General features: G+C 63.1%; 54 protein-coding genes, 1 tRNA gene and 1 riboswitch. Of the genes, 27 read left to right on the top strand and 28 right to left on the bottom strand.

Features of this window, described 5'->3' with window-relative positions; genetic code table 11:
• Positions 1-199: 199 nt before the first annotated feature.
• On the bottom strand, positions 200-445 hold the full coding sequence (locus AC0L2Z_RS06195; protein ID WP_473627131.1) for a YdaS family helix-turn-helix protein: 246 nt from the start codon (positions 443-445) through the stop codon (positions 200-202).
• A 73-nt stretch (positions 446-518) separates the two neighbouring features.
• Here AC0L2Z_RS06195 and AC0L2Z_RS06190 point away from each other — a divergent pair, with 73 nt between their 5' ends.
• The 21 genes from AC0L2Z_RS06190 to AC0L2Z_RS06090 all read left to right on the top strand — a co-directional run bounded on the left by AC0L2Z_RS06190 (position 519) and on the right by AC0L2Z_RS06090 (position 11,239).
• Positions 519-857, top strand: coding sequence for a helix-turn-helix domain-containing protein (locus tag AC0L2Z_RS06190; protein ID WP_473627129.1), 339 nt, complete (start codon positions 519-521; stop codon positions 855-857).
• Positions 858-972: 115 nt separating this feature from the next.
• Positions 973-1,434 (top strand): hypothetical protein, encoded by a 462-nt coding sequence (locus AC0L2Z_RS06185; RefSeq protein WP_473627128.1) that lies wholly within the window; start codon positions 973-975, stop codon positions 1,432-1,434.
• Between the two features lie 139 nt (positions 1,435-1,573).
• Positions 1,574-1,765, top strand: coding sequence for a hypothetical protein (locus AC0L2Z_RS06180; RefSeq protein WP_287322951.1), 192 nt, complete (start codon positions 1,574-1,576; stop codon positions 1,763-1,765).
• Positions 1,762-1,902 (top strand): hypothetical protein, encoded by a 141-nt coding sequence (locus tag AC0L2Z_RS06175; RefSeq protein ID WP_473627126.1) that lies wholly within the window; start codon positions 1,762-1,764, stop codon positions 1,900-1,902. The genes AC0L2Z_RS06180 and AC0L2Z_RS06175 overlap by 4 nt, the downstream gene beginning before the upstream one ends.
• Entirely contained in the window at positions 1,902-2,093 is a 192-nt protein-coding gene (locus AC0L2Z_RS06170; RefSeq protein ID WP_473627125.1) for a hypothetical protein, read from the top strand. The genes AC0L2Z_RS06175 and AC0L2Z_RS06170 overlap by 1 nt, the downstream gene beginning before the upstream one ends.
• A 149-nt stretch (positions 2,094-2,242) precedes the next feature.
• Positions 2,243-2,488 carry a hypothetical protein gene (locus tag AC0L2Z_RS06165; RefSeq protein WP_473627123.1) on the top strand — a complete coding sequence of 82 codons (246 nt, stop codon included), beginning with the start codon at positions 2,243-2,245 and terminating at the stop codon, positions 2,486-2,488.
• The gene (locus AC0L2Z_RS06160) at positions 2,485-2,631 is read left to right on the top strand and encodes a hypothetical protein (RefSeq protein ID WP_473627122.1); all 147 of its coding nucleotides are present in this window, start codon (positions 2,485-2,487) and stop codon (positions 2,629-2,631) included. The genes AC0L2Z_RS06165 and AC0L2Z_RS06160 overlap by 4 nt, the downstream gene beginning before the upstream one ends.
• A gap of 196 nt (positions 2,632-2,827) precedes the next feature.
• On the top strand, positions 2,828-3,136 hold the full coding sequence (locus AC0L2Z_RS06155; RefSeq protein WP_287121396.1) for a hypothetical protein: 309 nt from the start codon (positions 2,828-2,830) through the stop codon (positions 3,134-3,136).
• Entirely contained in the window at positions 3,133-3,384 is a 252-nt protein-coding gene (locus tag AC0L2Z_RS06150; protein ID WP_473627121.1) for a hypothetical protein, read from the top strand. The genes AC0L2Z_RS06155 and AC0L2Z_RS06150 overlap by 4 nt, the downstream gene beginning before the upstream one ends.
• Positions 3,385-3,386: 2 nt before the next feature.
• Positions 3,387-3,638, top strand: a complete 252-nt coding sequence (locus AC0L2Z_RS06145; RefSeq protein WP_473627119.1) for a hypothetical protein — start codon at positions 3,387-3,389, stop codon at positions 3,636-3,638.
• Positions 3,635-3,937 carry a hypothetical protein gene (locus AC0L2Z_RS06140; RefSeq protein ID WP_473627118.1) on the top strand — a complete coding sequence of 101 codons (303 nt, stop codon included), beginning with the start codon at positions 3,635-3,637 and terminating at the stop codon, positions 3,935-3,937. Before AC0L2Z_RS06145 ends, AC0L2Z_RS06140 begins: the two co-directional genes overlap by 4 nt.
• A complete protein-coding gene (locus AC0L2Z_RS06135) occupies positions 3,934-4,182 on the top strand; it encodes a hypothetical protein (RefSeq protein WP_473627116.1) in 249 nt (82 codons plus the stop codon). The genes AC0L2Z_RS06140 and AC0L2Z_RS06135 overlap by 4 nt, the downstream gene beginning before the upstream one ends.
• The gene (locus AC0L2Z_RS06130) at positions 4,179-5,564 is read left to right on the top strand and encodes a hypothetical protein (RefSeq protein WP_473627114.1); all 1,386 of its coding nucleotides are present in this window, start codon (positions 4,179-4,181) and stop codon (positions 5,562-5,564) included. Before AC0L2Z_RS06135 ends, AC0L2Z_RS06130 begins: the two co-directional genes overlap by 4 nt.
• Before the next feature lie 32 nt (positions 5,565-5,596).
• Positions 5,597-6,760 carry a hypothetical protein gene (locus tag AC0L2Z_RS06125; protein ID WP_473627112.1) on the top strand — a complete coding sequence of 388 codons (1,164 nt, stop codon included), beginning with the start codon at positions 5,597-5,599 and terminating at the stop codon, positions 6,758-6,760.
• On the top strand, positions 6,753-7,889 hold the full coding sequence (locus AC0L2Z_RS06120) for a DUF5131 family protein (protein ID WP_473627110.1): 1,137 nt from the start codon (positions 6,753-6,755) through the stop codon (positions 7,887-7,889). Before AC0L2Z_RS06125 ends, AC0L2Z_RS06120 begins: the two co-directional genes overlap by 8 nt.
• Entirely contained in the window at positions 7,886-8,611 is a 726-nt protein-coding gene (locus AC0L2Z_RS06115; RefSeq protein ID WP_473627109.1) for a hypothetical protein, read from the top strand. The genes AC0L2Z_RS06120 and AC0L2Z_RS06115 overlap by 4 nt, the downstream gene beginning before the upstream one ends.
• Complete coding sequence (locus AC0L2Z_RS06110) at positions 8,611-8,817, top strand: hypothetical protein (RefSeq protein ID WP_473627107.1); 207 nt, start codon at positions 8,611-8,613, stop codon at positions 8,815-8,817. The genes AC0L2Z_RS06115 and AC0L2Z_RS06110 overlap by 1 nt, the downstream gene beginning before the upstream one ends.
• Positions 8,814-9,266, top strand: a complete 453-nt coding sequence (locus tag AC0L2Z_RS06105) for an ASCH domain-containing protein (protein WP_473627105.1) — start codon at positions 8,814-8,816, stop codon at positions 9,264-9,266. The genes AC0L2Z_RS06110 and AC0L2Z_RS06105 overlap by 4 nt, the downstream gene beginning before the upstream one ends.
• Positions 9,263-9,670 carry a DUF4326 domain-containing protein gene (locus tag AC0L2Z_RS06100; protein WP_473627103.1) on the top strand — a complete coding sequence of 136 codons (408 nt, stop codon included), beginning with the start codon at positions 9,263-9,265 and terminating at the stop codon, positions 9,668-9,670. Before AC0L2Z_RS06105 ends, AC0L2Z_RS06100 begins: the two co-directional genes overlap by 4 nt.
• Complete coding sequence (locus tag AC0L2Z_RS06095; protein WP_473627101.1) at positions 9,667-10,725, top strand: DUF7666 domain-containing protein; 1,059 nt, start codon at positions 9,667-9,669, stop codon at positions 10,723-10,725. Before AC0L2Z_RS06100 ends, AC0L2Z_RS06095 begins: the two co-directional genes overlap by 4 nt.
• A 277-nt stretch (positions 10,726-11,002) precedes the next feature.
• Positions 11,003-11,239 carry a hypothetical protein gene (locus tag AC0L2Z_RS06090; RefSeq protein WP_287158985.1) on the top strand — a complete coding sequence of 79 codons (237 nt, stop codon included), beginning with the start codon at positions 11,003-11,005 and terminating at the stop codon, positions 11,237-11,239.
• Here AC0L2Z_RS06090 and AC0L2Z_RS06085 read toward each other — a convergent pair.
• Both AC0L2Z_RS06085 and AC0L2Z_RS06080 read right to left on the bottom strand, forming a co-directional pair.
• Complete coding sequence (locus AC0L2Z_RS06085; RefSeq protein ID WP_473627099.1) at positions 11,199-12,560, bottom strand: DUF6538 domain-containing protein; 1,362 nt, start codon at positions 12,558-12,560, stop codon at positions 11,199-11,201. The two genes, AC0L2Z_RS06090 and AC0L2Z_RS06085, sit on opposite strands and share 41 nt — an antisense overlap.
• 146 nt (positions 12,561-12,706) lie before the next feature.
• Positions 12,707-12,791, bottom strand: a tRNA-Leu gene (locus AC0L2Z_RS06080).
• A gap of 180 nt (positions 12,792-12,971) precedes the next feature.
• Between AC0L2Z_RS06080 and lipB the strand changes: the two genes are divergently transcribed.
• A complete protein-coding gene (gene lipB / locus AC0L2Z_RS06075) occupies positions 12,972-13,715 on the top strand; it encodes a lipoyl(octanoyl) transferase LipB (RefSeq protein ID WP_473627097.1) in 744 nt (247 codons plus the stop codon).
• A gap of 334 nt (positions 13,716-14,049) precedes the next feature.
• Here the strand turns inward: lipB and AC0L2Z_RS06070 are convergent, their stop codons facing one another.
• The 25 genes from AC0L2Z_RS06070 to AC0L2Z_RS05950 all read right to left on the bottom strand — a co-directional run bounded on the left by AC0L2Z_RS06070 (position 14,050) and on the right by AC0L2Z_RS05950 (position 38,219).
• Positions 14,050-14,733, bottom strand: coding sequence for an ABC transporter ATP-binding protein (locus tag AC0L2Z_RS06070; RefSeq protein ID WP_174654574.1), 684 nt, complete (start codon positions 14,731-14,733; stop codon positions 14,050-14,052).
• Positions 14,730-16,016, bottom strand: a complete 1,287-nt coding sequence (locus AC0L2Z_RS06065; RefSeq protein WP_473534120.1) for a lipoprotein-releasing ABC transporter permease subunit — start codon at positions 16,014-16,016, stop codon at positions 14,730-14,732. Before AC0L2Z_RS06065 ends, AC0L2Z_RS06070 begins: the two co-directional genes overlap by 4 nt.
• Positions 16,013-17,341, bottom strand: a complete 1,329-nt coding sequence (proS, locus tag AC0L2Z_RS06060; RefSeq protein WP_473627095.1) for a proline--tRNA ligase — start codon at positions 17,339-17,341, stop codon at positions 16,013-16,015. The genes AC0L2Z_RS06065 and proS overlap by 4 nt, the downstream gene beginning before the upstream one ends.
• Positions 17,342-17,918: 577 nt before the next feature.
• Complete coding sequence (locus AC0L2Z_RS06055; protein ID WP_023798870.1) at positions 17,919-18,203, bottom strand: DUF1467 family protein; 285 nt, start codon at positions 18,201-18,203, stop codon at positions 17,919-17,921.
• On the bottom strand, positions 18,200-18,604 hold the full coding sequence (gene mce / locus AC0L2Z_RS06050; RefSeq protein WP_023798869.1) for a methylmalonyl-CoA epimerase: 405 nt from the start codon (positions 18,602-18,604) through the stop codon (positions 18,200-18,202). Before mce ends, AC0L2Z_RS06055 begins: the two co-directional genes overlap by 4 nt.
• 97 nt (positions 18,605-18,701) lie before the next feature.
• Positions 18,702-20,372, bottom strand: coding sequence for a ribonuclease J (locus tag AC0L2Z_RS06045; protein WP_473627093.1), 1,671 nt, complete (start codon positions 20,370-20,372; stop codon positions 18,702-18,704).
• Between the two features lie 117 nt (positions 20,373-20,489).
• Positions 20,490-21,311, bottom strand: a complete 822-nt coding sequence (locus tag AC0L2Z_RS06040) for a biotin--[acetyl-CoA-carboxylase] ligase (protein ID WP_091594342.1) — start codon at positions 21,309-21,311, stop codon at positions 20,490-20,492.
• A gap of 4 nt (positions 21,312-21,315) precedes the next feature.
• Positions 21,316-22,752 carry an NADH-quinone oxidoreductase subunit NuoN gene (nuoN, locus tag AC0L2Z_RS06035; RefSeq protein ID WP_091594340.1) on the bottom strand — a complete coding sequence of 479 codons (1,437 nt, stop codon included), beginning with the start codon at positions 22,750-22,752 and terminating at the stop codon, positions 21,316-21,318.
• Positions 22,753-22,771: 19 nt separating this feature from the next.
• Positions 22,772-24,277, bottom strand: a complete 1,506-nt coding sequence (locus AC0L2Z_RS06030; RefSeq protein WP_023798865.1) for an NADH-quinone oxidoreductase subunit M — start codon at positions 24,275-24,277, stop codon at positions 22,772-22,774.
• On the bottom strand, positions 24,277-26,250 hold the full coding sequence (gene nuoL / locus AC0L2Z_RS06025; RefSeq protein WP_091594513.1) for an NADH-quinone oxidoreductase subunit L: 1,974 nt from the start codon (positions 26,248-26,250) through the stop codon (positions 24,277-24,279). Before nuoL ends, AC0L2Z_RS06030 begins: the two co-directional genes overlap by 1 nt.
• 11 nt (positions 26,251-26,261) lie before the next feature.
• Positions 26,262-26,570: an NADH-quinone oxidoreductase subunit NuoK gene (gene nuoK, locus AC0L2Z_RS06020; protein WP_023798863.1), complete on the bottom strand. Its 309-nt coding sequence runs from the start codon at positions 26,568-26,570 to the stop codon at positions 26,262-26,264.
• A gap of 1 nt (position 26,571) precedes the next feature.
• Entirely contained in the window at positions 26,572-27,192 is a 621-nt protein-coding gene (locus AC0L2Z_RS06015) for an NADH-quinone oxidoreductase subunit J (RefSeq protein WP_023798862.1), read from the bottom strand.
• Positions 27,193-27,318: 126 nt separating this feature from the next.
• Positions 27,319-27,810: an NADH-quinone oxidoreductase subunit NuoI gene (gene nuoI, locus AC0L2Z_RS06010; protein WP_091594334.1), complete on the bottom strand. Its 492-nt coding sequence runs from the start codon at positions 27,808-27,810 to the stop codon at positions 27,319-27,321.
• The gene (locus tag AC0L2Z_RS06005) at positions 27,807-28,058 is read right to left on the bottom strand and encodes a hypothetical protein (protein ID WP_091594332.1); all 252 of its coding nucleotides are present in this window, start codon (positions 28,056-28,058) and stop codon (positions 27,807-27,809) included. Before AC0L2Z_RS06005 ends, nuoI begins: the two co-directional genes overlap by 4 nt.
• The gene (gene nuoH / locus AC0L2Z_RS06000) at positions 28,058-29,101 is read right to left on the bottom strand and encodes an NADH-quinone oxidoreductase subunit NuoH (protein WP_287230308.1); all 1,044 of its coding nucleotides are present in this window, start codon (positions 29,099-29,101) and stop codon (positions 28,058-28,060) included. The genes AC0L2Z_RS06005 and nuoH overlap by 1 nt, the downstream gene beginning before the upstream one ends.
• A 1-nt stretch (position 29,102) precedes the next feature.
• Positions 29,103-31,184, bottom strand: a complete 2,082-nt coding sequence (gene nuoG, locus AC0L2Z_RS05995; protein WP_473627091.1) for an NADH-quinone oxidoreductase subunit NuoG — start codon at positions 31,182-31,184, stop codon at positions 29,103-29,105.
• Positions 31,184-31,495 (bottom strand): pentapeptide repeat-containing protein, encoded by a 312-nt coding sequence (locus AC0L2Z_RS05990; protein WP_128180400.1) that lies wholly within the window; start codon positions 31,493-31,495, stop codon positions 31,184-31,186. Before AC0L2Z_RS05990 ends, nuoG begins: the two co-directional genes overlap by 1 nt.
• A gap of 8 nt (positions 31,496-31,503) precedes the next feature.
• Positions 31,504-32,196 (bottom strand): NADH-ubiquinone dehydrogenase subunit, encoded by a 693-nt coding sequence (locus tag AC0L2Z_RS05985; RefSeq protein ID WP_023798857.1) that lies wholly within the window; start codon positions 32,194-32,196, stop codon positions 31,504-31,506.
• Between the two features lie 174 nt (positions 32,197-32,370).
• Positions 32,371-33,675, bottom strand: a complete 1,305-nt coding sequence (gene nuoF / locus AC0L2Z_RS05980) for an NADH-quinone oxidoreductase subunit NuoF (RefSeq protein WP_473627090.1) — start codon at positions 33,673-33,675, stop codon at positions 32,371-32,373.
• 10 nt (positions 33,676-33,685) lie between these two features.
• The gene (gene nuoE / locus AC0L2Z_RS05975) at positions 33,686-35,077 is read right to left on the bottom strand and encodes an NADH-quinone oxidoreductase subunit NuoE (RefSeq protein ID WP_473627088.1); all 1,392 of its coding nucleotides are present in this window, start codon (positions 35,075-35,077) and stop codon (positions 33,686-33,688) included.
• 22 nt (positions 35,078-35,099) lie between these two features.
• On the bottom strand, positions 35,100-35,471 hold the full coding sequence (locus AC0L2Z_RS05970; RefSeq protein WP_236377065.1) for a hypothetical protein: 372 nt from the start codon (positions 35,469-35,471) through the stop codon (positions 35,100-35,102).
• A 2-nt stretch (positions 35,472-35,473) separates the two neighbouring features.
• Positions 35,474-36,664 (bottom strand): NADH-quinone oxidoreductase subunit D, encoded by a 1,191-nt coding sequence (locus AC0L2Z_RS05965; RefSeq protein ID WP_473627086.1) that lies wholly within the window; start codon positions 36,662-36,664, stop codon positions 35,474-35,476.
• Positions 36,665-36,673: 9 nt separating this feature from the next.
• On the bottom strand, positions 36,674-37,276 hold the full coding sequence (locus tag AC0L2Z_RS05960; protein WP_473496504.1) for an NADH-quinone oxidoreductase subunit C: 603 nt from the start codon (positions 37,274-37,276) through the stop codon (positions 36,674-36,676).
• Positions 37,277-37,281: 5 nt separating this feature from the next.
• Positions 37,282-37,863: a NuoB/complex I 20 kDa subunit family protein gene (locus AC0L2Z_RS05955; protein WP_023798851.1), complete on the bottom strand. Its 582-nt coding sequence runs from the start codon at positions 37,861-37,863 to the stop codon at positions 37,282-37,284.
• Positions 37,854-38,219 (bottom strand): NADH-quinone oxidoreductase subunit A, encoded by a 366-nt coding sequence (locus AC0L2Z_RS05950; RefSeq protein ID WP_023798850.1) that lies wholly within the window; start codon positions 38,217-38,219, stop codon positions 37,854-37,856. The genes AC0L2Z_RS05955 and AC0L2Z_RS05950 overlap by 10 nt, the downstream gene beginning before the upstream one ends.
• A gap of 334 nt (positions 38,220-38,553) precedes the next feature.
• On the opposite strand from AC0L2Z_RS05950, the gene AC0L2Z_RS05945 reads away from it, so the two are divergent.
• The 5 genes from AC0L2Z_RS05945 to cobG all read left to right on the top strand — a co-directional run.
• Positions 38,554-39,753, top strand: coding sequence for a winged helix-turn-helix domain-containing protein (locus AC0L2Z_RS05945; RefSeq protein WP_473627084.1), 1,200 nt, complete (start codon positions 38,554-38,556; stop codon positions 39,751-39,753).
• 271 nt (positions 39,754-40,024) lie between these two features.
• A riboswitch (cobalamin riboswitch) is annotated at positions 40,025-40,229 on the top strand.
• A 38-nt stretch (positions 40,230-40,267) separates the two neighbouring features.
• A complete protein-coding gene (locus AC0L2Z_RS05940) occupies positions 40,268-40,702 on the top strand; it encodes a DUF1636 family protein (RefSeq protein ID WP_473627082.1) in 435 nt (144 codons plus the stop codon).
• Positions 40,699-41,736, top strand: a complete 1,038-nt coding sequence (gene cobW / locus AC0L2Z_RS05935) for a cobalamin biosynthesis protein CobW (RefSeq protein WP_128167001.1) — start codon at positions 40,699-40,701, stop codon at positions 41,734-41,736. Before AC0L2Z_RS05940 ends, cobW begins: the two co-directional genes overlap by 4 nt.
• Before the next feature lie 18 nt (positions 41,737-41,754).
• Positions 41,755-45,306, top strand: a complete 3,552-nt coding sequence (cobN, locus tag AC0L2Z_RS05930; protein WP_473627080.1) for a cobaltochelatase subunit CobN — start codon at positions 41,755-41,757, stop codon at positions 45,304-45,306.
• A partial coding sequence (cobG, locus tag AC0L2Z_RS05925) for a precorrin-3B synthase (RefSeq protein WP_473627079.1) occupies positions 45,303-46,174 on the top strand: 872 nt, incomplete at its 3' end. The genes cobN and cobG, both read left to right, overlap by 4 nt.

The raw sequence follows: 46,174 nt of genomic DNA, 5'->3' as shown, positions 1-46,174 counted from the left end.
CCTCCCCCGTTTTACCCCGGGGGGGGGCCCCTTTTTCCTTCCCCCCCCCCCGGTTTTTTTCCCCCAAAACCCCCCGCGGGGGGGGGGGGGGGGGGGGGGGCGCCAGGCTCTGCGCAACGATGATCGGCTTGGGAGGCCTGCGCAGTGGGGAAACGAGGAACCAGACGGCCCCTGAATTCGCTATTGTCGGGTGCACCGCTCATGCGCTGGCCTCCTCGACCGGATACAGATCAGGCCGCAGCACATGGCGCGGCACGCCGGATGCGCGTTCGATCGGGATCGCCATTTCGGCGGGAATCATGCCGCGCAGCTTCCAGGTCGAAACATGGCTGCGGCTCTTGCCGAGCAGTTCGCCGAGCTTGGCTTCGCCGCCGACGCGATCGCAGGCAGCATTGAGCGCCGCCCGCCGTTCCGCCTTGATTCGCTCTTTGGGGTCTTGATTCATGGCGCGCACTCATACAAATGTAGGCAGCGCTGTCAATACCATTGTAGGCAATGTACCGAGTACATTCGTAGACATGAGTACTTTTGGCGATCGAGTGAGGGCGGAGCGCACGGCGCAGGGCCTGAGCTATCAGGAACTGGCCGACAGGGTCACCAAGGCCACCGGCATCACCTGTCCGCGTGTCACCATCGAAAAGATCGAGGACCGCTCGAGCGAAATGTCGAAGTGGTCGACCGGTATCGCCGCGGCGCTAAAGGTCGATCACGACTGGCTGTTGACCGGCAAGGGCCAGAAGCAGGTGCTTGCCAGCGTCGACAAGCGCCTGAAGCGCTTGAAGCCGGACGCCTTCGAACGCCTGCATCGTCAGATCAACGCGCTGATCGACGACGAGGAACGTTCGCAGACGCACTGACGAATCATTAACCGATCCGTCTGGAAGTTATCCACAGCCCCCTGAACGTGATTTGCATTTCAACCCCTCCGTGTTCTTAACCATTGCGTAAAGAATAGGCAGGGGTGAATTCCAAATGGGCGGAGTGCGTGACAAGAGTGGTGTTGAGAAGACACCCAGCACTTTATTTGCTGACGCTCGTATTAAAGCCGATCACGAGCTGCTGGCCGTTCACGCTGCTGTTCATCCCGACGGCAACGAAGCTAAGCTGATGCTGCACACTAATCACAGCAGCCTGACCGTCACCGTGCAGCATGAACAGCTGGCGGCAATCCACGCCGAGATTCAGGCCGCCGCCGCGCTGATGCTCTATCGCCAGGCGATGCAAGCTGACGAGGGCATCACGGCCTTCGAGGATGCATTCCGCGCCGCGCTGAAGCCGGCGGACTGTTCCGTCTCGATCGACCGCCAGACTTCCGACCGTTTGTTCATGCTGCAGTTCATCGACCGCTTGCCGCTGGCCATCCGCATGACGCCGGAGCAGGTCGCCGACGCGCTTGACCAGATCGGCACCGTCTCGCGCCTCTCCGCCAACTGACCCTCCAGCCTACGAAGCCAGCATCGATTCGCCGCGGCCGCCGGTTATCTCATCCCGACTGATTTACTGTCTACATTTGTATTGACTGCGCCTACAATTGTATGCCAATGATCTCCCGACAAAAACGGGAGTGCGACAAATGTCGAAGCAGCCCAAGCCGTGCCCCTTCGCCCATCCGATCAATGTCGGCTCGGCGATCGAGCCGATAAACAGCCATTTTCATGGCGTCTGCCACGACTGCGGCGCCGAAGGCCCGCAAGCCGAAACGTTCGCCGAAGCCCTGAAGGCCTGGAACGCACGCCGCAGCGGCGACGGGCACGGCAAGCAATGAACACCGCCGAGAAGCTGATCGCGCTGGCCGACGCCTCGCCGAAGATCTTCGACTGGGTTTCCCTGCAACTCAAGGCAGGACGCAAGCCGTCGGAGATCCTCGCTGATCTTGAGCGCGCACCCGGAGCGCTGGGCTGATGGCGCACCGAAACAAAAAACTTGAACGCGCCGTTCGCATGCTTCGCGAGATGCATGAGTTGGGCTTCTCAGTTGATCTCATAGCCGAGATCGCGATGACGGGTCGAGAGGCCGGCACATGGTCGGCGGAAGATCGCGAGGTCATCAAGGGCGTTTACCTCGACACCCTGCCGCCGGAGCTGCGGCAATGAGCGGGCATTCCAAATCACCAGCTGAGGAAAACCGAAATGCTTGACCGCATCTGCTATTGCCTTGCCGACGATGTGCGCATCCATATCGCGCTGTCTTCGTCGTTCATGTTCGCGCTCACCTTCTGCAGCCTCGCCTTCGGTGTGCGGCCATGAACGCGAGGCTCATCCCACGCCGCTTCGTTCCGGTGGCGCCGCCAAAACTCTCGCGGGTGAGCGTGGCGCCGCACGGCCGGCAGCAGCTGGTCTGCGCGCGCTGGCCGGATTGTCAGTGCGGCGACGACTGCATCGACATCTTGCCGGCGCGTTCGCCGGCCGTTCGTAAGATCCTCGCCGCCATGCTGGTCGCCGTCGCGGTCATCGGCGCCGGCCTGTTCTATGCGGGGCTGCGGCCATGAGCACCCTAACCCTGTGCCTAGTCATCTGGCTGGTCGGCTCGCTGCCGTTCAGCATCACCGTCGGCATGCTGCTTGCCTCACGCAGCAAGATGTATCCGGACGCCATGGGCCATCCCTGTCTGGCCGGCGCGGTGCCGGCATGAAGACGAACGGAATGCGCCCATGTTTCCTGTCACCCGGTCAGGAACGCGAGTTCGAAATGCTCGTGGGATATGCGCGAGGCGGCATTTCGTCATGCGGCGAAGACCATGCCAGGCTTGCTTTGGAAGGGCTGGTCCCGCTCACGCACGACATCAGCGCGATCGTCCGATGCGCCAAGGCTGATCTGGAGGCGCTGCCATGACGACAGACCCGGAGCTCATCGAGATGCTGCGGAACCATTCGGCCCAGGCGGGCTGGCTCAAATCTGAGCTCGAAAGATCCCGCAACTCGATGGTTGAGGCCCTTGCTGTCTTGAAGCGGGGCCGTAGCAACGAGGCGAAAAGAGCCGCATCCGAGATGGAATTTCAAGTCGCCGGAATCGGTCGCACGTTCGCGCTCATCCAGGCCGCTGACGAGGCAGCAAGAGCGGAGATCGAGGCGGCAAACACGGAGATCGAGGCGCGTGGCGGCATGCTGCGAGCAAAGGCGGAAGGCCATCTATCATGAGCACAACGAAGCAGGAACTGGCACTCGCCGCAGCACACCAGGCCGCCGAGGCGGTGGCCGAGCTGCTCCGATATGCCCGCGAGGGCGAATGGCTGAATTCGGAATTCCATCCCGATGTCGAGCCGCTGGAGAAGCTTTGCGACGCGGCCAAGCTGACGGCCGAGATCCTTTCCGAAGAGCCTGATCCGGACGGCGACCGCAATCAGGTCGTTGGCGCGCTCGAAAAGTTCCTGTCGGGATGGGCGTAGTGATGAGCGCGGCCAGCGAACTCCACAATCTCCTTTCCGCTCGCTTCGTCCGCGAAGTGATCGGCCCCGCCGTCAAAAGAGGCGCAACCTACGCCGAGCTGATGGCCCTCTTCGAATCCGTCCAGTTCGGCATGATGGAAATCCTGCATCGCCATTACGAGCTGGCGCCCGCCACCACCGTCAGTCTGTGCGAGGAGAGCTTGCATAGCGCCATCGAGCGCTTTGCCGGCGCCAGGAACGTCGCGGGGCGATGATGGCGACGGATCCACGCGACGAGAAGCTCCTATTCGCCGTCTCCCCTGCCGGGCAGGGCGATGGCGTTCCAATCCTTCTGGTTGGCGTCCCGAATGGCGCCTGGGAGTACATGAAGGACGGTAAGACGCACCACTTCGACCTGACCAGGGCCGGAGTGCCAGTGAAGCTCATGTTCTTCGGCGCCGAGACCCACGCCGCGGCGATGAAGGTCATCGACGACGCCATGAAGGCGAGCGGGACCGCATATCTCGACGAGCGCCGCACCGACTTCGCCATCAAGCCCAAGGGAAAGTCATGACCAACGAAACAACCCCCGACCGCAAAACAATGCGCTTCAAGTCCTCCAACGGAATCACCGCTACGTGGCACTTTGGCAAGACGAGAGAAGGCAAATTTAAGGCGGTCAGCCTTAGCAAGCCAAAGCTCGGAACCCGGTCGCTTATCCTAGATTTCCTGCCGTTCGAAATGATGGATGCGGTCTACAGCCGACACATCGTTTTCGACAGCATTGCCGAAGCTGAACGCTATGCGAGGTCGTTGTGACCCTCGCCAACGAAAAGGGGCTTGCCGATCAAGTTCTCGATTTCTTCAAGGCCGCTCGTGACGAAGGGCTTTTCATTGGCGCAGGCCGAGACAGACGCCTGCCGAACAACGAAGAAAGCCAGTATGGGCCTAAGGCTAAAGCGCTTCTTGCCGCTGCGCAGGCTGCTGCCCTCGCCCCTGCCACCGAGGCAGCGCCGGATGATGAGATCGAAGCCGCTGCAACTCGTGCCGCTCTCACCACATCGCCTGTTCCTGCTGCGGTCACAGACTCGACGGTTCACGCCTACAAGCACTCTTTCGGCGAATACATGAACAAGTTCGCGCTCGGGCATATCACGCCGACAACACCCGATGTCGGCTTCAATTCCACCAAGTATGCACTCGGTGTTGCCCTCGCCGCTCTCGCACCAGAGCCAGGAGAGGCGCTGAGCGAGGCCGCTGTGGAGGCATTCCTAGGCCAACTACCCCGTCCCGGCATCGATGATCTGTATTTCCAGACCGGCATTCGAGTATCCGACATTCGCAAGCGCCTCACACGTGTCACCGCCCTCGCATCACATGTTCCTGCTGGGGCGGTAGCACCGGTAGCGGTCAAGCCCCTGGTGACGAAGGAATGGGCTGAGCGGATGGCCGAGAAAGAAGGTGATGCGGACCCGACAACGGGGCGCTCCCTGACAGGGACGGTCAATCTATCACCCGGGCAAATCGCCGACTTTGAACGTCTCGCGTTTGAAGCGCTGCCGGGTTGGGCACAAAACGAAATCACTCGGCTCCGCGCCGCCATCGCATCACAGCCTGTTCCTGCTGTGGCGGTGACAGATGCGATGGTCGATGCCGCCGCGAAGGCTATGCATGATGGTCCGCTCGGCGGGGATGACGAGGCGGAATACACCAGCGACGAATGGAACAGGCCGGCAGAATGGTGCCGTGATATGGCCCGCACGGCTCTCACCGCTGCCCTCGCCTCTGCCACCCAGGCAGTGCCGGATATGGTGCGCCCCGTCTGCCGTGTCATGACGATGCAGCACAGTTCAGGTGCGCCGGACCACTATGTGAGCATCGAAGTCGGCGATCGGCAGATTACACCACACATGTTCAAGACAAAGGGCCGTGCTGAATACGAGGTTGCGGAATGGGAGTGGCTGCTGAATGGCGGCGAGAAAGCCTGCATCCTCGATTTCGACACCGACCCGCAACTTCAAGTCTCTCACCCTTCTAAGGAAGGTGCGAACACGCCGGACGCGGAGCCGTGCGGCCTTGCCAGCCCTTCCTACCACGATTGCCCGAACATGAAGGAAATCGGCGGCGGCATGGATGGCGAGCGCTACCGCTGCGATGTCTGCGGCAAGGGGTACTTCCTCGATTACGAGGACATGAAGTGAGCCCCACCAACGAAACACGCGGAGACAACAAAATGAACGCTTACGACAAGAGCAACGAACTCAATGCCGCCGCCACAGATCTAATCAGCCGGGCGGCTGCGGATCAAATGATCGATGAAATACAGGACAAATGTGCTGACATCCCGATGCTGTGGAACATGGCAGTTGGTCTGCGACGGCAGCTTAAAGACATTCCTACCGCTTCCGTGCCGGATGCCATCGAAGATCAAATCAAGAAGATGGTCGACCGATTCCTGCAGTGGCGGTTGCCGGACGACTTCAACCCGGACGGTGGCATTAGCTTCGATTCTATCTCGGGCTGGCTCGGGCCACACCCGTCGAAGCGCGAGCCGGTCGGCACGAACCTGCTCACCGCAGTTCAAGCGGAGGCGATGGTGCGGCACATGGTTGAGGGGCTTCCCAGTTCCAAGACGGTCGACAAGAGCACGACAGAGGCGTTGAACCGCGGCATCGCCCTTGTCGAAGCCTTCCTCCGCTACTTCAACCCAAACGACATGCCAGAGGACCAGGCGCAGCAATGGCAGCAGCTTGAGCATTGGGCGAAATCCTCCCTCAGCGCTAAGCGAATGAAGGAAGAGGCCGAACCTGTCGCGGAGCAGTGGCGGGTGCTTGAGAACGGCCAGCCGCGCACGAGCTGGTACCCTATGGGCTACGGCGATTTGGCCACATGGAAGGATCTCGCTGAAAGAAACCCGGATAAATTCAGCTTTGAAACACGACCGCTTTACGACCGATCGTCTCCCGATAGCGCCACGACGAAGGCAGTAAAGCCTTATGCCTACGAGTTCGGTAAATCGAATGGCGACGGCACATTCAGCGTCGTCATTGAGCGCGGTGATCCGGAGAAGCCCGTTTCCGACTGGCCGGTAAAGCCGCTCTATCTCGGTCCTGCCACCCAGGAGTCCCCTCCCGGTCCCGACAAGGGAACGATAACAGAGGCAATGGTCGAGATCGCAGCGAAAGCGATGGACGATGCCGAGTTTGGGTTCACGCTAAACCTGACGCGCCTTGTCGACGGCGTATCGACATATACGCTGACCTATTCTGACGGCTCGCCGCAACTCGAGCTCGGGGCCACGGACGAAGCCTATGAGCACGTTGCCCGACGCAAGCGGCTAACTCAGGCTCGTGCTGCCCTCACCGCCGCCCTTGGCTTGGCAGCGGATCATGGCTGACAAATCCGCCATCGAATGGACCGACGCGACGTGGACGCCGATCCGCGCCCGCTACCTGGAAATCCAGAATGACGGCTCCGGCAAGGAACGCATCGGCTGGCATTGCGAGCATGCCAGCGAAGGCTGCCGGTTCTGCTATGCGGAGGGGTTCAATCGCCGTCTCGGCACCGGGCTCGATTTCAAACCGGGTGAACTCTTTCGAGAGGAAAAGCGCGGCTACAACAACGGCGAGGTCAAGCTCTTCCTCGACGAGGAGATGCTGACGGCGCCGCTGCGCTGGAAAAAGCCGCGCATGATCTTCGTCTGCTCGATGACGGACCTGTTCGCCGACTTCGTTCCAGACGAGTGGATCGACCGCGTCTTCGCCGTCATGGCGATGGCACCGCAGCACACCTTCCAGGTCCTGACGAAGCGCGCGAAGCGGATGCGGGAGTACGTGAACGGAATGCGTTCTTCGGTCCCATTTCTCGGCAGGATGCCTCTTGAGCGCATCCACCTCGAAGCGTCCGGCCACATGGAAGGCGATGGCGGCTTCATGGACACGCTGAAACGCCATGGCAACGTCTACAGCCTGTATTGTTCCGTGCCCTGGCCGCTGCCGAACGTCTGGCTCGGCGTCTCCGCCGAGCGCCAGCAGGAAGCAGACAAGCGCATTCCCGAGCTGCTGGCAACGCCGGCGGCAATGCGGTTCGTCTCAGCCGAGCCTCTGCTCGGGCTGATCGATTTCGGCAAGATCATTCGCGCCGCCACTTTGGCTGGAACAATACATCCGGACGGCAAGACGCATCCGATCGGTTGGATGATCGCTGGCGGCGAGAGCGGCCCGGGCGCACGGCCGATGCATCCAGACTGGGTCCGCCAGATCCGCGACGATTTCGTCTCGGCCGGCGTGCCGTTCTTCTTCAAGCAGTGGGGCGCATGGGCACCGCCGAGCACCTTCGCCGAGCCACGGCGGTTCGAGCAAGCGACGGTTCTGCGGGATGGCCGCGTGCGCGAATGGGACGGAGGCTATCCCGCTTCGCGGCTCACCGATCCTGAAATGGCTGTCATGTGGCGCGGCGGCAAGAAAGCCGCCGGCCGGCTGCTTGACGGCATAGAACACAACGACATGCCGGAGATGGCGGCATGACAACACAGGAGCACCAGCAGATGAATGCAATCACACCGACAGCACCCGACAACCTCGCCGATTTCATCGTGGCGGAAGTCCACAAACAGACAAGCGAGGCGGCGCTGCGCGCCCTCGTAGAGAAGAAGATCGGCGAGTCTGTCGCCGAGGCTGTTAAGCGGTCCATGGAGACCTACGGCGACATCGGAAAACAGATCCACAAGGCTGTTGCAGCGGCGCTTGATATCGGCGACCGCATCGATGTCCCAGCCTACGGCAACATGGTGATGGCCGTGCTGCGGACAAAGATGGACGAGGTCCTGCAGCCGCTGGTGACCGAACGCCTGGCCAAGGAAATGAATGAGATCCTGTCGCTGGCGCCGAAGGAGCTGAAGCTGACCGACGTCGTCAAGGCGATGCTCGATGCGATCGACGTTCACGATCGCTACGGCACACATGCCACATGTCTTGTCGAGGAGAGCGAGAGCTCGAGCTTGAAAGGCTACATGCATATCGAGATCGATCCGGAGGAGGGCAAACGGAAATACAGCTGTGCCCTGCGCTTCGCCGTGACCCCGACGGGCGAGATCTACTCGCTCACGATCGACGGTAAGGACGCCAAGAACACGGTCAAGATGGGCTACCTGCCGGCCTATCAGAAGATGGTGTTTGCCGCCTATTGCTGCGGCTCAAAATTCATCGTCGACGAAGAAGAGCCGTCAACCGGCATCGGCGACTTTTGATGGCGATCGAAAAACACGCCGGTCTCCAGCAGATCGTCTGCGAATGCGGCACATCGCAGACCAAAACCTATCAGGCCGACGAGTTCGACGTGATGGTGTCCGACGCCCGCCGCGAAGGCTTCGTCGTCGCCAAGGTCGCCGGCGAGTGGCAGCACACCTGCCAGGATTGTTCGCGGCCGGCCCGGGCCCAGCGGAGGCTGCTTTGAGCGATCTCCCAGACCTCGCCATATCCGTTCGCCAGCCTTGGACATGGGCAATCCTTCACGGCAAGGATATCGAAAACCGTGACTGGCCGACCAAGATCAGGGGCCGCGTGTGCCTGCATGCGTCGAAGGGCATGACGCGCGGCGAATACGAGGATTGCCTCGCCACGGTGCACGCGATCAGCCTATCGCATCCCTTCCCGCCTGGCTTGACCATGCCGGCATTAGACGATCTGCCCCGTGGCGGAATCGTCGGCACCGTCGAGATCACCGGATGCGTCGCCAACAGCGACAGCCCATGGTTCTTCGGTCGCTACGGCTTCGTCCTGCGCAATCCCGAACCGCTTGCTGATTTCATCCCGGTCAAGGGCGCGCTCGGCTTTTTCAAGTGGCGGGAGCATCTCCCCGGCGCCACGGCCGTCGCCGCACCAAAACAGGGCAGCTTGCTATGACCAAGCCAGTCCGCCTCCGTCTCTCGCGGGCCAAGGGTTTCGACCTTCAGCTGCACTCCCGGTCGTTCAATGGGCTGTCGGCCGTCAATGTCGCGCGGCCGTCGATCTTCGGTAACCCGTTCAAGGTCAGCGCCAGGCACGATCGCGCCTATGTCGTCCAGCTGTTCAGCCAGATGGCCTGCTGCTGGGACTGCCTGATCCCGGATCCGTCGCCGCAGGAACAGGCTAAGGCGCGCCTCGCCATCTTCCGCAACATCGGCACCCTGACAGGCAAGAACCTCGCATGCTGGTGCGCGCTCGACGGCAAGCCCTGCCACGCTGACGTCCTTCTCAACATCGCAAACGATCCAGACCAGGTCAAATCGCGCGTGGCCTTTGCCGCTCGCTGTAACGAGGTGAAATGATGGCCCGCACGAAGAAGACTGCCGAAGCGATTGTCGAGACCGCGCCGACGATCATCGCTTACAAAGGCTTCAACCAGGACTTCGCCTGCACGCCGGACGGCAAGCGTTTCCAGTATGAGGTTGGCAAGAGCTACAAGCATGATGGCGACGTCGTCGCCTGCGGCAGCGGCTTCCATGCCTGCGAACACCCGCTCAATGTCTTCGCCTATTATCCTCCGGCGACCAGCCGCTATGCCGTCGTAGAGCTGGGCGGCAAGACTGCACGCGAGAAAAGTGGCGACACGAAAATCGCCGCTGCGGAAATCACCATCAGGGCGGAGTTCCACTTGCCCGAGCTCGTAGCCGCGGCGGTCAAATATGTCTTCGATCGTGCCAAATGGATCAGCGGCCCGTTTGCAAGCGGCAACGGCGAGGGCGTCAAGGAAACGAAGGACGGAGGCGCTGCCACCGCATCGGGCGACTGGGGCGCTGCCACCGCATCTGGATGGCAGGGCGCTGCCACCGCATCTGGGATCAGAGGCGCTGCCACCGCATCGGGTGATCAGGGCGCTGCCACCGCATCGGGCGACTGGGGCGCTGCCACCGCATCGGGGTATCAGGGCGCTGCCACCGCATCGGGTGATCAGGGCGCTGCCACCGCATCGGGGTATCAGGGCGCTGCCACCGCATCTGGGATCAGAGGCGCTGCCACCGCATCGGGGTATCAGGGCGCTGCCACCGCATCTGGGATCAGAGGCGCTGCCACCGCATCGGGCGACCGGGGCGCTGCCACCGCATCGGGGTATCAGGGCGCTGCCACCGCATCGGGGTATCAGGGCGCTGCCACCGCATCGGGCGACTGGGGCGCTGCCACCGCATCTGGGATCAGAGGCGCTGCCACCGCATCGGGCTATGAGGGCAAGGCGCGCGGCAAGGATGGTTGCGCGCTGTTCCTGGTCGAGCGTTCGAGCGATGGCGAAATCCTCAGCGCATGGGCGGGCATCGTGGGTAGGGACGGCGTCAAGCCCGACACCTTCTACCGCCTGGCCGACGGCAAGCCGGTCGAGGTGGACTGATGCCAGCGCTCATGGGCTCGGATCGCATCACTGGCGAAACAAGGTATCGCAACGGCTGGTTCGGGAAGTTGATTCTGCAGGTCGAAGAGGTCTATGACCAAGGCTACCACGCGAGACCGCAACCAGGCATACCGACAAGCTTCACAGCTACACGGTGGCGCGATGCCCGGCCGGATGATCTCTACTTGATCGGATGGCACGAACGGGCAGCCCGCGCCAAGGCTGAAGGCGCTCCGCCGCCCCCGCCACCTGATCATTTTGCCAGGTTGACTGCCCGATGACCGCTCGCTCTACCAAACGCAAGCCGGTGACGCTGGACGAGATCGAGACCTTTCTCGACCTGGTCGCGATGCGCATGGACAAGCTCGGGCCGCAGCGGGCCGAGCTTTACCTGCCGATCTGGCGCGCCCTTGAGCGCGAACGGGAAAAACGCATTGAGGCCTCGGCAATCCTTGCCGCGGCCAAGGCGCGCCTCACACGATCGATGGATCGAACGGCAGCACTATCTTCATAAGCTCGCTCCGGCGCCAGTCGAGCGAGCCGCCGGAGCCGTATTTCGGTCGGTCGACGGTGTGACCCATCAACAGGCGCCGCAACTCGTCGTCGAGGCCGCCTTCCTTCATCCGGTCCTCGAACGAATGGCGGAAGGAGTAGACCGTGTGCGATTTGGTCGGCAGCAAGCTGTTGCTACGCAAGTACTTGTTCAGCGTCGCCGAGAGATCATTTTCGCGATTGCGGTAAAGCGGGAAGCCGGCCTTGTGCCGCTGGGCAGCCTCAAGCGCAACGCCGACCAGCGGCACCAGGCGGCGCGACGATTCCGTCTTGATCTCACGTGGGTTGTCCGGATCCTCGCGCGGCTCGATCGACAGATGCGGCACCTTGTTCGACAGCCTGATGGCGTGCGGCTCGAGGTTGCAGATCTCGCTCGGCCGCGCGCCGGTTTCTATCAGAATCAACAGGATGCCCCTCGCCTCTTCATTCAGCGTGGCAAGATTGCCGGGCTTCAGAACGGTGTCGCGGATCCAGTCGGTCGGGATCGGCGGGCGCGAGCGCTTTTTCTTAAGCGAAAAGCCGAGACCTTCGAACGGATTGACCCGGCGGGCGTCACCCATGTGCTTGAAGTATGCCTCATAGAGCACCCGCATGTTGCCGAGGTCGCGGTTTCCAGACGATGCGCCGGCGGTGGCCTTGCCTTCCTTCGGCGCGATGCGCGCAAGCCAGTGCCGATAGATTTTCTTGGCATCGTCGATGGTGATCTCTTCCATCGGCTTGTCCTCGACCAGCTTGATGAAATTGCTGATCGCCCGCTTCTTGACCTTTTTCCACTGGTCCTTCTGCACCTGGCTCTTGTTGACCAGCTCGTCGGCAACGATCTCGTCGCAATAGAGCTCGAAGGCTTTCGACACTGTCATCTTCGGCACTTCGATGGCGCCGAGCAGCGGCTCCATGATCTGGTCCTGCTGGCCGGTCGCCAGCACGTGCCGCAGCCGATCGACCAGGTCGTCAAAGGCTTCAGGTTGCTCGAAGTAGCCGGCGCCATGGAAGGTAAAGTCGAGCGCCTCGACGCGCTTGACCGCGGCCTCGTAGCGCCGCCGGGCCGGGTCGGTGACACCCTTGGTGATCAGCGACGCCCACAGCGCGTCGTCAGCCGCCTCGAGCAGGTCGCGCTTGCGCCTGGCGAGTCCGCGATCGTCGGTCTTCAGGGAGGTGCGGACATGCGGCGCACGCTCGTCGAGATGCGCGATCGTGACCGGCACCCGGCGCTTGTAGTGGAAGTTGCCTTGCCGCTTGGTAAGGTATCTGTCGGGATCGGTTCGGGTTCGATTTCGACCCATGTACGCACCTGCCAAAAAGCCTGTCGGGGCTTGGTATGTGGCGCGATTAGTGGCACAAATCCGTTGAATTTTGCAAGGCCGAAATTATCGAACCTGATTTTACTGAACGATTACAACGCGGTAAGGCAGGATTTCGGGAGAAGTAATGGTGCGGTCGAGAAGACTCGAACTTCCACGGGTTGCCCCACAGCGACCTCAACGCTGCGCGTCTACCAATTCCGCCACGACCGCACGTGGTAGGAGCCGGAACGAACCGGCTCGCGGCGTGTAGCAAATCGTTTCCAGCGAAACAAGGGCGCGTCGCGCAATAATTGCCCGGGCTTCGGCATAACCCTCCAAAGAGCTGAAACGCGCTCGCAACTGGACGTTTCAGCCGATTGCCGCCATATGTGAGGCGACACGAGACACACCATGACAGAACGCAGCCAGATCGCCACGTCGTTCCTGCCCCTGCCCGGTTCGGCGCCGGTCGAATGGCGGATCGAACCCGGCCTCACCGCCTATCCGGATGCGCTCGCCGTGATGGAGGCGCGTGCCGAAGCGATCAGAAGCGGCGGCGCCGGCGAGATGGTCTGGCTGGTAGAGCATCCGCCACTCTACACCGCCGGCACCAGCGCCCGCATCGAGGACCTGATCGAGCCCGACCGTTTCCCGGTGTTCGCAGCTGGGCGCGGCGGCGAATACACCTATCATGGGCCGGGCCAGCGGGTCGCTTATGTGATGCTCGACCTGAAGCGGCGGCGCGAGGATGTCCGCGCCTTCGTCGCGGCACTTGAACAATGGATCATCGGCACGCTCGCCGCCTTCAACGTGCGCGGCGAACGGCGCGAGAACCGTGTCGGCGTCTGGGTGGTCCGGCCGGATCGCCCCGCCCGGCCCGACGGATCGCTCTCCGAGGACAAGATCGCCGCCATCGGCATCAGGCTGAGGCGCTGGGTGAGCTTTCACGGTATCGCCATCAATGTCGAGCCGGATCTCGCCCACTTCAGCGGCATAGTGCCGTGCGGCGTGCAGGACCACGGTGTCACCAGCCTCGTCGATCTCGGCCTTCCCATAACGATGGCCGATCTCGACCTCGCGCTGAAATCCGCCTTCGAGGATGTCTTCGGACCCACCGCAGCTCTGCTTGTCGAAACGGCCCGCAAGGCCGGCTGACAAGGCGGCGCTGAACCGCAGAGCTCCGACGCAGCCCCTCACCCGTGAAGAACGGGCGCGCTGCCTCACATCGCTCCGATCCAGATCGCCATGGAAATGAGAAACGTGCTCATGCACACCAGTGACACGACATCCTGAACAAGACCGGTCATAACGCTCTCCTGTTTTCAGTATGTTCGCATTTTGTTCTGATTTTGTTCGAATGTCAACGGCCTCAGTCAGAGCGTGTCGCGAAATTCGGGCGCTCAGTTCGGCACGGTTAAGGAAAGGTTGAGATCGGATTTCACTGTTTCCGCGCTGGCTGCGCGTGGGGAGATGCAGCCAGACAGCACACCTAGAGCGGAACAACCTTGCCGTCGGCCAGCGTGACGCGACGGTCCATGCGCGAGGCAAGCTCGTGATTATGGGTGGCGATCAGCGCCGCCAGGCCCGACTGCCGGACCAGCGCCCCCAGTGCCTCGAACACATAGGAGGCGGTGACCGGGTCGAGGTTGCCGGTCGGCTCGTCGGCCAGCAGCACCAGCGGCGCATTGGCGACGGCGCGCGCGATGGCGACGCGCTGTTGCTCGCCGCCGGACAGTTCTGACGGCCGGTGCTGCGCGCGCTTGCCGATCTGCATGTAATCGAGCAGTTGCGCCGACCGCTCGGCAGCCTCCTTGCGCGTCAGCCCTTTTATCAGTTGCGGCATCATGATGTTTTCCAGCGCCGTGAACTCGGGCAGCAGGTGATGGAACTGGTAGACGAAGCCGACATCGTTACGGCGGATCGCCGTGCGCTCGTCGTCGGAAAGCCGCCCGCAGGCGCGGCCAGCCAGAATGACATCGCCGGCGTCCGGCCGCTCCAGCAGTCCGGCGGTGTGCAACAGCGTCGATTTGCCGGTGCCCGAAGGCGCCACCAGCGCCACGATCTCACCGCGCTTCAACGAAAAATCGGCGCCGTTGAGGATTGTCAGCTTGCGCGGCCCCTGGACATAGTGCCGCTCGACGCTCTTCAGCTCGATAATGGCCTCGGCCATCATTCGTACCTCAGCGCTTCGACCGGATCGAGCCTGGCCGCGCGCCATGCCGGAAACAGAGTCGCCAGGAACGACAGCACCAGCGCCATCAGCACCACCGAGATCGTCTCGCTGGCGTCCATGCGGGCAGGCAACTGGCTCAGGAAGTAGAGCTCGGGATTGAACAGCCTTTCGCCGGCCAGCCAAGAGAAGAACTGGCGGATGCGCTCGACATTCAGGCAGATAACGACGCCGAGCAGGACTCCGGCGAGGGTGCCCACCACCCCGATCGCCGCCCCCGTCATCAGGAAGATGCGCAGGATCGCGCCGCGCGTGGCGCCCATGGTGCGCAGGATGGCGATATCGTGGCCCTTGTCCTTGACCAGCATGATCAGCCCCGAAATGATGTTGAGCGCGGCAACCAGCACGATCAGCGTCAGGATCATGAACATGACGTTGCGCTCCACTTGCAGCGCATCGAAGAATGTCCGGTTTCGTTCTCGCCAGTCGACCATGGTTATCGGCCGCTGCGATGCCTCCTCGACCTTCGGCTTCAGCGCGTCGACATTGTCGGGATTGTCGACATAGATCTCGATCGCCTGGGCCCGGCCATCCATGTTGAAATAGAGCTGCGCTTCCGAAAACGGCATGTAGACGATGGAGCTGTCATATTCCGACATGCCGACCTCGAAGATCGCCGTGATCGGGTAACCCTTCATGCGCGGTGTCGTGCCGAGCGGCGTGACATCGCCGTCGGGGGCGATAAGCGTGATGGTGTCGCCGAGCACAAGACCGAGATTGTCGGCCATGCGGCTGCCGATGGCGACGCCCTCGCCTGTGTCGAAGCCGGCGATCGAGCCCTGCTTGATATTGTTGGCGACGATTGAAATCTTGCCCAGGTCCTCGCCGCGTATGCCGCGCACCAGCGCCCCCGACCCGCCGCCGACATTGCCTTGCGCCAGCACCTGCCCGTCGATCAGCGGAATGGCGTATTGGACGCCGGGCACGCCGTTGATGCGGCCGGCGATCTGCGCATAGTCCTCCAGCGGCATGTCGAGCGGCTGCACGATCAGATGGCCGTTGACGCCGAGGATGCGCGTCAGAAGCTCGGCGCGAAAGCCGTTCATGACAGCCATCACCACGATCAGCGTGGCGACGCCCAGCATGATGCCGAGGAACGAGATCGACGCAATGACGGAGATCACCGTCTCCTTGCGGCGCGAGCGCAGATAGCGCCACGCGACCATGCGTTCGAACACGGAAAAAGCTCCGGCGGCCATGGGTTTAGCTGCTGCCGCTCCGCTCATCCGGCAAGACCGAAGCGTTTCTTCACGTCCGCGACCGGCAGCGTCTCACGCTCGCCGTTCCTGCGGTTCTTGATCTCGACCTCGCCGGCGGCCACGCCGCGCGGCCCGACGATCACCTGCCACGGCAGTCCGATCAGGTCGGCTGTGGCGAACTTGCCGCCCGGCCGCTGGTCGGTGTCGTCGTAGAGCACGTCCTTGCCGACGGCGACAAACGCCGCATGGAGTTCATCGCAGACGCGGTCGCAGTCGGCGTCGCCGGCTTTCATATTGATCAGGCCGATGTCGAAAGGCGCCACCGCCTCCGGCCAGATGATGCCGTTGTCGTCGTGGCTGGCCTCGATGATGGCCGCGACCAGCCGCGTCGGGCCGATGCCGTAGGAACCCCCGGAGGCAAAATGATCCTTGCCGTCGGGCCCGGTCACCTTGGCGCCCATCGGCTTCGAATATTTGTCGCCGAAATGGAAGATGTGGCCAACCTCGATGCCGCGCGCCGAGACCCGGTCGCTTGTCGCGACCTTCTCCCACGCCGCCTCGTCGTGCATCTCGTCGGTCGCCGCATAGGGCGTCGTCCATTTCTTGACGATGTCGCCGATCTCGGCATCGTTGGAGAAGTCCGTGTCCGCCCCCGGCACGTCAAGCGCGAGATAGTCGCGATGGCAATAGACCTGGCTCTCGCCGGTGTCGGCTAGGATGATGAATTCGTGGCTGAGGTCGCCGCCGATCGGCCCGGTGTCGGCACGCATCGGGATTGCCTGCAGCCCCATGCGCGTGAACGTCCTGAGATAGGACACGAACATCCTGTTATAGGCCGCCCTGGCGCTTTCGAAGTCGAGATCGAAGGAATAGGCGTCCTTCATCAGGAACTCTCTGCTCCGCATGACGCCGAAGCGCGGCCGCACCTCGTCGCGGAATTTCCACTGGATGTGATAGAGATTGAGCGGCAGATCCTTATAGGACTTCACATAGGCGCGGAAAATCTCGGTGACCACCTCCTCGTTGGTCGGCCCATAGAGCATGTCCCGATCCTGCCGGTCCTTGATGCGCAGCATCTCCTTGCCGTAGTCGTCATAGCGGCCGCTTTCGCGCCACAGCTCGGCCGACTGGATGGTCGGCATCAGGATCTCGAGCGCGCCGGCCCGGTCCTGCTCCTCGCGAACGATCCGGCAGACCTTGTCCAGCACCCTCTTGCCGAGCGGCAGCCAGGAAAAACTGCCTTGCCCCTGCTGGCGGATCATGCCGGCGCGCAGCATCAGCCGGTGCGAGACGATTTCGGCCTCGCGCGGATTTTCTTTAAGGATAGGCAGGAAATAGCGCGACAAACGCATGGACCGGTCCGTGAGAGAGAGGATTGCCGCACCGGAATCGGCGCAGCGCAGGCTTGCTTGCCCCGGCTTCATAGCCATTTCATGACGGAATGGAAACCCGCCTCCCCCCAAGCCAACTGGCAGCCAACTGGGCGGCCACTGGGGCGTCGCAAAGGCGCCGCAGTGCCGCGTTCGCCTTGCTGGTCGTTTCGCAAGCAACGCCTGCCATACTATTGTGCAGTGCAGCACGAGATTGCTTATTTCCGGGCAAAATTCTGCGTGACATTTTCACCCGGCTTGGTCTAATGTGCGCCGATAAACGAGAGGGCGGAAAGAAATCTGCTCTCCTACGCGGTCAAAGTCTTGGGAGGATGCGATCTAGGCGCGGTTACTCGCTGCCGCCGGATACCGGAAACAGATCGGACGCGTTTAATTGCAAGGCCTCGTGCCTTGCATTTTTTTTGTGCAATCATTTGGTTAGCACGACAAATTGCTAAACCGCTTTACCTGGCGCCAGCACAGCCGGTTCGGACCCTGCATCGGCTTCCAGCCCGGATTGGTGCTCGCATGCAAGATGTGGCCAGCCGTACCCGTCGGTCTAGTTTTCGGGACTCCGGCTGAAATCCGGCACGATGTGCGGGATGTCGTCGATGCCGAGGCCGAGCCCCCGCGTCATGCCATAAAAGATGCCAAGCAGAACCAGCGTGACGATCGTCGTCCGCAGCACCGCGCGCAGCATATGCGGTCCGCGCGGCGCGCTGGATACCGTGCCCAGCGTCACGTCCTCATCCTCGTCCTGCGTCCTCAGGCTGAACGGCAGGATGGCGAACAGCACCACCCACCATGTGATGAAGAACAGGGCGAGAAATGAAACCCAGCTCATGCTTGCTCCAGTTCGACCAGCGTGCCGAAGAAATCCTTGGGATGCAGGAAAAGCACCGGCTTGCCGTGCGCGCCGGTCTTCGGGTTGCCGTCGCCAAGGACGCGGGCGCCGCTGGCCTTGAGGTGATCTCGCGCGGCAAGAATGTCGTCGACCTCATAGCACAGATGATGCATGCCGCCCGAGGGGTTCTTCTCGAGGAATGCCGCGATCGGCGAACCCTCACCAAGCGGCTCCAGCAATTCGATCTTGGTATTGCCGACATCGACGAACACCACCGTCACGCCATGCTCCGGCAACGCCTGCGGCGCCGTCACCCGAGCGCCGAGCGTGTCGCGATAGGCCGCTGTCGCCGCAGCCAGATCCGGCACGGCAAGCGCGACATGGTTCAGGCGTCCAAGCATTGGTTTTCCTCAGGGCAGTAAGGCAACAGGGCAGTATGGGAGTAGGGAAAAACGACTTTCTCCCCCTACTGCCGTACTGCCCTACTCCCCTATTCCCTTACCTTGTGACGAACACCGTCACCAGCGGCTTCTTGCCCCAGGCTTCATTGGCGGCGCCACGGACGGCGCGGCGCACTGCCTCCTGCACGAGGTCGAGATCTTTTCGGCGCTGACGGGGGATGGAGTCCACGGCGCCGACTGCCGCATCGATCATCAGGTCCTCCAGGCTCTCGCCGCGGCCATCGGCCTCGGCGACGCCGATGGCGACCAGATCGGGATCGCCGGCGAGCTCATATTTGTCGTCGAGCACGACATTGACCGCGACATGGCCGGCGAAAGACAGCTTGCGCCGGTCGCGAATGCCCATCGCCTGGTCGGTGCCGATCAGCCTGCCGTCCTTGTAGATGCGGCCGAACGGCACCTGGTCGATGATCGCCGCCGCACCGGGATAGAGCCGCAGCATGTCGCCGTTGCGCACCTGCGCCACCTGGCCGATGCCGGACACCGACATCAGCGATCCCTGCGCCACCAGATGCGCCGCCTCGCCATGCACGGGAACGCCGATCTGCGGCCGCACCCATTCATACATCTTGCGCAGCTCGCTGCGGCGCGGATGGCCCGAGACATGCACCAGCGCATCACCGTCCTCGATGATCTTGATACCGAGATCGATCAGGCGGTTCTTGATCTCAAGGATACCCTTCTCGTTGCCGGGAATGGTACGCGAGGAAAACACCACCGTATCGCCTGCCGTCAGCGACACCGATTTCATCTCCTCGCGCGACAGTTTCGCCAGCGCCGCAAGCGGCTCGCCCTGGCTGCCGGTGCAGATGATGACGAGGTTTTCGCGCGGGATGAAGCCAAAGTCCTCCTCGGCGATGAATTCGGGCAGCCCATCCATGTAGCCGAGTTCGCCGGCAACATCGATGACCCGCTTCAGCGAGCGGCCGAGCACCAGGCACTGCCGGCCGGCATCGCGTGCCGCCTTGGCAATGGAGACGATGCGTCCGACATTGGAGGAAAAGGTGGTGACCGCAACGCGGCCCTTGGCGCTCTGGATGACGCCCTTGAGGCCCTCGCCAACCGCGACTTCCGACGGCGACACCCCTTCCCGCAGCGCATTGGTGGAATCGCAGATCAACGCCAGCACGCCCTTGTCGCCATAGGCGCGAAAGCGCGCCTCGTCGGTCAGCGGACCGATCGTCGGCGCCGGATCGATCTTCCAATCACCGGTGTGGATGACGGTGCCGGCCGGCGAGGTGATCGCCAGCGACATCGGCTCGGGGATCGAATGCGCGACCGGGATGGCCTCGATCTCGAACGGGCCGACGCTGAACTTTTCACCGGCGCGGTAGATCGTCACCGGGATCTTTGGTGCGCCCTGCTCGCCCTGCCGCTTGGCTTCCAGCAATCCAGCGCCGAACGGCGTCATCCAGACCGGCGCCTTGAGCTTCGGCCATGTGTCGAGCAGCGCGCCGTAGTGGTCCTCATGCGCGTGCGTGATGACGATGCCACGCAGATTGGCGATGTTCTCCTCGATGAAGCGCGTGTCAGGCAGCACCAGGTCGACGCCAGGCAGGCTGGCATCGGGAAAGGTCACGCCGACATCGACGACGATCCAGTCGCGCGCATTGGCCGGCCCGTAGCCATAGAGGGCGAAGTTCATGCCGATCTCGCCGACGCCGCCAAGCGGCACGAAGACGAGTTCGGCGTTTTCCGCTGTCGCCATGATCATTCCTTTCCTGGCCGGTCAACCCAAGCCCGTCAAACTCTGGGGCCAGTCAAACCTGAGCCCGTAAAAAACTTGGCCTGTCAAAACCTTGGCCTGCCAAACCTGGGGGGCCTGTCAAACCTGGGCCGACGCGACCGCACCGAAATGCACGTCGCCGGCGGCGATCGTCAGAACCGAACCCTCATCGTCGCGGATCACGAAACGGCAGTCCTCGTCAATGGTCTCGAACGTGCCGCGCACCACATTACCGTCAATTCTGACAGCAACCTGCCCGCCAAGCCCTGCCGCACGCGCCAGCCAGCGCCGCCTGACGGCGGCCAGCCCGCGCCCATCGTTCCACAGCCGCGCATTCTCGCTCCAGGCATCCGACAGCGCCAGAAACAATGTCTCGGCATCGCAAGCAGCGCCCAGCGCGCTAAGCGATGTCGCGGGATAAGGCAAATCCTTGGGGTATGCCACAACATTGACACCGATGCCGACCGCCACCGCAAAGCGATCGCCTTCGAGTATCGCCGATTCCAGCAGGATGCCGGCAAGCTTGGCGCCGGAGGCAAGCACATCGTTCGGCCATTTCAGCTCGAAACGGTTTTTTCCATCGCTGCCGCCGTCGAGGCCGATTGCGATCCTGCCCTTCGGCACGACGGCGTCGAGCGCATCGGCCAGCGCCAGCCCGGCGACGAAGCCGAGCGTCGCGGCCAGGCGAAGCTCGGCATTGGTGACCACCAGCAGCGTCGCCGCCAGATTGCCCTCGGGCGTCGCCCAGACCCGGCCGCGCCGGCCACGCCCGCTTTCCTGTTTTTTCGAAACGACCCAGAGCTTGCCCGGATCTCCCGCCCGCGCACGGTCGAGCGCCAGCGCATTGGTCGAACCGACGGTGTCATGTGCCTCGAGCCGAAACCCTTCCGAGGCCGCTGTTGGAGCCAGCCGAAATGCCATCCCGTCAGAAGAATGTCTTGGCGGCGGCTTCGGCATAGGTGCCGATCGGCCCGCCGATCAGCACGTAGAACAGCACGAAGGCGCCGCAGACGCCAAGCACGATGCGAAGCTCGGTCGCCATCGGCACGAAGCCGCCGACCGGTTCGTCGAACCACATGATCTTGATGATCCGCAGATAATAATAGGCGCCCACCACCGAGGCCAGCACGCCGATGATCGCCAGCGCGTAGAGGTTGGCGTTAATGGCGGCAAGGAACACGTACCACTTCCCCCAGAAGCCGGCGAGCGGCGGAATGCCGGCCAGCGAGAACATCAGGATGGTCAGGATCGTCGCCATGATCGGATTGGTCGACGACAGCCCGGCGAGATCGCTGATCTGTTCGACATTGCCTTCCTTGCGCCGCATGGCGAGGATGAAGGCGAAGGTGCCGAGCGTCATCACCAGATAGATCAGCATGTAGATGGCGACGCCGCGCACGCCGGCCTGGCTGTTGGCGGCGAGGCCGACCAGGGCGTAGCCCATATGGCCGATCGAGGAATAGGCCATCAGCCGCTTGATGTTGGTCTGGCCGATAGCCGCAAAGGCGCCGAGCAGCATCGAGGCGATCGAGATGAAGACGATGATCTGCTGCCAGTCGGCGGCGATCGGCTGGAAGGCGTCCATGGTGACGCGCACGATCAGCGCCATCGCCGCCATCTTCGGCGCCGCAGCGAGGAAGGCCGTCACCGGCGTCGGCGCGCCTTCATAGACGTCGGGCGTCCACATGTGGAACGGCACCGCCGATATCTTGAAGGCAAGGCCGGCCAGCACGAAGACCAGGCCGAAGACCAGGCCAAGCTGCCGCTCGCCGCCGCCAAGTGCTGCGGCGATCTCCTGGAAGCCGGTGTTGCCGGTGTAGCCGTAGACGAGGCTGATGCCGTAGAGCAGCATGCCCGACGACAGCGCGCCGAGAACGAAATATTTCAACCCCGCCTCGGTCGAGCGCAGATTGTCCCGGTTGATCGCCGCCAGCACGTAGATCGCCAGCGACTGCAGTTCGAGGCCGAGATAAAGCCCGATCATGCCGTTGGCCGAGATCATCAGCATCATGCCGAGCGTGCACAGCAGGATCAGCACCGGATACTCGAACTTGTCGAAATGCTCCGCCTTGGCGAAGCGCATCGACATGACCAGCGTCACCGCCGACCCGATCAGCGCCAGCACCTTCATGAAGCGGGCGAAGGGATCCTGGACGAAGGCTTCGCCGTAAGCGTTGCCCTGCCCGGTGGAAAGGATCGTCCAGAGGCCGGCAACCACCAGGACGGCGACGGCAAGGCCGCTGACCGTGGTGGTGGTGTTGGCGCGCGAATAGGCGCCGAGCATCAGCAGCGCCAGGGCGCCGACGGCGAGGATCAGCTCTGGCGTCGACAGCGACAGGCTGGAGAGAAGGTCCGGCGTCATGGTTCGCAAACCTCTCGGGTCAGTTCGCCGCCGCGGTCTGCGCGGTGTCGATGGATGCGGTGACATTGGTGACGAGCGCCTTGACCGATGCGGCGGTCGCGTCGAAGACCGGCGCCGGGTAGACGCCGAAGAAGATGACCAGCACGGCCAGCGGGTAGATGATCACCTTCTCGCGCGTCGACAGGTCGAGCAGGCCTTTCAGGCTGTCCTTGGTCAGCGCGCCGAAGATCACCCGGCGATACAGCCACAGCGCATAGGCCGCCGACAGGATGACGCCGGTGGCGGCGAAGAACGCCACCCAGGTGTTGACCCGGAACACGCCGAGCATGGTCAGGAACTCGCCGACGAAGCCGCTGGTGCCGGGCAGGCCGACATTGGCCATGGTGAAGATCATGAACACGGTGGCGTATTTCGGCATGTTGTTGACCAGCCCGCCATAGGCGTCGATGTCGCGCGTGTGCATGCGGTCGTAGATGACGCCGACGCACAGGAACAGCGCGCCGGAGACCAGGCCGTGCGACAGCATCTGGAAGATCGCCCCCTGGACGCCTTCCTGGTTCATCGCGAAGATGCCCATGGTGACGAAGCCCATATGGGCGACCGACGAATAGGCGATCAGCTTCTTCATGTCCTCCTGCATCAGCGCCACCAGCGAGGTGTAGATGATGGCGACGACGGACAGCGCGAAGACCAGCGGCGCAAACATCTCCGAGGCGATCGGAAACATCGGCAGGGAGAAGCGCAGGAAGCCATATCCGCCCATCTTAAGCAGGATGGCGGCCAGGATCACCGAACCGGCCGTCGGCGCCTCGACATGCGCGTCCGGCAGCCAGGTGTGCACCGGCCACATCGGCATCTTCACGGCGAAAGACGCGAAGAAGGCGAGCCATAGCCAGGTCTGCATGGAGGCCGGGAAGTTGTGCGTCAGGAGCGTCGGGATGTCGGTGGTGCCGGACTGGAAGAACATCGCCATGATGGCAAGCAGCATCAGCACCGAGCCGGCCAGCGTATAGAGAAAGAACTTGAACGAGGCGTAGACGCGCCGCTTGCCGCCCCACACGCCGATGATGATGAACATCGGGATCAGGCCGGCCTCGAAGAAGACGTAGAACAAGACGATGTCGAGCGCGCAGAACACGCCGATCATCAGCGTCTCCAGCAGCAGGAAGGCGATCATGTAGGCCTTGACGCGCTTCTCGATTGATTCCCACGAAGCCAGGATGCAGAGCGGCATCAGGAAGGTGGTCAGGATGACGAACAGCATGGAGATGCCGTCGACGCCCATATGGTAGGAGATGCCGGAATCCAGCCAGGCAAACTTCTCGACGAACTGGAAGCCGGGCTCCGCATTGTCGAAGCCGGTCCAGATGAACAACGAGATGATGAAGGTGATACCAGTCGTCCACAACGCTATGGCGCGGATGTTGCGGCGGGCATTCTCGCTGTCGTCGTTGATCAGCAGAATGAACAGCACACCAACCAGCGGCAGGAAGGTGACCAGCGAGAGGATCGGCCAGGCGGTCATCAGAGCATCATCCAGGTGACGAATGCGGCAACGCCGATCAGCATGGCGAAGGCATAGTGATAGAGGTAGCCGGTCTGCAGTTTGACGACCCGGTTGGTGACGTCGACGACGCGCGCCGAAACCCCGTCAGGACCAAGTCCGTCGATCACGGTGCCGTCGCCGGTCTTCCACAGGAAGTGGCCGAGGCGTTTTGCCGGCCGCACGAACAGGAAATCGAAGAGCTCGTCGAAATACCACTTGTTGAGCAGGAAGGCGTAGAGCCCGCGATGCTGCGCCGCCAGGTTTTTCGGCATCTCCGGCGCGCGGATGTAGAATTGCCAGGCAATCGCAAAGCCGATCAGCATGGCGACGAACGGCGACAGCTTCACCCAAAACGGCACTTCGTGGATGTCGTGCAGGATGTGGTTCTCCGGCAGCGTGAACAGCGACGCCTTCCAGAACTCGGCATAGCCCTCGCCGATGAAGGCGCCATGGAAGATCACGCCGGCAAACAGCGCGCCCGCCGCCAGGATGTACAGCGGCACCAGCATGACCGGCGGCGATTCATGGACATGGTGCATGACCTCGTGGCTCGCCCGCGGCTGGCCGTGGAAGGTCATGAAGATCAAGCGCCAGGAATAGAAGCTGGTGAAGCAGGCAGCGACGACCAGCAGCACGAAGGCAAGGCCGGCGACCGGATTGTGCGCGGCAAAGGCGCTTTCGATGATCGCGTCCTTGGAGAAGAAGCCGGCGGTGCCGATGACCGTCACCGGAATGCCGACGCCGGTCAGCGCCAGAGTGCCGATCACCATCATCCAGTAGGTCTTCGGAATGAGCGTTCTGAGGCCGCCCATCCTGCGCATGTCCTGTTCATCGGAGACGGCGTGGATCACCGAGCCCGAGCCGAGGAACAGCAGCGCCTTGAAGAAGGCGTGCGTGAACAGATGGAAGATCGCCGCGCCATAGGCGCCGACGCCGAGCGCCACGAACATGTAGCCGAGCTGCGAGCAGGTCGAATAGGCGATGACGCGCTTGATGTCGTTCTGGACGAGGCCGACGGTCGCCGCGAAGAAGGCGGTGAAGGCGCCGATGAAGGTGACCACGATCAGCGCCGAATGCGACAGTTCGAACAGCGGCGACAGCCGCGCCAGCATGAACACGCCGGCCGTCACCATGGTGGCGGCATGGATGAGCGCCGAGACCGGCGTCGGGCCTTCCATGGCGTCGGGCAGCCAGGTGTGCAGCGGCACCTGGGCCGACTTGCCCATGGCGCCCATGAACAGCAAGAGGCAGACGACGGTCATCGCAGCCTGCTTGTCGAGCGCATAGCCGAGGAAGGTCAGCACGGCAGCGCCCTCCGGCGCGCCTTCGGCCGGAATGAACGTCGCCGCATTGGCGAAGATGGTGCCGAGATTGACCGAGCCGAACAGCACGAACACGCCGAAGATGCCGAGCGCGAAACCGAAATCGCCGACGCGGTTGACGACGAAGGCCTTGATCGCGGCGGCATTGGCCGACGGTTTCTTGTACCAGAAGCCGATCAGCAGATAGGAGGCGAGGCCGACGCCTTCCCAGCCGAAGAACATCTGCACGAGGTTGTCAGCCGTCACCAGCATCAGCATGGCGAAGGTGAACAGCGACAGATAGGCGAAGAAGCGCGGCCGGTTCGGGTCGTGATGCATGTAGCCGATGGAGTAGATGTGGACCAGCGCCGACACCGTGTTGACGACGACCAGCATCACCACCGTCAGCGTGTCGATGCGCAGTGCCCATGCGGCCTCCAGCCCGCCCGACTGGATCCAGCGCAGCACCGGCACGGTGAACACCTCGCCCTCGCCGAAGCCGACGGCGAAGAAGGCGACCCACGACAGCACGGCTGATATCACCAGGAAGCCGGAGGTGATGTATTCGGACGCCTTGGCGCCGAGCGACGTGCCGAACAGGCCGACGATCAGGAAGCCGAGCAGAGGAAGGAAGACGATGGCCTGATACATGGTGGTTTCCGTCAACCCTTCATCATGTTCACGTCTTCGACCGCGATCGAGCCGCGGTTGCGGAAGAAGACGACGAGAATGGCGAGGCCGATCGCCGCTTCAGCCGCTGCGACCGTCAGCACGAACAGCGCGAACACCTGTCCGACGAGATCGCCGAGTGCTGCTGAGAAGGCGACGAAATTGATGTTGACCGCGAGCAGGATCAGCTCGATCGACATCAGGATGACGATGATGTTCCTGCGGTTGAGAAAAATGCCGAACACGCCGAGCGTGAACAGGATCGCCGATACGGTCAGATAATGTGCGATGCCGACGACCATCTCAGATTCCTTCGCCCGTCTTGACCTTGCGGATTTCCATCCCCGTTGCCGGCGTGCGGCCGACCTGTGCGGCGATCGACTGCCGTTTGATGCCCGGCTTGTGGCGCAGCGTCAGCACGATGGCGCCGATCATGGCGACCAGCAGCACAAGGCCGGCAATCTGGAAATAATAGAGGTAGTCGGTATAGAGGATGTCGCCGAGCGCTGCCGTGTTCGAGCGGGCGGCAAGGTCCGGAGTGGGTTTTGCAACCGTTGCCGCCAGTTGCGGCGCGAATGTATAGCCGCCGAGCACGACGATCAGCTCAGCCGCCAGGATCAGCCCGACCAGCGCGCCGATCGGCGCATATTGCAGGGCGCCTTCCTTCATTTCGGCGAAATCGACGTCGAGCATCATGACGACGAACAGGAACAGCACCATGACCGCGCCGACATAGACGACGAGCAGGATCATAGCCAGAAACTCGGCGCCGGTCAGCATGAACAGGCCTGCGGCATTGAAGAAGGTCAGGATCAGGAACAGCACCGAATGCACGGGATTGCGCGCCGAAATGACCATGAACGCCGACGCCACCGCGACAAAGGCGAAGAGGTAGAAAAAGGCCGCCTCTAGTCCATTCAGCATGGGTTCCCCCGGGTTCCTGTCCGAACAGGACGTTCGTCCTGTTCGATGTGTGGCTTGGCTCCGCCTCCGGTGCCGAAGCCGCGTGTTCCTTAAACGAGGCCTCTCGCCCCGTCCATGCGTCAAATGTCAGCGGTACGGCGCGTCCAGCGAGATGTTGCGCGCCAGTTCGCGCTCCCAGCGGTCGCCATTGGCCAAGAGCTTGTCCTTGTCGTAATAAAGTTCCTCGCGCGTCTCGGTCGCGAACTCGAAATTCGGTCCCTCGACGATTGCGTCGACCGGGCAGGCTTCCTGGCAGAAGCCGCAATAGATGCACTTCACCATATCGATGTCGTAGCGCACGGTGCGGCGGGTGCCGTCGTTGCGGCGCGGGCCGGCCTCGATGGTGATCGCCTGCGCCGGGCAGATCGCCTCGCACAATTTGCAGGCGATGCAGCGTTCCTCGCCGTTCGGATAGCGGCGCAGCGCATGCTCGCCGCGAAAGCGCGGGCTGGTCGGCCCCTTTTCGTGCGGATAGTTGATCGTCTCCTTCGGCGCGAAGAACTGGCGCATCGACAGGAAGAACGCGCTGACGAAATCCTGCAGCAGCAGCGATTTTGCGGCTTGATACAGCGTGCTCATTCAGCACCCCCAAACATTTGCAACGCGACCGCGGCGCCCATGACGCCACACGCAAGCGGAGAAACCACAAGGTAGAGTCTACGGATCAAATGCTCGCGCATTTGCTTTTCCTCGACGGAAACGGGCAGGCCGAGCCCTTTTGAACGCCCAAACATGTGCAGCGCAGTCGGCAACGCGAAAACAGACGTCAGCCATGCCACCAAGGCGCCAGCAGCGGCGCCAAGCACCAGGATTGCCGGATCGCCCATCACGCAAACCCCGTGATCTTGAGGAACGCGGCGACAATCACCACCATCGCCAGCGAGATCGGCAGGAAGACCTTCCAGCCGAGCCGCATCAGCTGGTCGTAGCGGTAGCGCGGCACAAAAGCCTTCACCATCGAGATCATGAAGAACACCAGGCAGACCTTGAGCACGAACCAGATCAGCCCCGGCACCCAGGTGAAGGGAGCGAAGTCGAACGGAGGCAGCCAGCCGCCGAGGAACAGGATGGTGGCCAGCGCGCACATCAGCACGATGGCGACATATTCGCCGAGGAAGAACAGCAGGAACGGCGTCGACGAATATTCGACCATATGGCCGGCGACGAGTTCCGATTCGGCTTCCACAAGGTCGAAGGGCGGGCGGTTGGTTTCGGCCAGCGCCGAGATGAAGAAGATGACGAACATCGGGAACAGCGACAGCCAATGCCAATCGAGGAAGGTGTTGGGCAGGCCAACCCGAGTTCCCAGCCCGTCCGCCTGCGACAGCACGATGTCGGACAGGTTGAGCGAGCCGACGCAAAGCAGCACTGTGACGATGACGAAGCCGATCGAGACCTCGTAGGACACCATCTGCGCCGCCGAGCGCAGCGCGCCGAGGAACGGATATTTCGAATTGGACGCCCAGCCGCCCATGATCACACCATAGACCTCGAGCGAGGAGATGGCGAAGACGTAGAGGATGCCGACATTGACGTTGGCGATCGCCCAGCCCTCGTTGACCGGGATCACTGCCCAGGCCGAGATCGCCAGCACCGCCGAAACCAAGGGCGCCAGCAGAAAAACGCCTTTGTTGGCGCCGGACGGAATCACCGGCTCCTTGAACACGAACTTCAGAAGGTCGGCGAAAGCCTGCAGCGTGCCCCATGGGCCGACGACGTTCGGGCCGCGGCGCAACTGCACCGCCGCCCAGATCTTGCGGTCCGCGTACAGGATGTAGGCGACGAAGATCAACAGCACGACGATCAGCACGACCGACTTCAGCAGGATGAGCAGCGCCGGCAGCACGTAGAAGGAGAAGAAGGTGTCCATGCTATTCCGCCGCCTGCCTAAAACCGTTTTTCGCCAGCGCCGAGCACTCCGCCATCACTGCGGAAGCCCGCGCGATCGGGTTGGTCAGGTAGAAATCCTTGACCGGCGAGGTGAAGCTGCCCTTGCCAAGCCGCCCGCCAAGCTTCGCCACCTTGGCGATATCGTCGGCATTGCCGGCCGCGACCTGGTCGATGCGGGCAAGATGCGGGTATTCGCCATAAAGCTTTGCACGCAGCTGCGGCAGCGAATCGAACGACAATCTCTTGCCCAGCACATCCGACAGCGCCCGCAGGATCGCCCAGTCCTCGCGCGCATCGCCCGGCGCGAAGCCGGCGCGGTTGGTCTGCTGCACCCGGCCCTCGGTGTTGACGTAGGTGCCCGATTTTTCGGTATAGGCGGCGCCCGGCAGGATGACGTCGGCGCGGTGCGCGCCGTGGTCGCCATGCGTGCCGATATAGACGACGAAGGCGCCGCCGGTCCTGGTCATGTCGATCTCGTCGGCGCCGAGCAGGAACAGCACCTCCATATCGCCCAGCATGCCGGCGACGTTCTTGCCGCCCTCGCCCGGCACGAAGCCGACATCGAGACCGCCGATACGCGCCGCCGCAGTGTGCAGCACGGCAAAGCCGTTCCAGTCGGCTCTCGCGGCATTGACGGCCAGGCTGAGCTTCGCCGCCTGGCCGAGCACGGCCGCGCCGTCCGAGCGCGACAGCGCGCCCTGACCGACGATGACAAGCGGATGCGTCGCCTGCTTCAGCACCTGGAAGAATTTGCCGTTGCCATCGGCCAAATCCTTCAGCGATTCCGGTCCGGCGCCGAGCTGCTCATAGTCGTAGCGCGTATCGCCGACATCGCCGATGACGCCGACCGGCAGGTTGCCGAGCCGCCAGCGCTTGCGGATGCGGGCGTTAAGCAAGGACGCCTCGAAGCGCGGATTGGCGCCAATGATCAGCACCGCGTCGGCCTGCTCGATGCCCTCGATGGTCGGGTTGAAGAGATAGCTTGCCCGGCCGAGCGACGGATCGAGCGCGGCGCCATCCTGGCGGCAGTCGGTGTTCTTCGAGCCGAGCGAGGCCATCAGCAGCTTCAGCGCATAGATCTCCTCGACGGCGGCGAGATCGCCTGATATGGCGCCGATCTTGTCGGGCGCGGTGCTCGACACCGCTTCCTTGATCGCGGAAAAAGCCTCGACCCAGCTTGCCGGGGCCAGCTTGCCGTTCTTGCGGACATATGGCCGGTCGAGGCGCTGGGTGCGCAAGCCGTCCCAGATGAAGCGGGTCTTGTCGGAAATCCACTCCTCGTTCACCGCCTCGTTGGTGCGCGGCAGGATGCGCATCACCTCGCGGCCTCTGGAATCGACGCGGATCGCCGAGCCGACTGCGTCCATCACGTCGATGGATTCGGTCTTGGTCAGTTCCCACGGCCGCGCCTGGAAGGCGTAGGGCCTGGAGGTCAGCGCGCCGACCGGGCAAAGGTCGATGACGTTGCCCTGCAGTTCCGATGTCATCGCGCTTTCGAGATAGGTGGTGATTTCGGCGTCCTCGCCGCGGCCGATCAGGCCGAGCTCGGAAATGCCGGCAATTTCGGTGGTGAAGCGGACGCAGCGCGTGCAATGGATGCAGCGGTTCATGATCGTCTTGACCAGCGGCCCGATATACTTGTCTTCGACCGCCCGCTTGTTCTCGTGATAGCGCGAGGAATCGACGCCGAACGCCATCGCCTGATCCTGCAGGTCGCACTCGCCGCCCTGGTCGCAGATCGGGCAATCGAGCGGATGGTTGATCAGCAGGAATTCCATCACGCCTTCCCGGGCCTTCTTGACCATCGGCGTGTTGGTGAAAATTTCCGGCGTTTCGCCATTTGGCCCCGGACGCAGATCGCGCACGCCCATGGCGCAGGACGCCTGCGGCTTGGGCGGCCCACCCTTCACCTCGATCAGGCACATGCGACAATTGCCGGCGATCGACAGCCGCTCATGGAAGCAGAAGCGCGGCACTTCGGCGCCGGCGTCCTCGGCTGCCTGCAGCAGCGTGTAGTGGTCGGGTACAGTAATCTCTTTCCCGTCGACCTTGAGCTTTGCCATCAATTGCCCCCGGCGGTCTTCGCCGTCTCATATGCCTGGAACAGGTCTTCAAGGCTGATGCCGTTGATCATCATGCCCGCAACCTGCGCGTTTTCTATCTTCACGTTGCTCATGTTTACGTTGGTGAAATACGCGTTCGAAAGATTGGCGTCTTCCACCTTGGTGTTGCTCAGGTTGGTGCGGTGGATCCTGGCCGCCGACAGGTTGACGTCGTGAAACCGGGTGTTCGACATGTTGACGTCATCGAAACTGGAATTGCTGACGATGGCGTTGCGCACGTCGAGAACATCGCGCCTGTCGTGGACCTCCATCGCGTCGCCTACCTCTCGGCCTTTGCGGCCAGCGCCGCTGCCTGGCCAAGCCAGTTGTCGCGACCGATGCGGCCCTTGAACGACAGATAATCGTCGACCCAGGCGATCTCTTCCGGCGTCCATGTCGCGATCTGGCCGTAGGTCCAGATGCCCAAGCCGTTCAGCACCTGTTCCAGCTTCGGCCCGATGCCCGATATTGCCTTGAGGTCTGCCGGGTTTTCCGGACGATCCATTGCCTTGGGCTGCTTGAAATCCTCCGGCATCAACCCGGCCGGTGCGGCAGCCGCATCCACCACGCTGCGTGCATCATCCATGCTGTTCGCGGCTATGTCATTCACGTTCCTGGCGAAGGACTGCGCCTCGGCGATCAAGGTTTTCGTCGCCGCGCGCGCCTTGGTCGAGGAGCTTGTCCCTGTCTGCGAAAAGCGTTCTACCCTGGCATCGAAATCGTCGACGATCGGCTGGAAGAGCCGCTGCGAGGCCTCGGCGGCGCCCGAGAGCACGCCCATCCACAACCCAAAGGCATGATTGGCAAGCCCGATGCCGAGCGCCGACATCGCTGCCGCACCCGCGACAGGGTGCGCCAGGAGATTGACGGCGCTGGCCATCTCCTTCGGCATCATCCTGGTCAGGTCCTGGTTCATCTTCTCGAACGGGTCCAAATCTGGCATCAAATGTTCGGGTCTCGAATTCAGCGACATAGGTAGTCTCCTGGTCGTTTCTTCCGTATGCCCCGGCCTGTTTCCTCAAATCGGGCACTTGCCCGTATTTCAGATCGGGCTCTTGCCCGTACTTCAGATCGGGCATTCGCCCGTATCTCAGATCGGGCACCTGCCCGCATTCCAATCGGGCAATCGCCCGCTTCAAATTCTTCTCTATTCCGCCGCCACCATCACCGGCTCTGCCCGGTGCGCATTGCGCGAAAACTCGTCGATACGCCGCTCCACCTCGCCGCGGAAATGCCGCATCAGGCCCTGGATCGGCCACGCCGCCGCATCGCCCAGCGCGCAGATCGTGTGGCCTTCGACCTGTTTGGTCACGTCGAGCAGCATGTCGATCTCGCGCTTCTGCGCCTCGCCGCGCACCAGCCGCTCCATCACCCGCCACATCCAGCCGGTGCCTTCGCGGCACGGTGTGCACTGGCCGCAGCTCTCGTGCTTGTAGAAGTAGGAAAGCCGGGCGATCGCCTTCACGATATCGGTCGATTTGTCCATGACGATGACAGCCGCCGTGCCGAGACCCGATTTCAGGTCGCGCAGCGCATCGAAATCCATCGGCGCATCGATGATCTGCTCCGCCGGCACCAGCGGCACCGAAGCGCCGCCCGGAATGACCGCCAGCAGATTGTCCCAGCCGCCGCGAATGCCGCCGCAATGCGTCTCGATCAGCTCGCGGAACGGGATCGACATCGCCTCTTCGACGGTGCACGGCGTGTTGACGTGGCCCGAAACGCAGAACAGTTTGGTGCCGACATTGTTGGGCCGGCCAATGGACGAGAACCAGGCAGCGCCACGCCGCAAAATGGTCGGCGCCACCGCGATGGACTCGACATTGTTGACCGTCGTCGGGCAGCCATAGAGGCCGACATTGGCCGGAAACGGCGGCTTCAGCCGCGGCTGGCCCTTCTTGCCTTCGAGGCTTTCGAGCAGCGCCGTTTCCTCGCCGCAGATATAGGCGCCGGCGCCATGATGCATGTAGATGTCGAAATCGTAGCCGGACGTGTTGTTCTTGCCGATCAGCCTGGCCGCATAGGCCTCGTCGATGGCGCGCTGCAGCGCCTCGCGCTCGCGGATGAACTCGCCGCGCACATAGATGTAGGCGGCGATCGCGCCCATGGCGAAGCCGGCGATCAGGCAGCCCTCGACCAGCGTATGCGGATCGTGGCGCAATATATCGCGGTCCTTGCAGGTGCCGGGCTCGGATTCGTCGGCGTTGACGACGAGATAGCTCGGCCGGCCGTCGCTCTGCTTGGGCATGAACGACCATTTCAACCCGGTCGGGAAGCCAGCGCCGCCGCGGCCGCGCAGGCCTGATGCCTTCATCTCGTTGACGATCCAGTCGCGCCCCTTGGCAATGATGCCGGGCGTGTTGTCCCAGGCGCCGCGCGCCATCGCACCGGCCAGCGACTTGTCGAAGCGGCCGTAGATGTTGTTGAAGATGCGGTCTCTGTCCTGAAGCATTGTTCGTCCCTCAGACCGGTTTCTTGCCGAAAACGCGGATATATTCGGCGACCCCGCCCTTGGCCAGCGCCTTGGCCTGCTTGACCCAGTCTTCGCGCTCGATGCGGCCGTGGAAACTGAGATAGCCATCGACCCACTCGCGCTCGGCCTTCTTCCAAGACGCGACTTGCGCGTAGGTGAAGATACCAAGCGAATGCAGGATGCCTTCGATCTTCGGGTCGACGCCCGAGATCAGCTTGAGATCGTCGACCAGCGCCGGCCTCGCGATGCTGGCCGGACGGTTCTTGTCCTCGAGCGAAGGCTTGCCCATCTTGGCATTGCCCGTCTTGGCATTGCCCGTCTTGGCATTGGTCGGCTTGGCACTGGTCGGCTTGGCATTGGTCGTCTTCGCGGCGGCCGTCTTACCGGCAGCGCCGAGCTGCGTGCCCTTGGCTTCCGGCGCCTTGAAAGCAGCCGCTGGCTCAGCCTTGACTATCGGACCGCTGCGCTGTTTCAAAACCTTTTCGACTTCCGGCGCGGCCTTGTTGGCGTTGGCCGCCGAATGCCGCGGCGCTCTGACGCTCGCCGCCTTTTCCGTATCCGGTGCGACCTTTGCCGGAGAAGGCGTCTCCAGCGCCGGGCTGGTTTCGGGCGCATCGGTCTTCGGCTTGCTGGCCTTCGACGGCGCAACGGGGCCGGCCGATGCCTGGGCCAGAGCCGCTGGCGCCGCGACAATTGCCGCTGGCGCTGCCTCCCTGGCGGCCTTGGCGGCTGCCTTGGCGTCCTTGTCGCGGGTCGTCTTCAGGATTGCCTTTTCGCTCTTCAGCGTCGTCAGGCCGGTGATTGGCTCGGAGGTGATGCGGCCGTTCTGCGGCCCCGGCGTCACCGAGGCGCCCTTGCCGGCATCATAGAGGTCGATGATCTCGGCAAGCCGCTCCGGCGTCAGATCCTCGAACGTATCCTTGAAAATCATCACCATCGGCGCGTTGACGCAGGCGCCAAGGCATTCGACCTCTTCCCACGACAGCGTGCCCTTGTCGTTGGTGTGGAACTGGTCGTGATGGATTTTCGATCGGCACAAATCCATCAGCGCTTCCGAGCCGCGCAGCATGCAGGGCGTGGTGCCGCAGACCTGGATATGCGCGCGGGTGCCGACCGGATTGAGCTGGTACTGGGTGTAGAAGGTCGCGACTTCGAGCCCTCTGATGTAGGGCATGCCGAGCATGTCGGAGATCGTCTCGATCGCCGCCTTGGTCACCCAGCCTTCCTGCTCCTGCGCCAGCATCAGCAACGGGATGATCGCCGACTGCTCGCGGCCCTTCGGATATTTGTTGATCCATTGCTTCGCCGCTGCCGCATTCGCCCGGTTGAAGGCGAAGGAGGCTGGCTGGAGGCTGGCTTCTGCGAGACGGCGGACTGACATGGAGTTTCGCTTTATTTGTTTCTTACTGAATCGAGCTGGAGACGCGATAGCAGTTCTCGGATTGCCCTAACACGCACACAAACTCTTCTTTCCCGCGCTTCAGGCGGATGTATTCGTCATAACGATCGCCAACCCAGGAGACACAATAGGGCCGTGGCCGGCTGGGCACCTGGGCAACGAACGAATCCAGCTGGCACTGCGGGAAGGAATGAAGAACAATCCCTTCATCCATCGGTGCATGTCGCTCGAACGTGCGCCCCATCAATAAGTCACCTTCCGCAACCAGCTCAAACCCAATCTTCAGCAGGTCTCGTGACAGCAGCCGACCATCGGGGCCCCAAGCAGGAACTTGGGCCGCCATTGTCAGGACCGCTGCGGTGACAAGCGCGTTCATTGCTACCGGTCCACCTCACCAAACACGATGTCGAGGGAGCCGAGAACGGCGGTGACATCGGCCAGCATGTGGCCGCGGCACAAAAAATCCATGGCCTGCAGATGCGCGAATCCGGGCGCGCGCAGCTTGCAGCGATAGGGCTTGTTGGTGCCGTCCGAGACGAGATAGACGCCGAACTCGCCTTTTGGGGCTTCGACGGCCGCATAGACCTCGCCGGCCGGCACGCGGTACCCCTCGGTGTAGAGCTTGAAGTGATGGATCAGCGCTTCCATCGAGCGCTTCATCGCCGCGCGCTTCGGCGGCACCACCTTGCCGTCGAGGTTCGACACCGGCCCGCTGCCTTCCTTGCCGAGCAGCAGGTCGACGCACTGGCGCATGATTTTCGCCGACTGGCGCATCTCTTCCATGCGCACGAGATAACGGTCGTAGCAGTCGCCGTTCTTGCCGATCGGAATGTCGAAATCCATCTCGGCATAGCATTCATAGGGCTGCGACTTGCGCAGATCCCAGGCGACGCCGGATCCACGCACCATGACGCCGGAAAAGCCCCAGGCCCAAGCGTCGGCCAGCGAGACGATGCCGATGTCGACGTTGCGCTGCTTGAAGATGCGGTTGCCGGTCAGCAGTGCGTCGAGGTCGTCGAGCGATTTCAGGAACGGATCGATCCAGTTGCCGATGTCCTCGACCAGCTGCTGCGGCAGGTCCTGGTGGACGCCGCCGGGCCGGAAATAGGCTGCATGCATGCGCGAACCGCTGGCCCGCTCATAGAACACCATGAGCTTTTCGCGCTCGACAAAACCCCACAGCGGCGGCGTCAGCGCGCCGACATCCATTGCCTGCGTCGTCACATTGAGAATGTGCGACATGATGCGGCCGATCTCGCAATAGAGCACGCGGATCAATTGGCCGCGCTTCGGCACCTCGATGCCGAGCAGCCGCTCGGCGGCAAGCGCGAAGGCATGCTCCTGGTTCATCGGAGCGCAATAGTCGAGCCGGTCGAGATAGGGCACAGCTTGCAGATAGGTTTTGGCTTCGATCAGCTTTTCAGTGCCGCGATGCAAAAGCCCGATATGCGGATCGACGCGATCGACGACTTCGCCGTCGAGTTCTAGCACAAGACGCAAAACACCATGCGCCGCCGGATGTTGCGGGCCGAAATTGATGTTGAAGTTGCGGACGGAAGTTTCAGCCATTTTGGCGTCTCAATTCGTCTTGGCTTTTTCGTCGCCTGGAAGGACGTAATCCGTCCCCTCCCAAGGGCTGAGAAAATCGAAATTGCGGAATTCCTGTTTCAATTCCACCGGCTCGTAGATGACCCGCTTGGCTTCGTCGTCGTAGCGCACCTCGACGAAACCGGTCAGCGGGAAATCCTTGCGCAGCGGATGACCTTCGAAGCCGTAGTCCGTCAGGATCCTGCGCAAATCGGGATGGCCCGAAAACAGCACGCCATAGAGATCGTAGGTCTCGCGTTCGAACCAGTCGGCGCCGGGATAAACGCCGGTGATCGATGGCACCACCGTCTCCTCGTCGGCCTGGACCTTGATGCGGATGCGAATATTCTGCTTCGGCGACAGCAGGTGATAGACGACGTCGAAGCGCTTGGCCCGCGACGGATAATCGGCGCCGCAAACGTCGATGATCGAGATGAACTGGCATTTTGGATCGTCGCGCAGGAAGCTCACCACCTCGATCAGATCGTGCGGCTCGAGCGAGATCGTGAGTTCGCCATAGGCAAGCACCGCATCGCCGATCCGGCCGCTCAGCTTCTCGCCGAGATAGGTCGAGAGTTCATTCAGGCTCATCATCGCGCTCACCGCTCGATCGTGCCGGTGCGGCGGATCTTCTTTTGCAACAGAAGGATGCCGTAGAGCAGCGCTTCCGCACTCGGCGGACACCCGGGCACATAGATGTCGACCGGCACGACGCGATCGCAGCCGCGCACCACCGAATAGGAATAGTGGTAGTAGCCGCCGCCATTGGCGCAGGAGCCCATCGAGATGACGTAGCGCGGCTCCGGCATCTGGTCGTAGACCTTGCGCAGCGCCGGCGCCATCTTGTTGGTCAGCGTGCCGGCGACGATCATGATGTCGGACTGGCGCGGCGAGGCGCGCGGCGCAACGCCGAACCTCTCCGAGTCATAGCGCGGCATCGAGGTGTGGATCATCTCGACCGCACAGCAGGCAAGACCGAAGGTCATGAACATCAGCGAGCCGCTGCGCGCCCAGGTGATCAGCGCCTCGGTCGAGGTGACGAGAAAGCCCTTGTCGGCAAGCTCGTCGTTGATCTCGAGGAAGAAGGGATCATTCGCCCCCACCGGCTTTCCGGTGCTGGGGTCGAGAATGCCTTTTGGCTTCGGCGCGACGAGCGTGCCGGAATTGTCGCTCAATCCCATTCCAGCGCTCCTTTCTTCCATTCATAGGCAAAGCCGATGGTCAGCACCGCCAAAAACACCATCATCGACCAGAAACCGAGCATGCCGATCTGGCTGAAAGACACTGCCCACGGAAACAGGAAGGCCACTTCCAGATCGAAGATGATGAACAGGATCGACACCAGGTAGAAGCGGATGTCGAACTTCATGCGGGCATCGTCAAAGGAGTTGAAGCCGCATTCATAGGCGGAAAGCTTTTCCGGATCGGGATTGCGGTAGGCCACCAGAAAGGGTGCGGCAAGCAGCGCCAGGCCGACGACCAGCGCCACGCCGATGAACAGGACGATGGGCAGGTACGAACTCAACAATGCGTTCATGCTGCAGCTTTCCGTTGGCGGCCAATCCACTCTGATTACAGCACCGGACCCACTTGCGGAAGCGTGACAGTTTAACCACTGAACCGTTTTAGGGGGCGCTATGCTGCAACGCGGCGAGGGTTAGCGCAGGGCTTTCGGCGAAGCAAGTCAAACCTTGTTCAAAACACGGTGCTCGACGGCATATCCGGATAAACTGGTCCAATCCGCTCCTGTTGATTTCCTTCGCTTTTTACTCCACTTTTCTCTCCTGACATAGATGCCGCCGGAACCCTGCTAGCATGGTGCGGAATCATCTCTCCCACCTTTGGTCGAACGCCGACAGAGTGCCGTCTGCATGAAGGAAAAAATCTCGCTCGCCATGGCCCGGCGCATCGCGCTTGCCGCACAGGGGTTTGCCGATCCTCGCCCTAACGGCTCGCCCGATCGCCGCCATCTGGCCCGTGTGCTTGGCCGGACCGGTCTGCTGCAGATCGATTCCGTCAGCGCGGTGGTGCGTGCCCATTATATGCCGCTCTATTCGCGGCTTGGCCCCTACCCGCTCGCCCTGCTCGACAACGCCGCCGTGACGCGCAAGCGCAAAGTCTTCGAATATTGGGCGCACGAAGCCTCCTTTCTGCCGGTCGAGACCTATCCGCTGATGCGCTGGCGCATGGAACGGGCCGAACGTGGCGAGGAAATGTATAGCGGGCTGGCCAAGTGGGGCCGCGAGCGCGCCGCCTACATTGAAGACATTTATCGCGAGGTCGTCGAACGCGGCCCGATCGCCGCTTCCGCCCTGGAAGGCCAGAAAGGCTCCGGCGGCTGGTGGGGCTGGAGCGACGCCAAGCACGCTTTCGAATGGCTGTTCTGGGCCGGCCGCATCACCACGGCGTCACGTCGTGGCTTCGAGCGGCTTTATGATCTGCCGCAGCGCGTGCTGCCGCCGGAAATACTTGCCCTGCCGGTGCCCTCACCTGAGGATGCGCACCGCGAATTGCTGCGCATCTCCGCCCGCGCCCACGGCGTCGCGACAGCAGGCGACCTGCGCGACTATTTTCGCCTCTCTCCCGCTGACATCAAAGGCCGCATCGAGGAACTGGTCGACGCCGGCGACCTCTTGCCGGTGACCGTCGAAGGCTGGAGCAAGCCAGCCTATCTTCACAGGGATGCCCGTTTTCCGCGCAAGATCGAGGCGCGCGCCTTGCTCGCTCCGTTCGATCCGGTTGTCTTCGAGCGAGCACGTACGGAAAGACTGTTCGACTTCCGCTATCGCATCGAGATCTACACCCCGGCCGAAAAACGCCAGTACGGCTATTATGTGCTGCCGTTCCTGCTCGGCGAAAGGATCGTGGCGCGCATCGACGTCAAGGCCGACCGCCCGGCCGGCGTGCTGCGCGTCCATGCCGCCTATGCCGAGCCCGGCGCGCCGCCGCAAACCGCCGCCGAACTTTTTGAGGAAGTGAAGCTGATGCAGGGCTGGCTCGGCTTGGAACGCATCGAGGTGACGCCGGCGGGGGATTTGGGCCAGGCGCTGGCGGAAGTCGCGGTTTCGTAAGGGATTGCCGATGTCGGCGCCGCCCCTCACCTGCCTGCCGGCATCCTCTCCCCGTATAGAGACGGGGAGAGGGACGCTGTCATCGATGGTTTCGCCAATCGCCAGCGTTGCAGGAGGGGGCGCCGCCGTTGCGGCCAGTTCTTTCTCCCCGTCACTATACGGGGAGAAATGCCCGGCAGGGCAATGAGGGGCAGCGCCGACATCCAAAATTGCTCTGAAGCGTTTCCATCGCCGTGTCGGAAGCATGCGTTGACACGACTGCCTCCACAAGCCTAAATCCGGTTCAGACGGTCTCCTCTCGGCAAAGGGAGGAGCCAAGAGGGAATGCGGTGCGAAATCTCGATTTCAAATCCGCGGCTGTCCCCGCAACTGTAAGCGACGAGCCAAGGCCGATAACCACTGGGAAAAATCCCGGGAAGGCGGCACGAAGGCGATGACCCGCGAGCCAGGAGACCTGCCGTCTAGGACTTAAGAATCCGATCGCCTGGCGGGTTTTCCGGGCAAGGAGCCTGATTTGGAACGCGACAGCAGTTTTTCGGCTGAGACAGCGGGCGTATTGTCCGGCGATGATGATGCTCTGGCCGACGTCACCGTGATCGTCTGCACCTCCTGCCGTGACGAGACCGGCTCCGACGGCCATCCTCGCGCCGGCGAATTGTTGGCCGAAGACACGCGCCGCGCCGCCTCTGGCGAAAACATCCGTATCCGCAGCGTCGAATGCCTCGGCAACTGCAAGCGCCGCCTCAGCGCCGCTATCCTGCGCGACGGCTGCTGGAGCTATGTCTTTGGCGACCTGACCGCGACCAGCGGCGCCGATCTCATCACCGGCGCAAAACTCTTCGCCACCTCGACCGACGGCCTCATGCCATGGCGCGGCCGCCCCGATTGCCTGAAGCGCGGCCTCGTTGCCCGCATCCCTCCCCTCGACCTTTTGAAGGACCAGATATGACCACTTCCGTCTCGCGCGTGCCCTGCACCGTCGTCACCGGCTTCCTCGGCGCCGGCAAGACGACGCTGATCCGCCATCTGCTCGAAAACGCTGGCGGCAAGCGGCTGGCCATCATAGTCAACGAGTTCGGCGACATCGGCATCGATGGCGAGATTCTTAAGGGATGCGGCATCGACACCTGCCCTGAGGAAAACATCGTTGAGCTGGCCAATGGCTGCATCTGCTGCACCGTCGCCGACGATTTCGTCCCGGCGCTCGACCAGATCCTGTCGCTGACGCCCAGGGTCGACCATATCCTGATCGAAACCTCCGGGCTGGCCCTGCCCAAGCCGCTGGTCCAGGCCTTCCAGTGGCCGACGGTGAAGAGCCGGGTGACGGTCGACGGCGTCATTGCCGTGGTCGACGGACCGGCGCTGGCCGAAGGCCGCGTTGCCAACGACATGGACGCCCTGCAGGCGCAGCGCGCGCAGGACGAGACGCTCGACCACGACGATCCGGTCGAGGAGGTGTTCGAGGACCAGCTCGCCTGCGCCGACCTGATCATATTGTCGAAGAGCGACCTGATGGACGCCGCCGGCTCGGCCCGCGCCAATGCCGTCATCGGCAAGCACGCCGCCCGCGCGGTGAAGATCGTGCCGGCCTCGCAGGGCAAGGTCGATCCCTCCGTGCTGCTCGGCCTCGGCCTTGCCGTCGAGGACGACATCGAGAACCGCAAGACCCACCACGATGACGAGCTCGATCACGAGCATGACGATTTTGACTCGTTCGTCATCGACATTCCGTCGATTGCCAATCCCGAAGAGCTGGCTTTGCGTGTCGCCACGGCGGCGGAAGAAGAAAACGTACTGCGCGTAAAAGGCTTCGTCGAGGTCGGCGGCAAGCCGATGCGGCTGTTGCTGCAGGCAGTCGGGCCGCGCGTCAACCACTATTACGACCGCGCCTGGACCGCCGCCGACGATCGCCGCTCCCGCCTCGTCGTCATCGGCCTGAAAGGGCTGAACCGCCCGGCGATCGAGCGTATCCTCGCCGGCTGACCTCAGGCACGAGCCGCGATGCACATCCTCACCACCACATCCGCCTCGCTCGACGATCTTGCCGAGCCTGTCGATCTCAGGCAGACGCCTGCGGATGTCGTGGCGCTGTCCTTCACCGACAGCGATCTGGCCGGGCTGGCGGCGGCGTGGCAGGCGGACGCGGATCGCCTGCCGTCGATGCGGTTGGCCGCCTTGCGCGATCTGCGCCATCCGATGTCTGTCGATCTGTGGATCGACAGCGTCGCCCGGCACGCCAAGGTTGTTCTGGTTCGCATCCTCGGCGGCTACGACTGGTGGCGCTACGGCTGCGATCAGCTCGCCTCGACCGCCCGCGCGCACGGCATAAAACTGGCGCTGCTGCCCGGCGAATGCCGCGACGAGGATCTGCGACTGATCGAATGCTCGACGCTGCCGCGGCAAGAACTCGACGGCCTGCTCGGCTATTTTCGCGAAGGCGGCCCGGAGAATATGACGGCGCTGGTGCATCGGCTGGTAGGTCTCGCCGGATCAGATGTGGCGGTCGCGGAGCCGGTTGTCGTGCCGAAGGCGGGCTACTATCAACCGGGACGCGGTGTCATAGAGCGCGACGTCCCCCTACCCCTCGAGGGGAGGGTCCGGCCGCAGGCCGGGGGTGGGGTCGCCTGTGAAGTGCGCCAACGCTCTGAAGTGCGCCAACAGCAAAAAACGTCGAGCACTGCCGCAACGACCCCACTTGGCCCTGCGGGCCACCCTCCCCTCGAGGGGGAGGGGGACGTCGTGCCCATCCTCTTCTACCGCTCGATTCTGCTCGCCGCCGATGTCGCGCCGATCGATGCGCTTTTTGAAGCGCTGCGGCAGCGCGGCATGGCCCCCGTGCCGATCTTCGTCTCCAGCCTCAAGGACCCGGCCTCGCTCGCCTTTGTCGAAACCGCGCTTGCCACGCTGAAGCCGGCCGCCATCATCACAGCGACGGCCTTCGCCTCGGGTGCTGAGCCCGGCGTCGATACCCTGTTCGACCGCGCCGGCGTTCCTGTCTTCCAGGTCATCGTCGCGACGACACGCCGCGATATCTGGCAAGACAACCAGCGCGGCCTGGCGCCCGCCGACCTCGCCATGCATGTCGTCCTGCCGGAACTCGACGGCCGCATCCTTGCTGGCGCCGTTTCCTTCAAGGGCGAAAGCGAGGTCGATCCGGCACTGGCCTTCCGCGCCTTCGCCAACCGGCCGGAGCCGGACCGCGTCGCGCAGGTGGCGAACCGTGTCGAGGCGTTCGTGCGCCTGCAGCGCACGCCGCGCGAAAAACGCAAGCTCGCCATCCTGATCCCCGACTATCCGAGCGCGCCAGGCCGCACCGGCTACGCCGTCGGCCTCGACGTGCCGTCCAGCGTACTGGCGATGCTGCACGACCTGAGCGAACAGGGCTACGTCGTTGAAGGGATTCCGCAAACGCCGCGTGCGTTGCTGGAGATGCTGGAGTGTGGTGGCGAAGGGTTGAGGTTGGAGGAGTATCTGACCTTCTCGAAGGAATTGCCTGCTGAGGCAATGGCTGTGGTAGAGGCCGCATGGGGGAATGCTGAAGATGAGACAGGTTGGTGCGAGGCACCCCCCTCTATCCTGCCGGGCATGTCCGGCAGGATAGAGGGGGGGGTTCAAGCGCCCGCTTCGGCAAATTTACCCTTCCGCGCCGCCACCTTCGGCAACATCACCGTTGCGCTCGCCCCTGACCGCGGGCGTTCAGTCGACCGTCGCGCCGACTATCACGACCCGACGCTGCCGCCGCGCCATGCGCTGATCGCCTTTGGCCTGTGGCTGCGCAAGGCGCTCGATGTCCATGCCCTCGTCCATGTCGGCGCCCATGGCACGCTGGAATGGCTGCCCGGCAAGACCGTGGCGCTGAGCGAAACCTGTTTTCCCGAGATCGTCACCGGTCCCCTGCCCGTCGTCTATCCATTCATCGTCTCCAACCCGGGAGAGGCAGCTCAGGCCAAGCGGCGTATCGCCGCCGTCACCCTCGGCCATTTGCCGCCGCCGCTGACCGGCGCCGGGCTGGACAAAAACCAGCAGCAGCTCGAGCGGCTGGTCGACGAATATGCCCAGGCTGACGGGCTCGACCGCCGCCGCCGCGACCGCCTGGCGAAGCTGATTGTAGAAACCGCTGAAAAGACCGGTCTCGCCTCCGAGGCCGGCGTCGCCGGAACCGACGCGCCCGACGAAGCGCTGCGCCGCATCGACGCCTGGCTCTGCGACCTCAAGGATTTCGCCATCAAGGACGGCCTGCACATCTTTGGCCGCTCAGCCGAGGGCGAGACCGATCCGCTGCGCCAGCAAAGTCCGGCGGCCGAGAAGTCAGCGCTGATCGCGGCCCTCGACGGCCGCCATGTCGCTGCCGGGCCGGCCGGCGCACCGGCGCGTGGCCGGCGCGATGTGCTGCCGACCGGCCGCAACCTGTTCACATCAGATCCACGCACCATGCCGACGCCGACATCCTTCGATCTCGGCAGGGCGGCCTCCGACGAGGTCCTGCGCAGCTACATGCAATCGCATGGCGACTGGCCGCGCTCGCTGGTTATCGACCTCTGGGGCTCGGCCTCGCTGCGCACCGGCGGCGAGGAAATCGCACAAGGCCTGGCGCTGATGGGCTGCCGGCCGCAATGGGATGGCGCCACCGGCCGCGTCACCGGCATCGAGGTGCTGACGCCGGCCACCCTTGGCCGCCCGCGCGTCGATGTCACCTGGCGCATCTCAGGCCTGTTCCGCGACATGTTCCCGACCCAGATCGCGCTGATCGATGCCGCCGCTAACGCCGTCGCCGCCCGCGACGAGGACGCGATGGAAAACCCGCTTGCGGCAAAAACCCGCGCCGACGGCAAGGTCAGCCCGCGCATTTTCGGTACCTCGCCAGGCACCTACGGCGCCGGTGTCGAGGCGTTGCTGTCGAGCGGCGACTGGGCGGCGCGCGAAGAAATCGGTCGCGCCTATCTCGACGCCACCTCGCATGCCTATGGCGGCGCCGAGGGCGAAGCGATTTCAGCGCCCGGCGCGTTCGAGGGCCGCGTCGCCGAGGCCGACCTCCTCGTCCATACCGGAGACGACCCCGGCCGCGACATTTTGGAAGGCTCTGCCGACGTCGCCTTCATCGGCGGTTTTTCGGCAGCGCTTGCAGCGCTTGGCAAGAACGCCGACGTCATCGTCCTCGACACCACGGATCCGCAAAAGCCGAAGCCGCGCTCGCTTGGAGAAGCCGTATCTCGGGTGGTTCGCGCCCGCGCCGTCAACCCGCGCTTCATTGCCGGCCAGATGCGGCACGGGCCGCGCGGCGCTTCGGAATTCGCCGAGACAGTCGACCGTCTCGTCGGTTTCGCCGAGACCACCCATGCCGTATCGGGCGCGCTGATCGAGGCCGTGCACGAAGCCTATCTCGGCGATCCCGTGGTGCGCGCCTTTATCCTGCGCGAAAATCCGGCGGCCGCGAAAATCATCGCCGAGCGTTTCTTGTCGGCGCGGCGGCGCGGTCTCTGGCACCCGCTGCGCAATTCGATCGACGACGATCTTGCGGCATTGATCGCCGAAGCCCAAGGGGTGGCGGCATGAACGCCTTCTCACGTCGCGGCTCCTGCCCCGCTTTGTCCGCGCCGATGCAAACCGGCGACGGGCTTCTGGTGCGGCTCAACCCGATGGCTGGAGGACTCTCGCCGAAGTCCTTGATCGGGCTCGGTGAATCCGCCTTGCGGCACGGCAACGGCATCATGGAAGTAACCGCGCGTGGCAACCTGCAGATCCGCGGCCTGATGCCGGCCAGCGCCCGGCTGCTGGCGGCGGAGGTCGACGCGCTCGGCATCGCCGTGCGCACCGGCGTGCCGGTCGAGACCGGACCGCTGTCCGGGCTGGATCCGCAAGAGATCGCCGACCCACGCCCGCTCGCGGAGCGCATTCGGGCAGCGATTGCTGAAGCCGGGCTGGCACAGCGCCTTGGCCCGAAGGTTTCGGTGATCGTCGACGGCGGTGGACAGTTGGCTATGGATGTGGTGACAGCCGATGTGCGGCTGGCAGCGGTCAGAACCGACGCGCGCGTCCGTTGGCTGGTAGCCGTTGCTGGCGACAGGGAAAATGCGGTGTCGCTCGTCATGGTCGAAGAAGATGCGGCGTGTGATGTCGCCGTCGCTATTCTAAGGATGGTTGCCGAACAAGGCCGCGAAGCCCATGCAAGGGATTTGACGGCGAGGCAATTAACGTCCCTCGCAAGTTGGCGCTCCACGGCGCCCCCCTCTGTCCTGCCGGACATCTCCCCCACGAGGGGGGAGATTGCGCCCTCATCGCCGGTTTCACCAATGTCCAAAGTTGTAGAAAAAGAGCCGGCGGCGAAGCTGCCGATCTCCCCCCAAGTGGGGGAGATGTCCGGCAGGACAGAGGGGGGCGCCGTGGAGCGCCTTCCTGTGGCGGCTCGCTTCCCCATTGGCGT

The sequence above is a fragment of the Mesorhizobium sp. WSM4850 genome (genome assembly GCF_055811735.1).
Note: the sequence above shows the minus strand (reverse complement) of the source record. Positions and strands in the feature narration are given on the sequence as shown.

Excerpts from the sequence above, each read along its gene's own strand:
- AC0L2Z_RS06195 (WP_473627131.1), bottom strand. The coding sequence starts at position 445 with ATGAATCAAGACCCCAAAGAGCGAATCAAGGCGGAACGGCGGGCGGCG.
- AC0L2Z_RS06190 (WP_473627129.1), top strand. The coding sequence starts at position 519 with ATGAGTACTTTTGGCGATCGAGTGAGGGCGGAGCGCACGGCGCAGGGC.
- AC0L2Z_RS06185 (WP_473627128.1), top strand. The coding sequence starts at position 973 with ATGGGCGGAGTGCGTGACAAGAGTGGTGTTGAGAAGACACCCAGCACT.
- AC0L2Z_RS06180 (WP_287322951.1), top strand. The coding sequence starts at position 1,574 with ATGTCGAAGCAGCCCAAGCCGTGCCCCTTCGCCCATCCGATCAATGTC.
- AC0L2Z_RS06175 (WP_473627126.1), top strand. The coding sequence starts at position 1,762 with ATGAACACCGCCGAGAAGCTGATCGCGCTGGCCGACGCCTCGCCGAAG.
- AC0L2Z_RS06170 (WP_473627125.1), top strand. The coding sequence starts at position 1,902 with ATGGCGCACCGAAACAAAAAACTTGAACGCGCCGTTCGCATGCTTCGC.
- AC0L2Z_RS06165 (WP_473627123.1), top strand. The coding sequence starts at position 2,243 with ATGAACGCGAGGCTCATCCCACGCCGCTTCGTTCCGGTGGCGCCGCCA.
- AC0L2Z_RS06160 (WP_473627122.1), top strand. The coding sequence starts at position 2,485 with ATGAGCACCCTAACCCTGTGCCTAGTCATCTGGCTGGTCGGCTCGCTG.
- AC0L2Z_RS06155 (WP_287121396.1), top strand. The coding sequence starts at position 2,828 with ATGACGACAGACCCGGAGCTCATCGAGATGCTGCGGAACCATTCGGCC.
- AC0L2Z_RS06150 (WP_473627121.1), top strand. The coding sequence starts at position 3,133 with ATGAGCACAACGAAGCAGGAACTGGCACTCGCCGCAGCACACCAGGCC.
- AC0L2Z_RS06145 (WP_473627119.1), top strand. The coding sequence starts at position 3,387 with ATGAGCGCGGCCAGCGAACTCCACAATCTCCTTTCCGCTCGCTTCGTC.
- AC0L2Z_RS06140 (WP_473627118.1), top strand. The coding sequence starts at position 3,635 with ATGATGGCGACGGATCCACGCGACGAGAAGCTCCTATTCGCCGTCTCC.
- AC0L2Z_RS06135 (WP_473627116.1), top strand. The coding sequence starts at position 3,934 with ATGACCAACGAAACAACCCCCGACCGCAAAACAATGCGCTTCAAGTCC.
- AC0L2Z_RS06125 (WP_473627112.1), top strand. The coding sequence starts at position 5,597 with ATGAACGCTTACGACAAGAGCAACGAACTCAATGCCGCCGCCACAGAT.
- AC0L2Z_RS06120 (WP_473627110.1), top strand. The coding sequence starts at position 6,753 with ATGGCTGACAAATCCGCCATCGAATGGACCGACGCGACGTGGACGCCG.
- AC0L2Z_RS06115 (WP_473627109.1), top strand. The coding sequence starts at position 7,886 with ATGACAACACAGGAGCACCAGCAGATGAATGCAATCACACCGACAGCA.
- AC0L2Z_RS06110 (WP_473627107.1), top strand. The coding sequence starts at position 8,611 with ATGGCGATCGAAAAACACGCCGGTCTCCAGCAGATCGTCTGCGAATGC.
- AC0L2Z_RS06100 (WP_473627103.1), top strand. The coding sequence starts at position 9,263 with ATGACCAAGCCAGTCCGCCTCCGTCTCTCGCGGGCCAAGGGTTTCGAC.
- AC0L2Z_RS06095 (WP_473627101.1), top strand. The coding sequence starts at position 9,667 with ATGATGGCCCGCACGAAGAAGACTGCCGAAGCGATTGTCGAGACCGCG.
- AC0L2Z_RS06090 (WP_287158985.1), top strand. The coding sequence starts at position 11,003 with ATGACCGCTCGCTCTACCAAACGCAAGCCGGTGACGCTGGACGAGATC.
- AC0L2Z_RS06085 (WP_473627099.1), bottom strand. The coding sequence starts at position 12,560 with ATGGGTCGAAATCGAACCCGAACCGATCCCGACAGATACCTTACCAAG.
- lipB (WP_473627097.1), top strand. The coding sequence starts at position 12,972 with ATGACAGAACGCAGCCAGATCGCCACGTCGTTCCTGCCCCTGCCCGGT.
- AC0L2Z_RS06070 (WP_174654574.1), bottom strand. The coding sequence starts at position 14,733 with ATGATGGCCGAGGCCATTATCGAGCTGAAGAGCGTCGAGCGGCACTAT.
- AC0L2Z_RS06065 (WP_473534120.1), bottom strand. The coding sequence starts at position 16,016 with ATGAGCGGAGCGGCAGCAGCTAAACCCATGGCCGCCGGAGCTTTTTCC.
- proS (WP_473627095.1), bottom strand. The coding sequence starts at position 17,341 with ATGCGTTTGTCGCGCTATTTCCTGCCTATCCTTAAAGAAAATCCGCGC.
- AC0L2Z_RS06055 (WP_023798870.1), bottom strand. The coding sequence starts at position 18,203 with ATGAGCTGGGTTTCATTTCTCGCCCTGTTCTTCATCACATGGTGGGTG.
- mce (WP_023798869.1), bottom strand. The coding sequence starts at position 18,604 with ATGCTTGGACGCCTGAACCATGTCGCGCTTGCCGTGCCGGATCTGGCT.
- AC0L2Z_RS06045 (WP_473627093.1), bottom strand. The coding sequence starts at position 20,372 with ATGGCGACAGCGGAAAACGCCGAACTCGTCTTCGTGCCGCTTGGCGGC.
- AC0L2Z_RS06040 (WP_091594342.1), bottom strand. The coding sequence starts at position 21,311 with ATGGCATTTCGGCTGGCTCCAACAGCGGCCTCGGAAGGGTTTCGGCTC.
- nuoN (WP_091594340.1), bottom strand. The coding sequence starts at position 22,752 with ATGACGCCGGACCTTCTCTCCAGCCTGTCGCTGTCGACGCCAGAGCTG.
- AC0L2Z_RS06030 (WP_023798865.1), bottom strand. The coding sequence starts at position 24,277 with ATGACCGCCTGGCCGATCCTCTCGCTGGTCACCTTCCTGCCGCTGGTT.
- nuoL (WP_091594513.1), bottom strand. The coding sequence starts at position 26,250 with ATGTATCAGGCCATCGTCTTCCTTCCTCTGCTCGGCTTCCTGATCGTC.
- nuoK (WP_023798863.1), bottom strand. The coding sequence starts at position 26,570 with ATGGTCGTCGGCATCGCACATTATCTGACCGTATCGGCGATCCTGTTC.
- AC0L2Z_RS06015 (WP_023798862.1), bottom strand. The coding sequence starts at position 27,192 with ATGCTGAATGGACTAGAGGCGGCCTTTTTCTACCTCTTCGCCTTTGTC.
- nuoI (WP_091594334.1), bottom strand. The coding sequence starts at position 27,810 with ATGAGCACGCTGTATCAAGCCGCAAAATCGCTGCTGCTGCAGGATTTC.
- AC0L2Z_RS06005 (WP_091594332.1), bottom strand. The coding sequence starts at position 28,058 with ATGGGCGATCCGGCAATCCTGGTGCTTGGCGCCGCTGCTGGCGCCTTG.
- nuoH (WP_287230308.1), bottom strand. The coding sequence starts at position 29,101 with ATGGACACCTTCTTCTCCTTCTACGTGCTGCCGGCGCTGCTCATCCTG.
- nuoG (WP_473627091.1), bottom strand. The coding sequence starts at position 31,184 with ATGGCAAAGCTCAAGGTCGACGGGAAAGAGATTACTGTACCCGACCAC.
- AC0L2Z_RS05990 (WP_128180400.1), bottom strand. The coding sequence starts at position 31,495 with ATGGAGGTCCACGACAGGCGCGATGTTCTCGACGTGCGCAACGCCATC.
- AC0L2Z_RS05985 (WP_023798857.1), bottom strand. The coding sequence starts at position 32,196 with ATGTCGCTGAATTCGAGACCCGAACATTTGATGCCAGATTTGGACCCG.
- nuoF (WP_473627090.1), bottom strand. The coding sequence starts at position 33,675 with ATGCTTCAGGACAGAGACCGCATCTTCAACAACATCTACGGCCGCTTC.
- nuoE (WP_473627088.1), bottom strand. The coding sequence starts at position 35,077 with ATGTCAGTCCGCCGTCTCGCAGAAGCCAGCCTCCAGCCAGCCTCCTTC.
- AC0L2Z_RS05970 (WP_236377065.1), bottom strand. The coding sequence starts at position 35,471 with ATGAACGCGCTTGTCACCGCAGCGGTCCTGACAATGGCGGCCCAAGTT.
- AC0L2Z_RS05965 (WP_473627086.1), bottom strand. The coding sequence starts at position 36,664 with ATGGCTGAAACTTCCGTCCGCAACTTCAACATCAATTTCGGCCCGCAA.
- AC0L2Z_RS05960 (WP_473496504.1), bottom strand. The coding sequence starts at position 37,276 with ATGATGAGCCTGAATGAACTCTCGACCTATCTCGGCGAGAAGCTGAGC.
- AC0L2Z_RS05955 (WP_023798851.1), bottom strand. The coding sequence starts at position 37,863 with ATGGGATTGAGCGACAATTCCGGCACGCTCGTCGCGCCGAAGCCAAAA.
- AC0L2Z_RS05950 (WP_023798850.1), bottom strand. The coding sequence starts at position 38,219 with ATGAACGCATTGTTGAGTTCGTACCTGCCCATCGTCCTGTTCATCGGC.
- AC0L2Z_RS05945 (WP_473627084.1), top strand. The coding sequence starts at position 38,554 with ATGAAGGAAAAAATCTCGCTCGCCATGGCCCGGCGCATCGCGCTTGCC.
- cobW (WP_128167001.1), top strand. The coding sequence starts at position 40,699 with ATGACCACTTCCGTCTCGCGCGTGCCCTGCACCGTCGTCACCGGCTTC.
- cobN (WP_473627080.1), top strand. The coding sequence starts at position 41,755 with ATGCACATCCTCACCACCACATCCGCCTCGCTCGACGATCTTGCCGAG.